Raw genomic sequence first — 57,671 nt, 5'->3', positions numbered from 1 at the left:
CCGGTAATATCACGTTCTCTTTTTTCAAGCTCAGCAATCCACGTTTTCCCGTTTTTACTAACGTAACGATATTGATCAAGCTTGTCATTATAACCATCTTTAATAATATCTCCATCTTTAATCGAAAGCGGTGGGTTTTCTTGAATACTTCTTCCTAGTAATTCTGTTAAGCTTTCACATGGATCTGCACCTTGAATTAATCTCGATGCATAAGCGTTATCTAACAAACTAATTGCTTCTAAAATAGCTGGTACTTGAAGCAATGAACGTCTTAATTGTAATAAGTCTCTTGCATTTACGTTACCAAATGCAACTTTTCCTGCTAAGCGTTCTAAATCATATACTTCTTTTAACTTTTCCTTTAAATCTTCACGTAAGAAGTAATCATTTACAAACGTTTCAACCATTTCTAAACGCTCTTCAATTCTTTCTTTCTGTATAAGTGGACGTTCCATCCACTGTTTTAACATACGACCACCCATAGCTGTTTTCGTCTTGTCCAATAACCATAATAGTGATCCTGTTTTTTCTTTCGTTCGAAGTGTTTCTGTCAGTTCTAAATTCCGCTTTGAATGTACATCAATTTTCATAAATTGATTCGTATAATAAATTTCTACTGGTTGCAAATGATCTAAAGAACGTTTTTGCGTTCTTATTACATAGTTAAATAAACGTCCAACTGCTTTAATTAATTTTGCTTGTGAAACATTTTTCACAAGATGTTCTAATCCTTCCGGAATTGCCGTTGCATCTTCATACGAAATCGTCATTTTCAATGTTTCAGTTAACTTGTTTAGTTCATCTTTAGAAAATGAAGAATCAACAACAATTTCTTTCGAACCAGTTGCATACACTTCTAATAAAATATCTTCTACTGAACCAGTCAATAACGTTACTGTATTTTGTCCAGTCGTTAAGTCGTTACAAGCTAATGCATATGATCCATCTTCAAAATGTGTTAATGCGGCTAAGAAGTTATTTTCTTTCTCATCAATTGTACGCCCTTCCATCATCGTTCCTGGCGTAATTAATTGTACTACTTCACGACGTACTACACCTTTAGCTGTTTTCGGATCTTCTACTTGCTCACAAACAGCTACTTTATATCCTTTTTCAACAAGTTGTTCAATATAGTTTTTAGCCGCATGATACGGTACACCGCACATTGGTATACGTTCACTACTACCGCCATCTCGGCTCGTTAATGTAATTTCAAGTTCATGAGCTGCTTTTACAGCATCCTCAAAGAACATTTCATAAAAATCGCCTAAGCGAAAAAATAAAAAGGCATCTTGATAATCTGCCTTAACCTTTAAATATTGCTGTATCATAGGCGTATATTGAGTCATACTTTTCCTCCATAATTCTTACATGATAATCTATTTTCATATATGTCGCATTTCACGGACACTCTTATCTCCTATTTCAGGAGTCTTTCTTCATTATAACATATTTCATAAAGAATCATGTTCATTCAGCCCCACTTATGTAAAGTAAAAAGCTAGGAAGAACTTCTCCCTAGCTTTCTATTACTCTTCTTCTGCATCAACTATAAAGTTCGGATCTAATTCTTCAAATTCATCATCAGCAATTTGGAAATCATCATCTGATTCTACGCAGCCTTCAGGATTTACACTTACACAAATTTTCGTTTCTCCAACTACTTCTGTTACAAATTCACGTTCTACAGTTACAACAATTTTATTACCATTTGGTGATACAAGTGCTTCTAAACAATTTGGCGGCTGAATAACACGAGCAATAATTTCTAAATCGTCACCAGAAAAGTTTTTATCACGATAACCAATACTTACTTCGTCCGTGTAGTTCACACGTTCTGTTACAACTTCAGTCTTTGTATTTCCATCAAATGAATACCAAGTGTTCACATCATAGAAACCTTCAATTTCCACATGTTTTCCATTCTTTCTTGCTTCGTACGAGTGGTTAATTACCCAGCACCCTAAAATACTTGTTGGCTCATTATTCGATTCACATGTATGCGTTGACTTTGTATACTTACGTCCTTTTCCAACCACTGCTTTTGTAATAATCTCTCTAAATTCGGACATTCGTAACCCTCCTCAATCACTATTCACTTAATCATATGCGTGACAATAGCGGAATGTGTCATTCTTTTTTTGAGAAGAACTTACGTTTAATCCACAAAAAAAAAGAGATGTCAATATGACATCTCTTTAACAACCACAATTTCCTTTTTTACTTTCTACCGCTGCGCCAGTTTCACCCTTTAGTACATCGCCACCAGTTGAAATTAATATTTCATCTGTTACGTTGTTAGAAATTGTACTAGCAACTAACTGTAATAAGTCATTTACGTATGTTTGTGAAGATTTAAATTGTTGTACGACTGGAATACTGTCTAACTTATCTTGCAATGCATCAATTTCAGCTTCTACCTTTTTTAAAGCTTCCCATTTCCCGTAATGTTGCAAGTTTACTGCTTGTTTTTGCAGTGCTTTAATTTCATCGATTGCGCGCTTTACATTTTCATTTTTATGAATTTGCGCCTCTGCTTTCTTAAAAAAATCAACTTCTTCTGTTTCAGAAATCATTTTTGCTAATTCTTTCGCTTGTTCAACAATGTCATCTTTCGAATATACTTTCATCTATTATTTCACCTCAATCGGCTCTTCAACTAATTCCCCGTTAAGAGACCAAGTTTTTGCTTCCGTTATTTTCACTTTCACAAGCTGACCAATTAAAGATTTTGAAGCGACGAAGTTTACAAGTTTATTCGTACGAGTATAACCTGCAAGTACTTCCGGATTATTTTTACTTTCCCCATCAACTAACACTTCTACAATTTGACCTTTGTAACGACTATTCTTTTCAATTGCCAACGTATTTACTAGTGTATTTAAGCGCTGAAGACGTTCTTTCTTTACTTCCATCGGTACATTATCTTTCATTTTTGCAGCTGGTGTACCTTCGCGAGGAGAATAAATGAATGTAAAGGCAGTATCAAACCCTACTTCACGATATAACGACATCGTTTCTTCAAATTGCTCATCTGTTTCATTTGGAAAACCAACGATAATATCTGTTGTTAATACTACATCTGGAATTGCTTCTTTAATTTTTCTTACAAGTTCTAAATAATGCTCACGCGAATATTTACGTGCCATAATTTTCAGCATATCTGTACTTCCAGATTGAACTGGTAAATGGATATGTTCTACTAGGTTGCCACCTTTTCCAAGCACTTCAATTAAGTGATCATCGAAATCACGTGGATGGCTCGTTGTAAAACGAATACGGGCAATATCAACTTTACGAAGTTCGTCCATTAAATCGCCAAGACCGTATTCTATATCTTCAAAGTCTTTACCATATGCATTTACGTTTTGTCCAAGTAACGTAATTTCTTTATAACCATTTGCAGCTAAATGACGAATCTCTTGGATAATATCTTCTGGACGTCTACTTCGCTCTTTTCCGCGTGTATACGGTACAATACAATACGTACAGAATTTATCACAGCCATACATAATATTTACCCAAGCTTTAATATCACCACGACGTACTTTCGGAAGGTTTTCAATTACGTCACCTTCTTTTGACCATACTTCAACTACCGTCTCTTTCGAGAACATCGCATCTTTTAGAATGTACGGTAGTCTATGAATATTATGCGTTCCAAATACCATATCTACATGCTGATTTTTTTGCATAATTTTATTTACAACAGATTCCTCTTGAGACATACAACCACATACACCAATTAAAAGGTCTGGATTTCTTCGTTTGAGTGACTTTAAATGGCCTAGCTCACCAAACACCTTATTTTCAGCATTTTCACGAATTGCACAAGTGTTTAATAAAACTACATCTGCATCCTCAGTTGAAAAAGTTGGTTCATATCCAAGTGCTGTGAAAATACCTGCCATTACTTCCGTATCATGCTCATTCATTTGACAACCATATGTACGAATATAGAACTTTCTTCCTGTACCAAAATTGCGAAACTCTTCAGGTAAGCCAAAATCCCGTTCAATTTTAACTTCTTCTTTCCCACGCTTTTTCGCATCCTTTAAGGAAGGTGGTTGATATACACTTTCAAAGTATTTACTATAATCTTTCTCTTCTTTTTTCATAGAGGAATTTGCTTGTTGACTTGCTAATCGTTGTTGCTCGTTCATCGGTAATCTCCTTTCACCCTTAACTATACACACTCTATAGTCCATTTTAATGCGCTTAGACTCACCTCAAAAATGGTTAGATAGCTGGAGAGATAACTTGTCCTTTGAAACTTGAGTAATCAATCTAATCATTCATAAGAATGAAGTCTTCCCCACGCAAATAGACATTCCCTTTTTATCATTTCTTGTTGTCCTACCCAAAAGCATATTGCTTTATCCCTATAAACATTACCATAGTATGACGTGTTTCGCCAATCTTAACAATACAAAGGCCTTTTATTACCTTACATTTCATAAGCAATGAACTTGCCATTTTCATACAACGATTTATATATTATTTTATCATTCTGAATTTTCTAAGTAAATAAGGCTACCCTATATTTTGTACATAAAAAAAGGTTGCCAAATCGGCAACCTTTTTTTCTTACATTACATAAATTCAGCAACAAGCTCATCAAACATTTTCTGATCCATATTTAAATCAGATTTCACTAAAGGCTCTTCACTATAGCCTTTAACAAGTTCTTGATATGATGGTTGCTTAGTATTTTGATAAATTAACCCTGTTACTAAACCGTTATTTTCCATTAAAGTTTGCATAGCCATCATGCGATTAGATGGATCATATCCCTCTACTGTGCTTAGTTTCGTTAAGTTCTCTTTAAACCAATCGTAAGTATTTACTTTATTGTAAGTAACACATGGGCTAAATACGTTAATTAATGAAAATCCTTTATGGTTAATACCAGCTTCAATAATTTGTGTTAATTCTTTTAAATCACTCGAAAAGCTTTGCGCCACAAATGTCGCACCAGCTGTTAAGGCCATTTCCATTACATTTAGTGATGGTTCAATTGAACCTTGTGGTGTGCTTTTCGTTTTAAATCCAGCTTCACTACGTGGTGAAGTTTGCCCTTTTGTTAATCCATAAATTTGGTTATCCATTACGATGTACGTAATGTCGATATTACGACGAATAGAATGGATTGTATGTCCCATACCAATCGCAAATCCATCACCGTCACCACCTGAAGCGATAACTGTTAAATCACGATTTGCCATTTTCACACCTTGTGCAATCGGAAGGGCACGACCATGAATACTATGCACACCATATGAATTAATATAACCTGAAATACGGCCTGAACAGCCGATACCAGAAATAACAGCAAGTTCATCTGGATTTAGGCCAACGTTAGCTGCCGCACGTTGAATTGCAGCTTGCACTGAGAAGTCTCCGCAACCTGGGCACCAGTTTGGCTTTACACTGTTACGAAAGTCCTTAAATGTTGCCATTTAATACAACCCCTTTTTTGCATTCGTTGTAAATCTCTTTCGGCAAGAATGGGTTTCCATCATATTTTAAAAGACTAGAAATTTTCTCACCATTACCAAGATTCATTTTCATAATGTTAGCAAGCTGACCTGTTGCATTGTTTTCTACTACTACAACACGCTTCGCCTTTTTCACAAGTGGATCGATTTCAGCTGTTGGGAACGGGTGAATTAAACGCACATGAGCATGGTTTACTTTCATACCCTCTTGTTCTAAACGCGTCATTGCCTCTTCGATCGCACCACGAGTTGAGTTAAATCCAACAAGCAATACGTCTGCTTCTTCATGCTTAACATTTTTATAAACAGGGGTATTAAACTTCAAGTTCTCCATTTTACGGAAACGTTTGTCCATTTGATCTTTACGGTTTATTGCTGATTCCGACGGTTTTCCAGTTTCATCATGTTCTACACCTGTAACATGGTGAACACCATTTTTCATACCAGGTAAAACACGTGGTGAAACGCCGTCTTCTGTTACTTCATAACGCTTGAAGTATGCTTTATTTTCACGTTCTGGTAATTCTGCTTCTAAATCAAGCTTACCACGACGAATTTCCACTTTATCTAATTTAAGTGGTTCTACTGTTTGTTTTCCTAACGAAAGCTGTAAATCTGTTAAGAAAATAACAGGAACTTGATATTCTTCAGATAAGTTAAATGCTTCTACAATGTCATAGAAAGCTTCTTCAACTGTACTTGGCGCCATTACGATTTTTGGAATTTCACCATGCGTACCGTAAATCATCGCCATTAAGTCAGACTGTTCTTGTTTCGTTGGTAATCCTGTACTTGGGCCGCCACGTTGTGTATCAACAATTACTAATGGGGTTTCTGTAATACCCGCTAAACCGATTGCTTCCATCATTAATGAAAGACCAGGACCAGCAGATGCCGTTAATGTACGAACACCAGCATAGTTTGCACCGATTGCCATTGTACAAGCTGCGATTTCATCCTCAGTTTGGATTACTGTTCCGCCGACTTTCGGTAATTTTTTAATTAAGTATTCCATAATTTCTGATGCAGGTGTGATTGGGTATGCTGACATAAAACGAGCACCACCAGCTACCGCACCAAATGCGATTGCATCGTTTCCAATCATAAACATGCGTTTTTTACCATCAGCTTTTTCAAGCTGCATCATGTTTACTTTCTCGCCTAGTAATTCTTTCATATATTGAGAGCCGCGTTTAATTGCGTCCATATTCTTTTGAACGACTTGCTCTCCTTTACGACCAAAGATTTCTTCAACAACATCTAAATAAGCTGTTTCATCTAATCCTAATACTGCACTTGATGCTCCAACAGCAACCATGTTTTTCATTAATGATGTGCCTAATTCTGAAGCAATATCTGTAAACGGTATCACATATAGATTTACATCTGTATTGTCAGGTATTGTTGGATTAAATTTCGCATCCGCAACTACAATTCCACCTGGACGTAGTTCGTGGAAATTAAAATCAATTGTTTCTTGGTCAAAAGCAATTAAAATATCTAAATCATCTGAGATCGCTCGTACTTCTGTTGTACTTACACGAATTTTATTATTTGTATGGCCGCCTTTTATACGTGATGAGAAGTGGCGGTAACCGTATAGGTAATATCCTAATCGGTTTAATGCAATACAGAAGATTTCTCCTGTACTTTCAATTCCTTCACCTTGTTGGCCTCCAACTTTCCATGAAAGTTGACTAATCATCTCCTACACCCCTTTTGGCTGCATTCATTGTAGTGTATTTTTTTACAGTAATAGTTTAGCATTTTTTATGCAAATAAACTACAACGGACGCAAATTATGCCTCTTCTGATTTCCCTGAATCTTTAGTATAAAGCTATTTTGTTTTTCATTCTAGTATTAGGTCTTAAAAAAAGCAATAAAATCAAATGAATTAATTTTAATTTTTCTGAATTTTAAATCGGGATTTAAAAACTCATATGTTCTACAAAATTATCATATAAAAATCGTTCTACAGTAGATGCAGCATAGTGTTTACAAAGCTCATTCATTACATTTTCATAATCTCGATACGCTGATACATTTACAACTGTTTCTAAAATCCCATCAAAATCGGAACCAAATCCTATATTGCGCTCTCCACCTAATGAACAAATATATTCGATATGTCTTACTATATCTGCTACATTCGCTTGTTTTTCATTTGTTAGAAACTGCGGTACAAAAGTGACACCAATCATGCCATTTCGCTTTATAAGAGCTTTAAGTTGTTCATCGTTTAAATTACGTGGGTGCTCGCAAAGTTTCATACAATTTGAGTGGGAAGCAATAGGATTTTTTGCAATCTCTATAACATCCCAAAAACTTCTTTCATTCAAATGAGACACATCAGTCCATACATGTAACGTATTCAGTTCTTGTACAACATGTTTACCAAAAGTCGTTAAACCCGCCCCACGTGTCTCTAGCGCACCATCAGCTAAGAGATTGGCATAATTCCATGTTAGTCCAAAAGAACGTACTCCTAGGCGATACAACAACCGTAATTTCATTGCATCTTTTCCAATTGCTTCGCATCCTTCTATTGTTAATATCGCTCCAATCTCGTCCTGTTTTAATATGTTAATATCATCTTTTGTCTGAATAAACTTCACACCTGGTAGGGATAAAATCTCATTATAAAAAATATCTACCATTTGTAATGCTACTTCAAATCGGTTTTCATATGCCACTGTTTCTGGTACATATATAGCAAAACATTGTATACTTCCTTTTCTTCTCTTTAACTGTTCAAATGTAATATGTAATTGTGAATCATCTTTAAAATCCCTTTTCCCTTGTGCACTCCATAACTGAAGAAGCACGTCACAATGAGCATCAAAAATTTTCATTTTCATTCCTCCATTATAAAAACAACCTGTTTGCATACTGCAAACAGGTTGTTTAAACTTAACGAGGTTCTACAATTAATTTTATTGCTGTACGCTCTTCGCCATCAATCATAATATCTGTAAACGCTGGGATACAAATCAGGTCCAAACCACTAGGCGCTACAAATCCTCTTGCGATTGCTACTGCCTTTACAGCTTGGTTCAATGCACCTGCACCAATAGCTTGAATTTCTGCTGTTCCGCGTTCGCGAATAACACCTGCAAGTGCACCAGCTACAGAATTAGGGACCGACGTTGCTTTAACTTTTAATATTTCCATTCCGCGTTTCCTCCTCGTTTCTTTAAAAAGTATTAGCAATTATTTCACTTTAACTTATATTCACGAGGAATGGCGCGTATTCCTGCTAAATTTTCGTAATTTTTCTAAAAAATTAAAATATAATAACTTATCTAAAATTTAACGAAAATTTACTCAAAAAATGGTTGATCATCATTAATTAAAATACGTTCAATTTTCTTTGCTCTTCCTGTATTTGGATCCACATCAATTAACACTGCACTTAATTGCGTTCTACCATTTGTTACTTCAAATCGTACTGGTAAGTTTGTTAAAAACTTCTTCAATACTGCTTCTCTGTCCATACCTAATATTCCGTCATACGGCCCTGTCATCCCAACATCTGTAATGTATGCCGTTCCGCTTGGTAAAATACGGTTATCCGCTGTAGGGACATGCGTATGCGTACCTACTACTGCTGTAGCACGTCCATCTACATACCAACCTAGCGCTTGTTTTTCACTTGTAGTCTCCGCATGGAAATCAACAAATATAATATTCGTACGTTTTTTCGCAATATTAATTAATTCATCCACTTTACGGAATGGACAATCAATTGGAGGAAGGAAAGTACGTCCTTGTAAATTAATAACTGCAACTTCTGTTCCATTACAGTTCACAAAGATAAGTCCTTTTCCTGGAGTTCCTTCTGGGAAGTTAGCTGGTCTTGCAAGATATTTTGCATCATCGATGAATTCAAATACTTCACGATTATCCCAAGCGTGGTTTCCAAGTGTAACTGCCTGCGCCCCACACTCTAAAAAGTTTCGATATATTTTTTCTGTAATCCCACGGCCACCTGCTGCATTTTCTCCATTAATGATTGTTACTGTAGGTGTATATTTTTTCTTTAATGCCGGTACGTATTGTTGAATCATACCTCTACCAGGAGATCCTACTACATCCCCAACAAATAATATTCTCATATGTCTTACCCTTTCTATGTACTGCATTTTTTATTGCTATAGCATCAAGTAAATTCCTTATAATATCTTTATTATAAGTTTGTTTCACTTTTATGCTATATAACTAACTGTCTTTATTTTATCCAATTCCAACACAAAAAAATAAAGTGGTGTTTCACCACTTTATTTTGCGTATTCCACTGCACGTGTTTCACGAATAACAGTTACTTTAATATGTCCTGGGTAATCCAGTTCATTTTCAATACGTTTTCGGATATCACGAGCTAAACGATGAGCTTCTAAGTCATCGATTGTATCTGGTTTTACCAAAATACGAACTTCACGTCCTGCTTGAATTGCAAATGATTTTTCAACGCCTTCATAAGACTCTGAAATCTCTTCTAACTTTTCAAGACGACGAATATAGTTTTCAAGTGTTTCACTACGAGCTCCCGGTCTTGCAGCTGATAAAGCATCTGCTGCTGCAACTAAAACTGCAATGATAGAAGTTGGTTCTGTGTCACCATGGTGAGATGCGATACTGTTTATAACTACAGGATGCTCTTTATATTTCGTTGCAAGTTCAACACCAATTTCAACGTGGCTTCCTTCTACTTCATGGTCAATCGCTTTTCCGATATCATGTAATAGACCTGCACGTCTTGCTAGTTTTTCATCCTCGCCAAGCTCTGCCGCCATAAGTCCAGTTAAATATGCAACTTCCATAGAGTGTTTTAAGACGTTTTGACCATAACTTGTACGGTATTTTAAACGACCTAAAATTTTAATTAAATCTGGATGTAATCCATGAACACCCACTTCAAACGTTGTTTGCTCTCCGACTTCGCGAATATACTCGTCCACTTCACGTCTTGATTTTTCGACCATCTCTTCAATACGCGCTGGGTGAATACGTCCGTCCTGTACTAGTTTATCAAGAGCGATACGAGCTGTTTCACGACGAATTGGGTCGAATCCAGAAAGGATTACCGCCTCTGGTGTATCATCGATAATTAAGTCAATACCCGTTAGCGTTTCTAACGTACGAATATTACGACCTTCACGCCCGATAATACGTCCCTTCATTTCGTCATTTGGAAGATTTACAACCGAAACGGTTGTTTCAGCAACATGATCAGCTGCACATCTTTGCATTGCAAGAGATAAAATCTCTTTTGCTTTCTTATCCGCTTCTTCTTTCGCGCGAACTTCACTTTCTTTTACCATAACAGCGATTTCATGAGAAACTTCATTTTCTACTTTACCAAGAATAATTGCTTTCGCTTGTTCGCGTGTCAGATTGGAAATGCGCTCTAATTCTGTTTGTTGCTTTTGAACTAACTCTCCCACTTTGCTTTCCAACTCTTCAATCTGTTGTTGTCTCGCTACAAGAGATTCCTCTTTCTTCTCTAACTGTTGCTCGCGTTTATCGAGCGTTTCGTCTTTACGATCAAGGTTCTCTTCTTTTTGCATTAAACGATTTTCTTGTTTTTGTAATTCGCTTCTACGGTCACGAATTTCTAATTCAGCTTCTGTACGAAGTGTATGAATTTCATCCTTTGCTTCTAAAAGCGCTTCTTTCTTAAGTGCTTCAGCCTCACGATTCGCTTCGTCTAGAATACGTTTTGCTTCATTAGCCGCACCATTAATCTTCGCTTCAGCAATAGACTTTCGAACAAAAAAGCCAACAACTGCACCGACTGTTGTTGCAAGCAAAATGGAGATGAGTATCCAAACTGTACTACTCATGATTTCACCTCCCCTTGCTATGAATGAAAAAAGACTGTCGGCATGTACATTGAATTACAACATACAGCAAAGACCGTCGTCCCGCTTTTTTAAGGGACTTTCTTCATTTCACAATTAAAATGTCATATTATTATTTCGGTAAGATTTAAACCTTACTCCGAATATTACTTCTCTTCTTGAGAAGAGTATATCGTATATAAGAAAAAATATACATTCTCATTGTATCTATCGTAATTTTCATTGTCAAGCGTTGTCTACTTTTACTTTCTTTACCTTCAGCCTTGAATGTGACCTAAATTTGAAAAGTAAGGAGCCTATTATACTGGAAAACCTTAGTAATTCCCATTTCTTTACTTAAAATATTTACATATCCTTCTTTACACAACCCATTTGAAGTCAAAAAATATTTTTATCTATAGTATTATGCTCCTTAATAGTAGATAAAAAAATAAAAGACACGAGACCGTGTCTTTTATTTTTTTAATCAAGAAGAGTTGAATCTTCTGCGCCCTCAGCACCAGAATCTTCACTAATTCCGTGATGCTCACGAATAAAGAAGGCAATTTCTTCTCTTAAATCTGTATTTTCTTTTAAGAACTGCTTCGAATTTTCACGACCTTGTCCTAGGCGTTCTTCATTATAAGAATACCAAGCACCGCTCTTTTGAACGATATCAAGCTCAGAAGCCATATCCAAGATTTCACCTTCTCTTGAAATACCTTCTCCGTACATAATATCAACTTCCGCAACACGGAATGGTGGTGCTACTTTATTTTTCACTACTTTTACTTTTGTTTTATTACCAACGATGTCGTTACCTTGCTTTAATTGCTCCGCACGACGCACTTCAAGACGGACAGTTGAATAGAATTTCAACGCACGACCACCTGGAGTTGTTTCTGGCACTATCTATAGATTTTCCATCTCTATAGTCTGGACTATCTCTTCATCTCTTTACAGAGAGCCTTGCACTTCCAGCAGTAGCCTATCATCTGCCGTACCCTACTCAGTTAACTAAAAGTCCTTTTCGGTAGTCTCTACACCTTCCCCATATCACTATGGAGCTTGGCACGGTATTACCCTAAATAATGGTGGGCTTCACCGTTAGCAACTATATGGATAGTTACACCCTTAGGCAATAAGGTTCACAAGGTTTTTTAACATGCTATCACTAGCAAGGGAAACCCATGGTAAACTCCTTAATCTTTTCGATTAAGCAACTTGTAGTTGATTTCCGAACATAACCCCAACTTTTTCACGAATTTGGTTAATAAAGATTGCAATTGTTTTTGATTTGTTAATTGCTCCTGAAAGCTTACGAAGTGCTTGTGACATTAAACGTGCTTGTAAACCTACGTGTGAGTCACCCATATCGCCTTCAATCTCTGCTTTCGGTACAAGAGCTGCTACAGAGTCAATTACGATAATGTCAACCGCACCACTTCGTACAAGTGCTTCCGCGATTTCCAATCCTTGCTCCCCTGTATCAGGCTGTGATAATAGTAATTCATCTATGTTAACACCTAATTTTTGTGCATATACAGGATCCATTGCGTGCTCCGCATCAATGAATGCTGCTTGTCCACCTTGACGTTGTACTTCTGCAATTGCATGTAATGAAACTGTCGTTTTACCTGAACTTTCAGGTCCGTAAATTTCGATAATACGGCCACGTGGATATCCGCCTACTCCTAGTGCCACATCAAGTGCTAAAGAACCACTAGAAACCGTAGAAACTCTACGCTCCGCTTGTTCTCCTAATTTCATAATTGAACCTTTACCGAATTGCTTCTCTATTTGTTTTAACGCCATATCTAACGCTGCTTGACGATCACTCATTCAAAATTCCTCCTTAACTGAATTGCTAATCTTATTATACCTATTTTCAATTCAATTTGCCAACAAAAATCGAACATTTATTCGATTTTTTTATTTTCTATCAAATAATATCTAAATTTAACCGTAAAAAAAACTAGAAGAAACTTATATCTCTTCTAGCTTTTTATATAAATGATAAAATCCATATTTTGCTGTTCGTTCTCTAATTTGTTGACGACTTCCGCTTAAATTAAGAGGAAAGACTACAGTTGGTTCTTCCTTAATCGAAAGCCCAACAAATACTGTTCCTGGTTCTTTCTGCTCTGAAGCATCTGGCCCTGCTACCCCAGTGAAACTAATTCCGATATCCGCTTTTAATACATCCTTAACATTTTCAGCAAGATAACGAGCACATTCTTTACTAACTGCACCATCAGTATGCAACACTTCTTCAGGCACACGTAAAACATGTTGCTTCACATCATTATGATAACAAATGACACCGCCTTTAAACACAGAAGAAACACCAGCGTTTTCAGTTACTTGATTTCCAAAAAGACCACCTGTTAAACTTTCTGCACACGCTAAAGTTAACCCTTTTCTCTTCAATAACTCGATTGCCTTATAATGCAAAAATTCTTGGTCATATCCGTAGAAAAATTCTCCTACTCTTTCTAAAATCAAATCTTCCACATGTTGAATTAATTTCTCCGCTTCGCTAACATTTTGATGCTTAGCGGTTAAACGTAATGTCACTTCTCCATCATTTGCTAACGGGGCGATTGTTGGGTTTGTTTGTCCATCAATTAAATCTTGCACTTTCACCTCTAATTGGGACTCCCCAATACCGAAGAAACGAAGCACACGAGAATAAATGTTTTCTCCTGTTGTAAAATTACGTAAAAAAGGCTCTACGTAACTTACATACATTGGTTTCATTTCTTTTGGCGGCCCTGGTAATAAAATATAAACTTTTCCGTTCTTATTTACCCCCATACCAGGCGCCATACCGTGGTCATTTGCAAATACTGTTGCTCCATTTAAAACGAGCGCTTGCTTTTTATTATTCTCCGTAAATTCACGGCCTGTACGCTTAAAGTAATTACTTATTAAGGCTAATGCCTTTTCATCATACACAAGCTCTTCATCTAAACTAGCAGCTATCGTTTCTTTCGTTAAATCATCTTTTGTCGGTCCTAATCCACCTGTAAAAATAAGTATATCAGCACGTTCTTCCGCAGCTTCAATCGCCTTTTGCAATCGCTTATTATTATCACCAACAACAGTATGATAGTACACGTTAATTCCGATTGAAGCTAACTTTTCAGATAAAAACTGGGCATTTGTATTTGCAATTTGTCCAAGTAATAATTCAGTTCCAACCGCAATAATCTCAGCATTCATCCCAATTCCCCCATAAACTTCTATTTTGAGTTTACAAAAGCAGCTCTATTTTTCCAGAAATAATCCCATCCTGAAATAACAGTAAAGATTAATGCAATCCATATGAAGATATCTGCAACTGGAATATGGATTAAATTTAAAGGTACATCGTGTAATAAATATGCTGCAATTGCAATAATTTGTGTCCACGTCTTAATTTTCCCTAGCTGGTTTGCTGCAACTACTTCCCCTGTTCCAGCAAGTACAAGACGTAAACCTGTTACCGCAAACTCACGACTGATAATTACAATAACAATCCAAGCCGGTACATATTGCATCTCTACCAATGTAATAAGTGCTGCCGAAACAAGCAATTTATCAGCTAACGGGTCAAGAAACTTCCCTAAATTCGTTACAAGATTATACTTTCTTGCGTAATGTCCATCAATCCAATCTGTAGCTGAAGCAATGATAAAGATAAGTGCCCCCACTAAATGTTGAATTGGCAAATCAACATCACCAACTTTGTATGAACCCCAATCAAAGGGCGCTAACATAATTACCATAAAAATTGGAATTAAGAAGATTCTAGATATTGTAATTTTATTTGGTAAATTCACAGCTATTCCTCCATCATATCAAAAACATTTGTTCATCGAAAAAAAGTCATCGAAGCGATGACTGTTATTGTGCTGGTTGCTCTATCCCTTGGTTTTTAATCACCAATCTTTGGTGATATTCTTTTTGTGGATCTAACGGGAAAGCAAGCACTTGGCCATTCAGTTTAATTTCAACATTCGGTGCACTTCCAATATTAAGTCGTACTTCTTTTAATGTTGATACATCGCGTTTCTCTGTTTGACCGCTTTGTACTGTAGTGTTTAGAATTTCGTTACCCGCATCATCCTTAACATCTACATAACTTGTACCCTTAGCTGAAATTTCCAGTTCTAATGTTTTATTATTATGAATTTCCAAAGTAGATACCTTTCCAGTTGTTCCAACTACTTTCACTTCTTGCTGTCCAGTTGGTTGTGCTGGTTGCTCCTCTTTCTTTGGTTCTTCTTTCTTTGGTTCCTCTTTTTTTGGCTCTTCCGCTTTCACTTCATCTTTCTTCGTATCTAACGGAGAATCTTTCGCTTTTTGAACTTCAATTTTCTCACTTTGAGCGCTTGGAACTTTTTCATCATCTTTTCCAGTTAACGCTTGAAACACAAACCAGATTACCACTCCAACTGCGATGACTAACAGCGCAACTAAGATTTTCGGCATGTGATCTGCAATTGGCCATGATGAAGATTTTTGCATTGTTTCTTGTGTTTTTTGTCCCGTTGATACTTGTGGAACTTCACGCTTTTCAGATTGTGGTATCGTACTCTGATGTTCTACGAGCAGTTCCTCTCCATTTAATCCAACCGCATCTGCGTATTGTTTAATGAATGCACGCGCATAAAAAGCTCCTGGCAATACATCATAATTGCCTTCTTCAATTGCCACTAAATGGCGTTTTTGAATTTTTGTAATCTCATGCAGCTGATCAATAGTCAAGCCTTTCGCTTCTCTTGCTTCTTTCAGCTTTTGTCCCAATTCCGTCACTACTAACACCTCAATATTTCTTTAAAAGTCAAACATAGAGAAATTATTTTGCGTACCTTGCTCAATTTCATCTACTAAATTATATTGAATTTCTTCATCATAATCGTTACGCAACTCGATAATATAATCAAAATCATCCAATGTGTATTCTGACTGACTCACAAATACATCAGGATGTTCCACAACTTTCGTTGCAGGCAATCTCATAATTTCACGAACGAGCTGCCAATGTCTTTCGTTAGCACGCTTCGTTGACACAATTCCATCTAGGATGAAAATATTGTCATCGCTATACTCATCTTCAATTAATTGACTGCGAACAGTTTGCTTAATAAGAGTAGATGATACAAATAACCATCTTTTATTTGCACAAACACTTGCAGCAACAATGGATTCTGTTTTTCCGACACGAGGCATTCCGCGTATCCCAATTAGTTTATGGCCTTCTTTTTTCATGATTTCTGCCATAAAGTCTACAAGTAAGCCTAATTCATCACGCACAAATCGAAATGTTTTCTTATCATCTGCATCTCGTTGTATGTACCTACCATGCCTAACCGCTAGCTTATCTCTTAGCTTGGGCGGACGATATTTCGTTACCGTTATGTTATCCATCGTATTTAAAATTGATTCAAGTCTAGAGATTTGCTCTTGATTATCACACATAAGAAGTAACCCACGTCGTGCATTATCTACACCATTAATTGTGACAATATTAATGCCGAGCATACCGATTAACGAAGAAACGTCACCAAGCAAGCCAGGTCGGTTTTTATGTATTTCATATTCAAAATACCATTCAATCATCCAAGATCACTCCCCTTGCTTACTTTACACCTACGTACTATATTATATGATTTCACCCTAATAGGGAAGCTAAATGTATAATCTATCCTGTGTAATTATTATACAAAAAAAGTAGAGAGGAGAATCTCCTCTCTACTTTTACTTATGTTGTACGAACTTAACCATTAAATTTGCAATTGTATGTTGCTCCTGTTCATCAGCAACTTTCCAAAGCTCAGCTAATAATTTCTCTTGGTCATTGCGTCCTTCTACTTCATTAGCAAGATAGTCGCCAACACGAAATGCCATATCTGATACCGCACCGCCATCTAAACCTTTGTCTTGCGCTTGCTCTAAACGTTCTCCTAAAAAGCTCTTCCACTGATCAAAATTATCTAATACTGACATAATTAAGCACCTCACTATTGAGTAATAAAATCATCCTTAATTTGTGCAACTATTCATTTTTTATGTAAGAATTTTTTAGCAGTGCCAACCGCCATTCACTCCGATAATTTGTCCAGTTATGTAAGACGCTCCTGGTGATACGAGAAATGAAACTGTTTTCGCTACTTCTTCTGGTAATCCTATTCTACCTAATGGTATATCTTCAGCAATTCCCATTTTATCTTCTTCAGAAAAAACACTTAACATTTCCGTTTCAATTGCTCCTGGTGCTACTGCATTCACACGTAATCCACTTAAAGAAACTTCTTTCGCTAAAGCTTTCACATATGAATTTTGCGCCCCTTTTACCATTGAATAAAGCACTTCACAAGAAGCCCCTATTTGTCCCCATATAGATGAAACAATTACAATATTACCACTTCTTCTCTCAATCATAGGCGGAAGTGCCATTGAAAGTAATTTATATACGTTCTTCACTTGAAGTTCTACCATATAATCTAATTCATCGTTTGTTACATCTGTTACTAATCCAAAAATACTCTTCCCCGCTGCGTATACAATAACATCAATAGGATGTTCAATTTGTCCCCACAATCGTTCTGCTCCATCACTAGAAGCTAAATTAGCTTGAACAGGGATAACTTCTCCCCATGCCTTCTGCAATTCCAATACCTTTTCTTCACTGTTATTGTAATGAACATAAACTGTATATCCATCTTGAATTAATTGTTTCGAAATAGCAGAGCCAATCCCTCCGCTCCCTCCAGTTACTAACGCATACTTTTTCATAAATTCCCTCTCTTATCTCTACAACTTCAATTTTCACACAACTAAATAATACCCTCATCTTACAATTTTTCAATGATAAGATGAGGGTATCTTTAAAATTTTATTTTTTCGGTAACACCTGACAAACACTCATTTTTTCTTCTGATAACAATAATCCCGCTACTTCTTGTAAGTCTTGAACGGTTAGTCCTTCTAATACAGTCAATGCATCAAATAGGCTAGATTCATTAAACGCGTATCGTGTAAATTGATTTGCAATATATTCTGGTGAATTTAACGAGCGTAAAAAACCACCAATTTTCTTTTTCTTCACTCGTTCTAATGCCGTCGCATCTAATTGATCATAATCTGTTTTTAATAAAATATCTTTTAAACGATCTGCCAATTCATCAGGTTGTTTCGTATCACCACCAACCATTGCAAAACCGAAGTTATTTTCTTCTGTATAGTCATACGAGAATGAATCATCAATAAGTCCTTCATTATATAAAGCTTCGTAATGAACAGAACTTTTTCCAAATAAATAATCTAAAAGTAACGTAAGCGCAATTTCTTGTTTTAAAAGCGCTTGCCCCTTTTCTTTTAAATTAGTCGCTTTAATACCAACTAAACATTTCGGTGTTTGCACAGGCATTGAAATAATTTTTTTCTTTTCATTTACCTCATTTGGTTCTTCTTCAAATGAACGCACAATTTCTGGCTGGTTTTTATAATCTTTTTTCGCTTGATTTTCACGTACTAAATCCATTGTTTTCTCTGGATCAATTGCACCCACAACAAATAATAACATATTGCTCGGATGATAAAATGTTTCATAACATTCATATAATAAATCTTTCGTAATTTTACTAATAGATTCGATTGTCCCCGCAATATCAATTTTAATTGGGTGTTTTACAAATAAGCTATCAATTAACCCAAAGTACAAACGCCAATCTGGGTTATCTTGATACATTTGAATTTCTTGCCCAATAATCCCCTTCTCTTTTTCAACCGTTTTTTCAGAGAAATAGGGCTCTTGTACGAAGTTTAGCAATGTATTTAAATTTTGTTCTACGTTTGAAGTACCTGAAAAAAGGTAAGCTGTTCGTGTGAAGGATGTAAAAGCATTTGCCGATGCTCCTTGTTTACTAAACAATTGGAAAGCATCGTGATCTTCTTTTTCAAATAATTTATGCTCAAGAAAATGTGCAATCCCATCTGGCACACGAATCATTTCTTCTTTCCCTAATGGTACAAATGTATTATCTACAGAACCATATTTAGTCGTAAACGTTGCAAATGTTTTATTAAATCCTTGTTTCGGTAAAACATATACATCTAATCCATTAGGAAGTTTTTCATAATAGAGTGTTTCTTTTAATTGCTCATAAACAATTTTCTCCACTTACTCTCCCTCCGTTCCTTGTAAAAAGTAAATTGTATCTAGTTCAATATTTTTAGCAACTTTTACAATTTCTTCTTTTGTCACACTTTCTATACCTGTAAGCCATTCTTCAACTGGACGTGTACGATCTGAAATAATGCCATGATATAGCATTTCTACAAAACCACGTGGTGTATCAATTGCCTCTAATATTTGATTTTGGATGACACTTTTTGTTTGATGTATTTCTTCTTCAGAAAACTCTCCGTTTTGCATCGCAAGCATTTGTTCTTTAATAATCTCAACTGCTTTTTCATAATTTTTCGCTTCAATTCCTGACATAACAAATAATAAACCTTTATGACTTTCAAAGCGCGATGCTGCATAGTACGCTAAACTATTTTTTTCACGCACATTTACGAATAACTTCGAATGAGAAAAGCCACCAAACAATCCATTGAACAATTGCAATGCAAAATAATCTTCATCTTTATATGTGACAAATGTACGATAACCGATGTGTAATTTACTTTGTTTTAATTCTTGTTTTTCAACAACTTCTTTTTCTTCATTATTTCGTCTATGAAGGAGTACATTTCTTTCTCTCACTGGACGAGCTGAAATAGAAAAATACTTACTTACAAGATCAACGGCGTTTTCTGAAATATCACCAATAATATATAGATCCATTTCATCTTCCGCTAACACCTTTTGATAATATTGATACAGACTTTCATTTGTAATAGACATAACACTCTCTTTTTTTCCATTTGCACTTAAACGATACGGTTCTACTTTGCACATTTCTTCAATTAAACGCTCGTTTGCATAACGCATTTTATCGTCATAAGTAGCTTCAATTCTCTGTAACAGTGCTCTTTTTTCACTTTCTACGATAGAAGATAGGAAACCGTTGCCCTCCGTTGCTGGATGTAACACAATATCTGACAACATAGAAAGCGCTTTTTCAAATAACGGTGGTGCATCATGTAAGTAAACTTCATTTGCAATGTCTACATAAATAGAGATAATATGGTCTTCCCCTTTTTTACTTACATCTACCGCTAAAGAAGATCCGTATAATTCTTCTAAATATTGACGAAGACGAATTACAGAAGGTAATTTTTCTGTCGCACTTTGCAATACGTATGGCAATAAGGCACGCTCTGTCACCGTCTCCTCATTTAAAGGTGCTTTAAAACGAAATACAAAGGTATTCGTTTTATATTTATCAGTCGGAATAATATGTACGCGCAAACCATCTAACTCATGTAGTTGTTGTTCCATTAGTTTCATTTATAGCCCTCCTTTACGTATATAGGAATATTCCTCTTCAATATACAGTTTTTAGAAATAAAAAATCAACTTTTCTCCCTTATTATGCTTACATATGATTCTTTCTAAAAACTTTAATATGTAAGGAACATAGTAAAATTCCGTATTAAATATATTCTATGTAAAAAAGCCCACACTAATGTGCGAGCTTTTTTATACTTATAAAATACTTATCGTTTTCCTTTTTCATAAGGAGTTCCTAATGCTTTCGGAGCTTCAGAACGACCTACAAAACCAACAAGCGCTAATATTGTGAATACATATGGTAATATCGTTAACAAAACACTTGGAATTTGATCTAATACAGGAATTGTTCCGCCCGTTACACTTAGAGATTGCGCAAAACCAAAGAATAGAGCTGCACCTAATGCACCTAGTGGATTCCACTTCCCAAAAATCATAGCAGCTAAAGCTAAGAAACCTTGTCCTGTAATAGTTGCCCCTGAGAAGTTATTAGAAATTGACATTGCAAAAATCGCTCCACCAATTCCAGCAAACACTCCTGAAATACAGACTCCAATATAACGCATTTTATATACATTAATCCCCATCGTATCCGCTGCCATTGGGTGTTCACCAACAGCACGTAGACGAAGACCGAACGGTGTTTTATAAATAACATACCAAACAACGAATGCTAAAATAATGGCAATATACGACGTTATTGGTACGTTCGAGAAAAATATTTTCCCTAAAACCGGAATATCCGAAAGGCCTGGAATATCAATCTTTTCAATACGATACTGAATAAAGTCAGTCTGCCCTTTATCAAAAATCTTCTTAATTGCAAATACTGTTAAACCAAGAGATAAGAAGTTAATGGCTACACCACTTACAACTTGATCTGCTCGGAATGTAATAGAAGCTACCGCATGAAGTAATGCAAATAATCCACTACCAATTGCCGCAAATAATAACGCAATCCATGGAGTCATCGTTCCCCAAGTATCACCCATTAATAAGTTTGTAACAACTCCAATAAATGCACCAAATAGCATTAGTCCTTCTAATCCGATATTTACAACACCCGATCGTTCACTAAATACACCACCTAGTGCTGTGAAAATGATAGGTGCCGATGTATATAACGTACCCGTCACAAGAATGGCTAATATATCTAAAAAGCTCATTTATTTCCCCTCCTTGCTCATGCGTGTAAGCGCCCATCTTAACACATAACTACATGCAACAAAGAAGATGATACATGCAATAATTACATTAATAAGCTCTGACGGTACATCTGCCTCAAAGTTCATTTGAGGGGAAGCACTTTTCAAACCACCAAATAATAAAGCTGAAAGGATTATACCAAACGGATTATTCCCTCCAAGTAATGCTACGGCAATCCCATCAAATCCTACTCCTGTAAACGAAGACATCGCTGTCATACTCTGGAATGTCCCTAATCCTTCCATCGCTCCACCAATCCCCGCAAATGCACCAGCAATTGTCATAGAGAATACTACATTACGAGAAACTTTCATACCTGCATATTGAGAAGCATGCTGATTAAATCCTACAGACTTTAATTCGTAACCTAAAGTTGTTCGATCTAATAAGAACCACATTAAAATAGCGATTAAAATTGCTACAATAATTCCCCAGTGTAGACGTGAACCGTCAGTAATAGAAGCAAGCCAGTCTGAAGATAGTGACGCACTCTCTTTAATATCATACGTTTTGTCATTACCCGCATGTAAGAAACGCTTAATGATGTCATACGTTACATACAACGCAATATAGTTCATCATAATAGTTACAATAACTTCATTCACTTGAAACTTCCCTTTTAAATATCCCGGAATGAAGCCCCAAATTCCGCCCACCAATGCGGCAAATAAAATCGATAATGGAATATGAAGGAACGCTGGTAGTGAGACTGCATAACCGAACCAAACCGCTGCAAGCCAACCAACTAACAATTGACCCTCTACCCCGATATTAAATAAACCTGTACGAAATGCAAACGCGACCGATAAGCCAGCAAGAATAAGCGGTATCATTGTACGGAGCGTTTCACCAATCGCACTTGCGCTGCCGAACATTCCTGTCCAAAGTGCACTATAACCAACAATTGGATCATAGCCACTAACTAGCATTACAACCGCTCCTACAAGTAAGCCGAAAATAACGGATAGTACTGGGACTAAAATATTTATCGTTCGTTCTGTTAAAAGTTTTTTAGCCATTTGTACCCACCTGCTCCTTCTTTGTTCCTCCAGCCATTAACAATCCAAGCTGTTGTTCATTCGTTTCTTTCGCATCAACTATTGCTACAATTTCCCCTTCATAAATAACAGCAATTCGATCGCTAACATTTAAGATTTCATCTAACTCTAATGATAAAAGTAATACACCTTTTCCTTTATCCCTTTGCTCTATTAATCTCTTATGAATAAATTCAATTGCTCCTACATCTAAACCACGTGTTGGCTGTGCCGCAATTAATAAATCTGGATTTCGGTCTACTTCACGTGCAATAATTGCTTTTTGTTGATTCCCCCCAGATAGAGCGCGTGCTAACGTTTGCTCACTAGGTGTACGTACATCAAACTGTTCAATAAGAGCCTTTGCTTTTTCTGTAATTTTGCTAAAATTTAAAATCCCTTTCTTTGAAAACGGATTTTTATAGTACGTTTGAAGAACTATATTATCTCTAACAGAAAAATCAAGAACGAGTCCGTGTTTATGACGATCTTCTGGAATATGACCAATTCCTTCTTCTGTTATTCTTCTAACAGGCCAATTTGTTATTTCTTTTCCTTTAATTGCAATAGAACCTGACTCAACTTTTCGTAAACCAGTAATCGCTTCTATTAATTCACTTTGTCCGTTCCCATCAATCCCTGCAATCCCAACAATTTCCCCCGCACGAACAGTTAAGTCAAGGCCTTTTACAGCAGGTAGTTGACGTGCATCGTGAACAACAAGGTTTGCAATTGAAAGTACATCTTCTTTTGGCTTCGCGTCTATTTTTTCTGTTTTAAAATTCACTTGACGTCCGACCATTAATTCTGCAAGTTTATTTTCATCCGTATTTGCAACGTCAACCGTTCCAATCCCTTTTCCTTTACGAATAATCGTACAACGATCGCAAACTTCCATAATTTCTTTCAACTTATGTGTAATAAGAACAATAGATTTTCCTTCTTGTACAAGCTTTTTCATAATTTGAATTAGCTCATGAATTTCTTGTGGTGTTAACACAGCTGTCGGTTCATCAAATATTAAAATTTCTGCACCGCGGTAAAGAGTTTTCAAAATCTCAACACGCTGTTGCATACCCACTGAAATATCCTGTATTTTCGCATATGGATCTACAGCCAAACCGTATTGTTCAGACAGTTTTTGAATTTCTTTAGCAGCATCCTCAACAGCAATTTTCCCTTTTTTCTTCGGTTCATTTCCGAGAATAATATTCTCTGTAACTGTAAAATTATGAACAAGCATAAAGTGTTGATGGACCATTCCAATACCAAGGTCATTTGCTATATTCGGATTTGTAATTTTTACAGGTTTACCTTTAATTTTAATTTCACCCTGCTCTGGTTGGTACAAACCAAATAGTACATTCATCAATGTGGATTTCCCTGCACCATTTTCTCCAAGTAAAGCATGTATCTCACCCTGCTTTACTTGCAGCGTAATATCATCATTCGCTACAATGCCTGGGAATACTTTCGTAATGTTATTCATCTCAATTACGTATTCCATTGTGTTCCTCCTTTTAACAGGGAACATTCCCTATTACACTATTAACTTATTAAGCAATTCGGAAGTTTTATACATACAAAGGTTAGTTCTATGAACTAACCTTTGCTATTTCTCTATTTATTTTTTTAGAGAAGCTTCGTATTCTTTATACTCTTTATCTGTAGCTGGCACTTTAATTTCACCGGCTGTAATTTTCTTTTCAAGCTCTTCTACTTTTGTTAAAATTTCAGGGTTAACTTTTTTCACGTTATCAGTTGTTTTTGAAATACCAATACCGTCATCTTTTAAGCCAAACTCTTCAATTTTCCCACCTTTTAAATTCCCATCTTTTGCTTCTTTAGCTACTTTTTCTACAGCTACATCAACACGTTTAATCATTGAAGTTAATGTTACATTTTCAGGCATACCTTCTTGATGTTGGTCACGGTCAACACCGATTACCCAAACATTTTCACCTTTTTTCTTACGGTTTTTCGCTTCTGTGAACACACCGTTACCTGTACCACCAGCAGCATGATAAATTACGTCTACGCCTTGACCATACATTGCTGAGGCAAGAACTGTACCTTTTTCAGGCTTATCGAATGCTTCTGCATATTCAGATACGATTTCAATGTTTGGATTTACTGCCTTTGCACCAGCTTTAAATCCATTTTCAAATTTACTAATTAAATCACTTTTCATTCCACCAACAAATCCTACTTTATTCGATTTTGTTGACATAGCTGCTACCGCACCTACAAGGAATGATCCTTCATGATCTTTAAACGTAATGCTCGTTACGTTCGGTGCATCTACAACAGTATCTACGATTGCAAATTGTTGTTTTGACGATTCTTTTGCTACTTCTTTAATTGCACCTTCTAATTTATAACCAATTCCGAATGTTAAATCATATTTATCTTTTGAGAATTTTTTTAAATTCGGAATATAATCAGCTTCTTTTTCAGACTGAAGGTAACGATAATTTGTCTTTTCTTTTAAACCATTATCTTTACCAAACTTTTGTAACCCTTCCCAAGAAGATTGGTTAAATGACTTATCATCAACGCCCCCAACATCCGTTACGAGACCAACCTTGAAGTCTTTATTGTCTTTCGTGTCTTTCTTGTCACTGCTCGCCTTATCCGAGTTACCACATGCACCTAAAACTGTACTTGCTGCTAATGTTAATGATAATAAAAGGCCTGCTTTTTTCTTCATACTAGAAACCCCTCCAAAAATGATATATATTTATTTATTCTTACGCTGCTGTTCCTTACTTCTTGCTGTCACCTCCCTAAAAAGGAATTTACCTACATACGCTTTCTTAATACGTGGAAGCTAAATTTATCAGCTCTAAAGTAATTGATAGAATATAAGATTGGCTCATCATTTTGATCATAGTGCATTTGTTTTAATACAAGCAGTGCTGTTTCAGGCTCACATTCTAAAATCGGTGAGATTTTAGGGTGATAGCCAATTGGCTCAATGTGGGCAACCGCATATGTTATGCGCTTATGTGTGTTATTATGTATCACCGTTAATAATGATTCCTCATTGTAACCCGATAAATCTGGCAATATTTCTTTTGCAAGTTTATCGATACAATACACAACAGGTTCCCCATCTGCTGTACGTACGCGTTCAATCATCACTGCATTAAAACCATCTTCACTATTAAACTTCTCTTTTTCCTCTTCTGTTAAAGTTGTAGTAGATGATGATAAAAAGATTGTTCCTGGTGTTTTCCCCACACTAGAAATCATATCTGTAATACTAGAAAGTTGTTCTATTCCAGAAGAAAATAATGGCTTTGCATTTACAAATGTCCCTACACCATGTCTACGAATGACAACATTTTCTTCTTCTAAAATACGCAACGCTTCCCTTAAAGTCGCTCTACTTACGCCAAGTTCTTTCGCTAAATCAAACTCTGATGGTAACTTTTGTCGTTCTTTATAAGCCCCATCTTTAATTTTTTCTTTGATGTGATCAATCACCCGTAGATATAGGTGACGACTATCGGATTTTACTGACATAAGACTCCCCCGCATTTCAATTATTCGACCTCTGATGTAAGACTTCTTTTCTCTTTTTTCAACTTACAACATAGTACAAATGACTAAACACCAAAATAAGCGTAATTGTCGAATAAATAATAATAATTTTTTTTAATGAAATTTTCACTCTTTATTGCATAAAAAAAACTTTGCACCATAAACATTCCTCATTTCGAGAAAAAGTTCGGCACAAAGATCCTTTACATCCTTTGTTACACACTTTTCCCCTCATAGTCTAGCAATTCATGGTTGCCAGGTAGAAACTTATGGACCTTATCTCCAAGATTATATGAGGCAGTGATTCTTTTCGAAGTAATCTTACCACTTGCTCTCATACGTGTCAACAAAATCTAACATTTTTCTGCATTAAATATCGAACATTTACATAAAACATACTCAAAGTATTCGTATTCTAAAGAGCACTCCTGAATGTAAGCCCTTTCTTTATTACTGAGTATAGTATATAACAAAAACACTATATAAAAAAGCCTAATTGTAAAAACAATTAGGCTTTTTTTAAGAACTTTTTTCTTGTACATCATTAATGAGCACTTCTCTCGGTTTACTACCTTCATATGGACCTACTACACCATTCATTTCCATTGCATCAATTAGGCGAGCAGCTCGCGTATAACCTACTCTAAACCTACGTTGTAACATAGAAACAGATGCTGTTTGCATTTCCACTACAAGTTGAACCGCTTCATCATATAATTCATCTTCTACTTCCTGCTTCGTATCAGGAACATCTTGCGGAATCATATCTTCTTGATATTGTGCTTTTTGCTGTCCAATAACATATTCTACAACTCTCTCAACTTCATCATCTGATAAAAATGCGCCTTGTACACGTACAGGTTTCGATGCACCAATTGGTATAAACAGCATGTCTCCACGACCTAGTAGCTTCTCTGCACCACCACCGTCAAGAATTGTACGAGAATCTGTTTGAGAAGATACAGCGAATGCAATACGTGATGGAATATTTGCTTTAATAACACCCGTAATAACGTCAACTGACGGACGTTGCGTTGCAATAATTAAATGAATACCAGCAGCACGAGCCATTTGCGCTAGACGCATAATCGCATCCTCTACATCAGACGAAGCAACCATCATTAAATCTGCTAACTCGTCCACAATTACTACAATATAAGGTAATTCGGGTTGTTTCGCTTCTGATTGACTATTATGCTCTTTTATATAATCGTTGTATCCTTCAATGTTACGTGTACCACTATGAGCAAACAATTCATAACGACGTTCCATTTCACTCACAACTTTTTTCAATGCTTGCGATGCTTTTTTCGGATCAGTTACAACTGGCGTTAACAAATGAGGCACACCGTTATATACATTTAACTCTACCATTTTCGGGTCAATCATCATTAATTTTACCTCATGTGGTTTTGCACGCATTAAAATACTAACAATAATACCGTTAATACATACACTTTTCCCGCTACCTGTCGCACCAGCTACGAGTAAATGGGGCATTTTATTTAGACGGGCTAATACAGCTTCACCTGTAATATCTCGGCCAAGACCAATTAACAACTTCTCTTCCGGATGGTTATTAGCCTTAGAATCAAGCACTTCCCTCAGTGTTACCATCGAAACTTCTGAGTTCGGAACTTCGATCCCTACAGCTGATTTCCCGGGAATTGGCGCTTCAATACGAATGTCCTTTGCAGCTAAAGCAAGGGCTAAATCATCACTTAAACTGACAATTTTGCTTACCTTTACCCCCATATCAGGATACACTTCATATTTTGTAACTGCAGGACCTCTATGTACTTTTGTTACTTTCGCTTTCACTCCGAAACTTTGGAATGTACGTTCTAATTTACGAGCATTCTCATAAATTTCCGCATTTTCATTTGTAACTTGCTTATTCTTTGGAAATTTTAATATATCAAGTGAAGGAAGCTTGTAATCTTTATTTTCTACATTTGAAAATTGCATAGGAGGTGCTTGCGCTTCACTCTCTAACGATTCAACAATTTTTTCTCCACGCTTTTTCTTTGGTTCTTCAATTGGCGGAGTCTCTTCAATAAACGGTGAAGTGATCAAATCTTCTTCCTCTACTTCGATTCGTTTATCCTCTTCTTCATTTACAGGATAATTCTCAGTGAAATTCGAAATAATCGGAGGATCAATTGAGATTTCTTCCATCGGCTCAATAATTTCTTCTTGTTCTGCAGCACGTTTGCTTCTTGTGCTTCTTGTTGTTTTTTTCTTTTCTGTTTGTTCAGCCGTTCTTTTAGCTCTCCAATCTTTATAATCCCCTTGCATCACTTGAAATTGACTTCTAAGAATTCTACCAACTGGCGCTAACACTTCTCCAATATGCTTATTTGTTATACAAAGTATACCGAGAATAACTAGAATAATACCAATGATATAAGCTCCTACTTCGTCAAATAAGAAGTAACATGTTGCGAACATAAGCGCACCAAACATACCACCACCTAAATGAACGCTATCTGGCCCCTTTTTCATTTCAAGAAAGAAGTTATCTTTCGTACTCACAATAACAGAAGTATTTTGCACTGCTCCATCTTTTGTAAGAAGGTTAAATAATGTAATATGACTAAACATTAATATCGCCAATACAATTAAATAAAATCCAATTAATCGTTTATTTAAAAGGTTCGGCCATCCGCGTTTTATAACAAAGGAAACCGATAAAGCTATTACACCTAACACACCAATTATGTACCACTCACCAAAGAAGAAGCGAAAAAATAACACAAACGATTTTCCTACAACGCCTAGCTGTAAAATCGTAATGATTGAAAGTGCAAAAAGAGTTAAACCGACAATTTCATAATACAAAGTTGGCTTTATCGTACGCCTTGCCTTTGCCTTCGTCCCTCTTTGCTTTTGTTTTGCCATTTCTTCACCTCGCGTTCTACATATAAATAAAGCTCCCCTCAAAATGCTCTATTTATATGTCTGTTTTCTCTATTTTTCAGGTCTTTATATCTTCTATTTTTACACTTCTTGTAAAATGCTAAATAAACAGAAGAAAGCAGCCTACTCATGGCTGCTCAACCGTCTTGTTTTTTATATTATACCATAGCTTCTAAACAAAATCCTTCTTTTTGCTAAAAGGTTATTTTCTGACCGGGCTCAAACTCTAAATAGTGAAGTGGGTCCGTACTTAGCACACGTACAATAGAATAACATCCATGTCCCTCTTCAGAAACCATTAATTCCACACCATTTATATTTACAACTTTTTGACTTTCACATTGTGAATAATCGGCCGGATACACAAGTTGCTCTGGCATAATTGTATATAAAATCATTGTAGCATTGTCCCTTCTGTACTATCTTCTGCGCGAACATCTATTAATTCGTTTAATTTTCGAATTGCATTTCCAATACCGCCGACATCATCTATAAGACCGTACTTTACTGCATCCCCACCAATTACATTCGTCCCAATATCTCGCGTTAAATTTCCTTTCGCAAACATAAGCTCTTTAAAACGATCTTCTGTTACTTTCGAGTGCTTCGTCACAAAACGAATGACTCTTTCTTGCATCTTATCCAAATACTCAAATGTTTGTGGCACACCTATGACAAGACCTGTTAAACGAATTGGATGAATTGTCATCGTCGCAGTTTCCGCAATAAACGAATAGTCAGTAGAAACAGCAATCGGTACACCGATGGAATGTCCCCCACCTAAAACTAGAGATACTGTTGGTTTTGAAAGTGAAGCTACCATTTCAGAAATTGCTAGCCCAGCTTCAACGTCACCTCCAACCGTATTTAATATTAAAAGCAAACCTTCAATTTTCGGATTTTGTTCAATCGCAACAATTTGCGGAATGATATGCTCATATTTTGTTGTTTTATTTTGCGGTGGTAATTGAACATGACCTTCCACTTGTCCGATAATCGTTAAACAATGAATACGTGATTCATTCATCTGTGGTACATTTGTCTGTCCAAGCTGTTGAATTTTTTCAACTATTGAAGCCTCTTTTCCAGCTTCTTTTGGCTCAGCTTCTTTTTCTTCATTTGTATATCGATCACGCTCTGTCATTTCGCATCCCCTTTCACTCGTATATAACTATTATTTCTTAAGTTATAAATTTCATTCGATAGGGTTAAAAAGAAAAAAGATCACCCATAAGGGTGATCTTTTTATACTTCCATAATAATCGGTAAAATCATAGGTTTTCTCTTTGTCTCTTCGTACAAGAACTGTCCTAATAATTCACGAATATTTTGTTTTAACATTGACCATTCAATTGAATATTCTTTAATTGACTGCTCAACAATCATACGTACAATCTCTGTAGATCGTTCAATTAACGCTTCTGATTCACGAACATATACGAAACCACGTGAAATGATTTCTGGACCAGAGATAATTTTCTTTTCATCTTTACCAAGCGTTACAACAACTACTAGTATTCCATCTTGAGATAACATCTTTCTATCTCGAAGAACGATATTACCAACGTCACCTACACCTAATCCATCAATTAAAACATTACCAGCTTGTACTTTACCGACTAAGTTCGCTTCATCGTCACCAAAAGCAATTACATCGCCTTTTTCTACGATAAAGATATTTTCTCTTGTAATACCTACATCTTCAGCTAAATATGCATGTGCTTTTTGCATACGGAACTCACCATGTACGGGTACAAAGTACTTTGGTTTCATTAAATTTAACATTAATTTTAATTCTTCTTGGCTACCGTGACCTGACACGTGAACTTTTCGTTCGCCGTAATAAACAACTTCAGCTCCAGCTCTAAATAACAAATCAATAATTTTTGATACAGATATTTCATTACCCGGAATTGGCGAAGCAGCAATGATAACAGTATCACCTTTACGAATTGAAATTTGTTTATGTGCTTGTTTTGCCATTCTAGATAGAGCAGCCATCGGTTCACCTTGACTACCTGTCGTTAAAATAGCTACCTTCTTCTCTGGAAAGTTGTCTACTTCTTGTAATGAAATAACCATACCTTCTGGAACATCTAAATAACCAAGACGTCTTGCAATGTCTACTACTTTCACCATACTACGTCCTACTACCGCTACTTTTCGCCCTGTTTCAGCAGCTGCATCAAATACTTGTTGAATACGATGTACATTCGATGCAAATGAAGCAACGATAATACGACCTTCTGCGCCGTAGAACACTTTAGAGATTTCTACACCAACTTCTTTTTCTGAACCTGTATAGCCTGGGCGCTCTGCGTTTGTACTATCAGATAATAAGCAAAGTACGCCTTCATTTCCGATTTGCGCCATTTTCCCAAGGTCTGCTCCACTATTTCCAATTGGAGTTTGATCGAATTTAAAGTCTCCCGTATATACGACTGCACCTTTTGATGTATGGAAACAAACGCCAACAGAATCCGGAATACTATGTGTCGTTCCGAAGAATGACACCGTTGTAGTGTTAAATTCTACTGTTGAATTTGAATCGATTGTTTTTAGGTCTACACGGCCTAACATGCCCGCTTCACCAAGTTTTTCTTGTATAAGTCCTACTGTTAATTTCGTTGCATAGACTGGAATAGATAATTTACGAAGTACATACACAATTCCACCAATATGATCTTCATGACCGTGAGTAATAAATAAACCTTTTACTCGCTCTTGATTTTCCACTAAATATGTAATATCAGGAATAACGATATCAATTCCAAACATTTCATCTCCCGGGAACATTAACCCTGCATCTACGATAAAGATTTCAGAATCAATTTCAACACAGTACATGTTTTTCCCGATTTCACCTACTCCACCAAGAGCAAATACTTTAACAGACTCATTCTCTTTTCTCTTCATGTTGTTGCCTGGTTTAAAAATCTTGCAAACACTGATTTCACTAAAATTGCAGAGACACCAGGGGAAACTCTACAACCACCATATTTTCACCGTCCAAGACGAATGTCCTTACCGTTATGCGATATCATGTCCTTGTTTATTTTTTAAACCAGGTTTCACCTCTCTTTCATTATATAAATCAAATATCTTATTCGATATGATATGAAAATTTAATTAAATTATAATTTTTCCCAATTTTGCTAAGCATACCCGTACTAAGCTACTTAGCCATATTATACCTGATACAAGAAATAGAACACAAGTTAAATCGTGCGAAAGAAAGAGTAAAAGAACGGAATGACAACAAAAGTATCGAACGTATTTCCTTTATATTTACTTCGATTTTATACTCCATATTATTTTGAAGAACTAGCCATACATACGCTAAATTCATTTCATAATAGGGAGTTTCAAGATTTATTTTTCTAGAATCCAACAAAAACACTTACAAAATGGAGTTTTTTTATGAATTACGTCAAATTTGAGGGGATTTCTCTAAAAACAAACACCGTAGTTTATTACGTTTATTCCATAATATCTATCATTTTTCGACTCAGTTAAAGGGGTACGATTATTTTCTTATACACATAATGAAGAAGCGATTAATATTCTTATAAGAACACATATAAGTGAGAAAAAGAGGAAAAGATTTGCATATAATAAAAAATGACCTAGTTCTACACTAGGTCATTTTTTATTAACGAGGGATAGATTGCATTACAGATTGTAACGTTACTCTTTCTTCTTCTGTTAATGGAAGAAGTGGTAAACGTACAGAACCTACATCTAATCCAACCATTTGTAACGCTGTTTTTACTGGAGTTGGACTTGGCGCCATAAATAATGAATCAGTTACTCTTACAAGTAATTGATGTAATTTTTGTGCCTTCTTAAATTCTCCTGCTTGAAATGCTGTAATCATTTCTTGCATTTCGTTTCCGATAACATGAGATGCTACCGAAACGATACCTTTCGCTCCAACTGCCATAGCTGGTAACGTTAAACCGTCATCACCGCTGTATACCGCAAAGTCGTCCGCTGTTTTTTCAATGATTTCTGTCATTGTTAACACATCGCCGCCGGCATCTTTAATAGCAACAATGTTTTCTATTTCTGATAAACGAACAACTGTATCAACGGAGATTTGTACAATAGATCGTCCCGGAACGTTATATAGCATAACCGGAAGCGGCGTACTTTCAGCAATTGCTTTAAAATGCTGATACATTCCTTCTTGACTCGGTTTGTTATAATACGGTGCTACTAGCATTACTGCATCCACACCAACTTCTGTTGCCTTTTTAGTTAAGTCAATAGAAGCATGCGTATTATTGCTACCTGTTCCAGCGATTACGGGCACTCTTTTATCGACAACAGATACGACATGGCGATATAACGCTACTTTCTCTTCTGAAGTTAATGTAGGAGATTCTCCTGTCGTTCCTCCTACCACGATTGCTGTTGTACCGTTATCAATTAAATAATTTACCAATTTCGTTGTCTTTGCAAAATCGATATTCCCGTTTATATCAAACGGTGTTACCATCGCGGTTGCAATTGTCCCAAAATCTATCATGGTCTCACTCCTTATTGTTCCAGTTGCTTTTCTTTTGAAAGCTCAAACGCACTATGTAATGCATTTACAGCCTCCACCAAATCAATTTCTTTTACAAGAACCCAAATTGTTGTATGACTATCTGCCGATTGCAGGATTTGAATACCTTTTTCTGCTAAAGCTGTAACGATTTTTGCAGTAACCCCTGGGATGCCTGCCATTCCAGCTCCAACGATAGATACTTTCGCACAATGTTCTGTCACAATTGGCTCATATCCAAGTTGTTTTAGCACTTCGACAGCACGAGCTGATACATTATCATTTACTGTGTAAGCTACACCAGTAGGAGAAATGTTAATTAAATCAACACTAATGCCTTCGTTTGCCATTTCTTTAAATACATGCTGCTGTATGTCGTATGCCGTTTCTTTTGCAAGTACTTTAATTTGCGTTACGTTCGATACGTGGGCAATACCTGTAACAGGACGTTCTTCTACATCCTGCCCTTTTGTAGCACCATCGTATGCTGCAATAAGAGTACCTTCACTTTCAGAATACGTAGAACGTACACGAAGTGGCACTTTTGCATGCATCGCAATTTCAACTGCACGTGGATGAACGACTTTCGCACCTTGATAAGCCATGTTACAAATTTCGTTATACGTTACAGTTTGAAGATGACGTGCATCTTTTACAATACGAGGATCCGCAGTCATAACACCTTCTACATCAGTGAATATATCGATATATTCAGCATGAAGTGCAACACCTAATGCTGAAGCTGAAGTATCACTACCTCCGCGTCCAAGTGTTGTCGTATCACCTTTTTTCGTTTGCCCTTGAAATCCTGTAACGACGATTACATCTACATTTTCTAACTCTTCATGTATACGATCGCAATTCATTTCAATAATCTTTGCATTCGTAAAGTCATCATTCGTTACAAAACCAGCTTGTGCACCATTTAATGCTGCTGCTTTTATACCGTTCTCATTCAACATATTAGAGAAAACAATTGCAGAGATTAACTCTCCGCATGATAATAATAAATCTTGCTCACGTTTAGAAATAGTAGATTCCTCTTGATTTACAAGACTTAATAACGTATCCGTTGCATATGGTTCACCTTTACGGCCCATAGCAGATACGACAGTAACTACTTTATAACCAGCAGCTAATGATTTTTTTATATGATGAAGCGCATGCTTACGTCCATTGTCATCACGTACTGATGTGCCACCAAATTTTTGAACAATTATTTTCATATTTTGCACCTTCTCTTAGCCGTTTACACTAATTGTAATTTTACTAAGCGCTCTGCAATTTGAACAGAATTCCATGCAGCGCCTTTTAATAAGTTATCAGATACGACCCAAAGATGGAATCCTTTATCGTTATTTAAATCTTTACGGATTCTTCCAACGAATACTTCGTTTTTACCTACTGCAGTAGCTGGCATTGGATATAACTGCTCTTCTGGATTATCTTGCAGAACAATACCTTCCGCATTTGCAAGTAAGCTCTTTAATTCTGCTACTGTTACGCCTTCTTTTTCTACTTCGATGTAAACAGACTCAGAGTGTCCTGATACAACTGGTAAACGTACACATGTTGCCGCTACTTCTAATTCAGGCATATGCATAATTTTTTTCGTTTCGTTAATCATTTTCATTTCTTCAAACGTAAATCCATTATCTTGGAATTTATCAATCTGTGGAATCGCATTAAAAGCAATTGGGAAATGCTTCTTATCACCTGATACAGGAAGAACATTTGCCTTAACTTCTTCGCCATTTAAGATTGCTTGTGATTGTTCATGCAGTTCTTCAATAGCTGCCGCACCAGCACCTGATACAGCTTGATATGTGGAAACGATTACTCGTTTTAAACCATATTGCTGACGAACTGGCTCAAGAGCTACTACCATTTGAATTGTAGAACAGTTTGGATTTGCAATAATACCATTATGTTCTTTTAAGTCGTTTTCATTTACTTCAGGTACAACAAGTGGCACGTTTTCTGTCATACGGAATGCACTTGTATTATCAACAACAATCGCACCGCGTTTTGCTGCTTCTGGCGCTAATTGTTTCGATACAGATCCACCAGCACTAAATAGTGCGATATCTACTCCTTCAAAGCTTTCAGGAGTTGCCTCTTGAACTGTAAATTCTTCGCCTTTAAATACAAGTTTCTTACCTGCAGATCGTTTAGATGAAAGTAACGTTAATTTCCCGATTGGAAATTCTCGTTTCTCTAAAGTATTTAACATTTGTTCACCAACTGCGCCGGTTGCTCCAACTACAGCGACATGAAAAGTTTTTTGCTTTTCCATCACTATGCCCCTTTCTAGATACCAATCCTTCTATAACTTAGAATCAGAAGGAGTATACAATACCCCTTCTGATCTTAATAACGTTAATTTTATCATATTCTACAGTAAGAATGATGGTTTCATCAAAAATTGTCCGTTTTTTTTCGTTTTTTAATTCATATATCTGAATTTTTCTACGACCACCGGTTGCAATTGCTTCCCTTGCAGCGCTTCTAACACTGTATCTTCCAGCAGCTCCATGCGAGCTACCATTGAGTTCGGTTTTTTCTCTGGTGCATCTTGGCCGAATGGGACGAAGTAGATGTTTTTTGTTGCCATTAGGCGCATGAGATTTACTCCATTAAGCCCTAGAGCATCATTCGTCGAAACAGCCAATACGACAGGCTTGCCATTTCTTAACGTCGCTTTCGCTGCCATTAATACTGGAGAGTCTGTCATTGCATTTGCAAATTTACTCATAGAATTCCCTGTTAGTGGTGCAATTACCATACAATCTAGTGGAATTTTAGGTCCTAGTGGTTCTGCACCAACGATTGAATTAATTGCTTTAAAACCTGTTATTTCTTCAATCTTCTTAATCCACTCTGCTCCTTCTCCAAATCTAGTATTTGTTGATTGAACAGTGTAAGAAACAACAGGACGTACTTCTGCTCCCTCAGCAATTAATTTTTCTAAATGAGGCATTACTTCTTCGTACGTACAATGTGAACCTGTAAATCCGAAACCAATTCGTTTCCCCTTCAAACTCATTTCTTTTCCTCCTCCTTTGCAATTGCATCTGCTGCTAATAACTGAGAAAGAACATTTGCTAAAATTTGCCCAGCCGTTTTTGGGGCAACAATACCTGGTAATCCAGGTGCTAGCAATGCTTTGACTCCTCTTTTTTCCGCATATCTAAAGTCAGTACCGCCTGGTTTAGAAGCTAAATCAATCACTAACGTATGAGCTGGCATTTTTGCAATAACATTCGCTGTTACAACGAGATGCGGAATCGTATTAATTACAATATCGATATTTCCTACTTCTTTCTCTATGTCTTGCATATGAAAAGGAGAAAACATCATTTCTGTAATACGTGCAATATGTTCAGATCGTCTTGCTCCAACTTTGACATGGGCTCCTAATGATTGAAATGCTCTCGCAACACTCATTCCTGTTCTCCCAAATCCTAGAACCATTACATTGGACCCATGAATTGTATAGTCGGTATGTTGAATTACCATCATTAATGTACCTTCTACCGTTGGAATAGAATTGTATATTGCTACATCATCACGATCAAATAATTTAACAAGTTTTCGATTCGTAGTAGATACGAGATTTTCCAAGTAAGGTGTACCAATACCTGAATATATAGTAAAGTGTTCTGGTGTATTTTCAATTTGTTCTTTCGTTATTGAAACTTTTTCATTTGAAAAAATAGTATCTACTTCTCCTTTGGCATTTGTACCGGCAACCGGCAAAATAATTGCGTCTACAGAAGTGAAATCTAAATTTTGTATACTTTCTTTTGCTGCCCCTGTGAAACCATGATCTAACTGATCAAAACCTATCAAAGAAAGTTTCGCATCCAATTCAACTAGCTTACGAATTACTTCTAGCTGCCTTGCATCTCCTCCTATGACAGCAATATGCATCTCAGTCAACATTCCCTAATTCACCTTCTTTTTCTGTCATTTATAAGAAAAGTGCCTACTTTTTCTTTTTCCTCCACATCATATGTAATGTACGAGTTTATGGTGATTGAAAATCCAAATGCACATATGATTTATCAGGTTTCTATGTAGATACAAAAAAAGATGACCAAAATGGCCATCCTTCACTCCGAATTTGAACGATCTATACTATCACAAAGAAGCATATCGTGTCCGACTTTCTTTATTTGACTCCATGCCACTCTTACTTCTTGTGGTTCCTTTTTAAAACCTCCCCACTTCCCTACAGGTATTATAAGTGTTTGTATTTGTCCGTCTTTCTCATTAATCTCTAAATCCATATAACCTAAGGCTCCCATTTTTTCCGCTTTTTCTATATCTACAACCTCTTTACCGCTTAATTCACTTAATCGCATACTCACTCCACTCCCCTACTAAATTTTTCATTTGCATTGTCTATAATTAGTACCTATTCTATATGTATAAAAAAAATAACCTTCTCTCATTTAAAAAGAGAGAAGGTTATTTTCAGATACATCGTAAAAGTTGATTATAGTTTTATTCCTTTTGGAAGTTTTCCATCTGGACTAATTAATGCTGCAGAGAATTCATCTGTAAACATGTTACGAATTAACCCATCTACATTTTCTTTTGTTACAGTGTTTACACTTTCGATAATCTCATCAAGTGAACGATGCTTACGAAGTAGCAATTCATTTTTACCATTACGGCTCATACGACTATTCGTACTTTCTAAACTTAACATTAAGTTTCCTTTTAATTGCTCTTTACTATTAATAAGCTCTTTTTCTGTAATACCTGTATTTTTCAATGTTTCTAATGTTTCTTGCATTGTTTCATACAGTGTATCTAATTGTTGACTACCTGTTCCACCATACAGTGTTAACATACCTGTATCTTCATAAGAAGAATGGTAAGAAAATACTGAGTAAGCTAACCCACGTTGCTCACGTACTTCTTGGAATAAACGGCTACTCATACTACCGCCTAAAACGTTATTTAATACAATTAAGTTATAAATATCTTCGTGTCCCATTTGTAAGCCTTTATATCCTAAACATAAATGAGCTTGTTCTGTTTCCTTTTTACGTGCTACTTTGTTAAAATGGAAAATTGGACTATGTACTTGTTCACGGTTTGTTGTTCCTTCATAACTACCGAAATATTGCTCTACCGTTTGTAAGAAGGCTTCATCAATATTTCCTGCAACTGAAACAACTACATTTTCAGGTGTATAATGATCCTTAATATATTGGCGTAGCGTATCACCTGTAAACGTATCAAGTGTTTCTTCTGTTCCTAAAATAGGATATCCAAGCGGATGCGTTTCATATGTTGCTTTCGTTAACATATCATGCACAATATCGTCTGGAGCATCTTCGTACATTTTAATTTCTTCACATACGACATTCTTCTCTTTTTTCAATTCTTCTTCATCAAATGTTGAATTAAAGAACATGTCAGCTAATACATCTAAAGCATATTTAGCATGTTCATCTAGCACTTTTGCATAGTAACAAGTGTACTCTTTTGAAGTAAAAGCATTCACTTGCCCACCAATACTATCAAATGATTCTGCAATTTCGCGTGCACTACGTGTTTCTGTCCCTTTAAAGAACATATGCTCTAAAAAGTGAGAAATCCCGTTATTTTTTTCATTTTCATTTCTTGATCCCGCATGGATCCAAATACCAATCGCAACCGATCTTACAGTTGGTATATTCTCCATAACTATTCTTACACCATTTTTACAAGTATATTTTTTAATCAAAAACTTTCCTCCTACTGCCAGTTTCTCTAAATAAGTGCTATTATTTAATGATAACAAGTTTAAGGATGAATGTCATGCAAATGTATTTAATCCACACGTTTTTCATCCAGTAATTCTGTTATATTCCCTACTTTATATCCTTGTTCCTTCAATTTTTTAATCATTGTATCTAATGCTTCTGCCGTTGACGAAGTAGGATGCATTAATACGATAGCACCTGGGTGTATTTTTCTCATTACTCTCTGCAATAGTACATCTGGCTCAGGTCGCTTCCAATCGATTGTATCGACAGTCCACATAATCGTTCCCATTTGGAAATCATCAGCGATTTTCACGACTTCATCCCGAAAACTTCCACTCGGCGGGGCAAACCATCTCACCTTTTGATTCGTAGCAGCTTCAATCATTCGATTTGTTTTTTGTAACTGCTCTCGTATTTCATCAGACGATAGCGTTTTCATATTAGGGTGCGTATAAGAATGATTTCCGACTTCTTGATTTGCATCGACAATCATTTTTGCAAATCGTAAATTTTCTTTCACCCAACGTCCTTCTAAAAAGAAAGTCGCCTTCACATCATGCTTTTTCAATATTTCTAATATACGAGGCAAATACTCGTTTCCCCATGCCACATTTATTGTTAATCCCACCATCTTTTTATTCGGATGCCCCCTATAAATTGGAGCAGGTGATAAATCTTCTAAGTGGACACTCGGTGATACTTCCTTAAATTCAAGGTGTTTTTGATCAAATTCCTTTAGCTTCTTCATATTGTTATAGGATGCTTCCATATCAACTTGTCTTCCATTATATCCTGGTGTTGCTTTCCATATCTTATCAATCATCGCATTTTGAGGTGCAATCTCATATTGTTTTGCATGCTTTTGAATTTCTTCATATAAGTTATCCTGTGCAAAAACAGAATAAGAGCCTAAACTGACATATAAAGAAAATATACATATGTATGCCAATATACGAACTTTCATATAAACCCTCCCAAATTAACTATATAAAAAAACATTTTTCTTCTTATCTTTGTTAATTTGAGCGTTATAATGAAAACTATACCTATACTGACATAAAAATATATATAAATCATATTTTTACATAACAAAAAAAGCCAGTTAAACTGGCTTTCGCTTATTGCTGCTCTTGTTTGTTTTCTTCTTTAGCAGCTTCTTTTTCTTGCTCTTCTTTTAGCAATACTTTTCTAGATAGATTAACACGACCTTGCTTGTCAATCTCGATAACTTTAACCGTAATTACGTCACCGATTTTTACAACGTCTTCTACTTTACCTACACGCTCAAGTGCAAGTTCAGAAATGTGAACTAATCCATCTTTACCGCTGAATAATTCAACGAAAGCACCGAATTTCTCAACACGTTTCACTTTTCCTTCGTAGATTTCACCTACTTGTACTTCGCGAACGATATCTTCGATAATTTTCTTAGCTTTGTCGTTCATTTCTTGGTTTATTGAAGAAATGAATACTGTGCCATCTTGCTCGATGTCAATTTTAACGCCAGTTTCTTCAATAATTTTATTGATTTGTTTACCGCTCGGTCCGATAACGTCACGGATTTTATCTGGATTAATTGTCATTGTAATAATCTTTGGAGCGTACGCTGATAATTCAGTGCGTGGCTCTGGAATAACAGATAACATATGATTTAGAATGTGCACACGACCAACTTTCGCTTGTTGTAATGCCTCTTCTAAAATCTCACGAGATAGACCATCGATTTTAATGTCCATTTGTAGTGCAGTTACACCTTGTGCTGTACCTGCTACTTTAAAGTCCATATCACCTAAATGATCTTCCATACCTTGAATATCAGATAAAATTGTGTAATGCTCACCAGTTTTAACTAGACCCATTGCAATACCTGCAACTGGAGCTTTAAGTGGAACACCAGCATCCATCATTGCTAAAGTACTACCACAAATACTTGCTTGTGAAGTAGAACCATTTGATTCTAAAACTTCAGATACAAGACGTACTGTGTATGGGAAATCTTTTTCAGATGGAATTACAGGCTCAAGTGCGCGTTCTCCTAGTGCACCGTGACCGATTTCACGACGACCTGGTCCACGCATTGGTCTAGTTTCACCAACACTAAATGATGGGAAATTGTAATGGTGCATAAAGCGTTTTGATTCTTCTACACCAAGACCATCTAAAATTTGCACATCGCCTAATGCACCTAATGTACAAATACTTAATGCTTGTGTTTGTCCACGAGTGAACAAACCAGAACCGTGTGTACGAGATAAAATGCCAACCTCTGATGCTAATGGACGGATTTCGTCACCTTTACGGCCATCTGGGCGGATTTTTTCAACTGTAATAAGACGACGTACTTCTTCTTTTACAATTTTATATAAAATCTCATTTACTTGTCCTAATGTATCAGCGTCAGCTTCCTGCGCTTCGTAATGCTCAATAACACGCTTTTTCACTTCGTTAATTGCATCTTCACGTGCATGCTTCTCATGTACTTGAATTGCTGAATGCATATCTTCTTCAGCCATTTCACGTACAGCTTGGTTAAGATCAGCGTCAACTTCATAAAGTTTCACTTCTGTTTTCTCTTTACCTACAGCTTGTACAATCTCTTCTTGGAATGCAATTAGACGTTTAATTTCGTCATGACCAAACATAATTGCTTCTAACATTGTTTCCTCAGGCACTTGATCTGCTCCTGCTTCAACCATGTTAATTGCATCTTTCGTACCAGCTACAACAAGGTGAATATCACTTTGTTCTTGCTGTTCTACTGTTGGGTTGATAACGAATTCGCCGTTAATACGACCAACTGTTGCACCCGCGATTGGACCTTCAAATGGAATATCTGAAATCGATAACGCTAATGAAGAACCAAGCATAGCTGCCATTTCAGAAGAACAATCTTGATCAACACTCATTACGATGCTGACAACTTGTACTTCGTTACGGAAACCATCTGCGAAAAGTGGACGGATTGGACGGTCGATTAAACGACTTGCCAAAATTGCTTTTTCACTTGGACGACCTTCACGTTTAATGAAACCGCCAGGAATTTTTCCGACTGCATATAAACGCTCTTCATAGTTTACTGTAAGTGGGAAGAAATCTACATTTTTTGCTTCTTTTGATGCAGTTGCTGTAGATAGAACCGCTGTATCGCCATATCTTACTAATACTGCTCCGTTCGCTTGTTTTGCAAGCTGACCAGTTTCAACTGTTAGCTGGCGACCAGCTAAATCTATCGAGAAGACTTGCTTTTCTTGACTCATTTAAGTACCCCTCTCAATTTAAAGTATTCAATTCTTCTATGTAAATGGATAGTATATCACAATATTCTACCTCTAGTATTGCCTAAAATTAAGTAAGCTATAAAGCGTAGAAGATATATTTTTACCTAACAAAAAAGCGGGAATATTCCCGCTTCTTTGACTATCGACGTAAGCCAAGCTTTGTGATTAATTCACGGTAACGTGTGATATCGCTATTACGAAGGTAAGTTAGTAAGTTACGACGTTTACCAACCATCTTTAATAGACCACGACGTGAATGATGATCTTTCTTGTGAGTACGTAAGTGCTCGTTTAGAGTGTTAATTTGCTCCGTTAGGACAGCAATTTGAACCTCTGGAGAACCAGTATCAGTCTCATGAGTTCTAAATTGTGCAATGATTTCATTTTTACGCTCTTGTGTTAAAGCCATCCTATTTCACCTCCTATTAATTAAACCCCCAATTACCTAGCAAGCGTCGGTGAGTCGCAATGCCAAGCAATGGTTGTCATAAAGTACATAACATAGAATACTACTTTTCATTTGAAAAAGCAAGTATATTCTTTTCGCTCACAAAATATTCTTGGGCTGTTTTCTTATCTTTTGCGATTTGTTCAACTAACTCATCAATACCGTTGAATTTCTTTTCTGCTCTTATACGCATATGCCACTCTACTGTAACATTTTGATCGTATATATCTTTGTTAAATTCAAATAAATGCACTTCAATTGATAATTGACGCTCATCTTCTTTAAAAGTCGGTTTATATCCAATATTACATACACCATCGTACCATTCACCGTGAACTTTTAATCTCACTGCATAAACACCTACAGGTGGCAATAAATACTCATCACTTAAACCTACATTAGCTGTTGGAAAACCAATTTGACGTCCACGTTTGTCGCCGTGTATAACTGTTCCCGCTACAGTATAGGCTCTACCTAAAATAGATGGAATTTGCTCCATTTCGCCATTTCGAATTAACTTTCGTAATGCTGTAGAACTTACTTTCTCTTCTTGAAATTCAACTTTTTCAATCACAGTCTGTGTAAACTCCCCTCTTGCATGAAATGGTAAAGTCTCCATCTTTCCTTTTCCTAAACGTCCATATGAATAATCAAACCCTGCTACTACATGCTTTACATTTAAACCAATAATATAATCATCTACAAATTGTTGCGGTAATAACCCTGCAAATGATTCATCAAATTTAATTACATATAATATATCGATTCCTAAGCTTTCGACTATTTTTTCTTTATCGCGCATCGGTGTAATATACTCCACATGCGCATCCTTTTTTCCTAAAACAACAGATGGATGAGGATGAAATGTCATAACTGCACTTTTATATCCTCGGTCGTCCGCTATTTTTTTCGCAGTTCGAATTACACATTGATGTCCTAAATGAATGCCATCAAAAAATCCTAATGCCATTACAGTAGGTGGTAATTCTAATTTATTTTGTTCATGTGGATGAGTTAAATGAATAAGTTTCACGCTTGAATTCACCTTTTTCTGTAATAATCCTTCCAATAATTCATTATAGCTTTAGTTCTTGATTATTCACAAGTACTTTCATCGGCTTTAACATACCAGGATGTTTCGGATGATGTTCATAAATTGCTAAGCAACGATCATTTTTATCAAACACTGTAATAAATGGTGCTGTTATTTCTAATTCATTTTTTAAGAACATACCATTCTTTATTTTCTCTGCTTGCTTTTCATCTACAACCATTTTTGGAAACTTACTTAATGCTTCATCAATTGAAATGAAGATAGACTCTACTGTTCCATTTTGCACGTTTTCTTCAATTTCTTCAAATGATATGCAATCTTCTAATAAAAATTCACCAGATGCCGTTCTTATAAGGTGCGACATATGTGATGGGAAACCAAGTTTTTCCCCGATCATTACAGCTAACGTTCTTACATATGTTCCTTTACTACACGTTACACGGAAACGGAATGAAATATTTTCTCCTTCAAAAACTTCACGATCATCAAGTAATATGAATTCATGAATTGTAATTGTACGAACTGGACGTTCCACCTCTTGCCCTGCTCTTGCATATTCGTATAATTTTTTCCCGTTTACTTTTACAGCCGAGAACATTGGTGGCATTTGTTCAATCGTGCCTGTTAATTCCGCAAGGACTTTCTCTACTTCCTTACGAGTAATAGTACGATCTACATTTTTCGTTTCAACAACCTCACCAGAAGCATCTTCAGTTGTCGTTGAAAACCCTAATGTTACTTCACCTTCATATGTTTTCGTTTCACTTGTTAAAAATTGTGCAATTTTCGTTGCTCTTCCAACGCAAATTGGTAATACTCCTGTTACATCAGGGTCTAATGTTCCCGTATGACCAATTCTCTTTTCTCGCAATATCTTTCTTAATTTAAATACACAATCATGTGATGTCATGCCTTTTGGCTTATGTAATAATACTACACCTTCCATATATGTTCACCTCATCATAATTCTCTCGTAGTAAATATCCAAAACTTATTTTGCATTGAAAAAATGGATAGACAAATGTCTATCCATTATTCTTCACGTTTACCGTCTTTATTAATTTCATGTAAAAGTGTATCAATTCGATGACCATATCCGATAGACTCATCAAACTCAAAGGTAATTTCTGGTGTTTTACGAAGACGAATACGTTGGCCAATTTCTGAACGAATAAAGCCTTTTGCCTTCGCTAAACCTTTTAAAGTATTTTCTTTCTGTTCTTCATCACCTAAAACAGAAATATATACTTTAGCAATTTGTAAATCACCACTCACTTGTACATCAGTTACTGTAACAAATCCAATACGTGGGTCTTTAATTTTACGACTGATAATGTCGCCTAATTCTTTTTTCATTTGCTCGCCCACACGGTTCGCACGTAATTTCATAACTCTTCACCTCATTCAATACCATTCCAAATGTGTTATTGTACGTTCAATTTCAGGAAATGAATCGATGTACTCAAGTACACGATTCATTTCTTTCTCACAGATAACACGATTTGAGGATACGGAAACAATTGCAATTTCTGTACGTTGCCATACATCTTGGTGCCCAACTTCAGAAACAGCTACATTATAGCGCTGTTTTACACGAGTTAACACACGTTGTAAAATTGCACGTTTCTCTTTTAAAGAATGCACATCGTAAATCATACACTCGAATGAGAGTGAAGCGATAATCATCGCTTCACTTCTTCCATAATGTACGCTTCAATGATGTCCCCTTCTTTAAGATCATTATATCTCTCAATTGTAATACCACACTCATAGTTTTGTGCAACTTCTTTTACGTCGTCTTTGAAACGTTTTAACGTATCAAGTTGTCCTTCGAAAATTACTACGCCGTCACGGATAATACGTACGCCACTATCACGCGTAATTTTACCGTCTGTTACGTAGCAACCTGCGATTGTTCCAACTTTTGTTACTTTAAACGTTTGACGAACTTCTGCTTGACCGATTACTTTTTCTTCGAATTCTGGATCAAGCATACCTTGCATAGCTGCTTCAATCTCTTCGATTACTTTATAAATAATACGGTGTAAACGAATATCAACGTTCTCTAATTCAGCTGTACGCTTCGCGTTCACATCTGGACGTACGTTAAATCCAATTACAATTGCATTAGATGCAGAAGCTAAAATGATATCAGATTCTGTAATCGCACCTACACCAGTGTGAATGATTTTAACTTTTACGCCTTCAACATCAATTTTACGAAGTGATGCTGCCATCGCTTCAACAGAACCTTGTACGTCTGCTTTTACGATTAAGTTAATTTCTTTTACATCGCCCTCTTGGATTTGTTGGAATAAATCTTCAAGGCTTAATTTAGATTTCTCACCACGTTGTGCAACTAACGCTTCTTGTGCACGTGATTCACCAATTTGACGAGCTTTCTTCTCATCAGCAAATGCCATGAAACGATCTCCAGCCTGTGGTACTTCGTTTAAACCAGTAATTTCAACAGGAGTTGATGGACCAGCAACTTTTACACGACGACCAATATCACTTACCATTGCACGAACACGTCCGAATGAAGTTCCAACAACGATTGGATCTCCAACTCGAAGCGTACCATTTTGAACAAGTAATGTCGCGATAGTTCCTTTACCTTTATCAAGCTGTGCTTCGATTACTGTACCAGTTGCATAGCGGTTTGGATTTGCTTTATATTCTTCTACTTCACTTACAAGAAGGATCATTTCTAGTAAGTTGTCAATGCCTTCGCCTTGAATTGCAGAAATTGGTACGAAAATAGTATCTCCGCCCCAAGCTTCTGGAACTAATTCATATTCAGTTAGTTCTTGCATTACGCGATCAGGGTTTGCAGCTGGTTTATCCATTTTATTCACAGCAACAATAATTGGTACTCCTGCTGCCTTCGCATGGTTAATTGCTTCAACCGTTTGTGGCATAACACCGTCATCCGCTGCAACAACAAGGATTGTAATATCCGTTACTTGTGCCCCACGAGCACGCATCGTTGTAAATGCTGCGTGACCAGGTGTATCTAAGAATGTAATCTTCTTATCGTTTACTTCAACTTGATATGCACCGATATGCTGAGTAATTCCACCCGCTTCGCCTGCAGTTACTTTTGAGTTACGAATAGAATCCAGTAATGTTGTTTTACCATGGTCAACGTGTCCCATGATTGTAACTACAGCTGGACGTTCTTTTAAGTTCTCTTCATCATCTTGCTCATCAATGAATGTTTCAAACTCAGTCTCGCTTACAATTACTTCTTCTTCTACTTCAATACCGTAGTCGTTAGCAATTAACTCAATTGTATCTTTATCCAAGTCTTGGTTAATTGTTGCCATAATTCCAAGCATGAAGAGCTTCTTAATAATTTCAGATGGCTCTTTGCTTAATTTTTTAGCAAGATCTCCTACTGTAAGGCTTCCAGAGAAAGTAATTTTATCTGGTGTTTCTACAATTTGAGTTTGTTGTCTACCAGCAAAGTTCTCTTGACGTTTGTCTTCGTTTCCTTTGCCTTTTTTCTTTTTCTTATTGCTGTTCTTTTTACTGCGAACAACTTTTTCTTCTACTTCAAACTCATCTGCAACAGAAGGTTTTTCAGTTTGATATTCATTATCTAATTTATTTACTACTTCATCGTCTAACATTGTCATATGATTCGAAACCTCGATATTCATTTCTTTTAGTTTTGTCATAAGATCTTTACTTGAGATATTATGTTTTTTTGCATATTCATGCACTCGAATTTTACTCATACCTTCACCCCCGGTAATTTGTATCGAGCATGCTACGCAGCTTTTTCGCAAAGCCTACATCTAACACAGCTACAACGACTCGCTCATCTCTCCCAATCGCATGCCCTAATTGTTGTCGATTTTCGACCTTTCTCATTGGTACGTTGTAGTACGTAGTTTTATCTGTGATGCGTTTTGTAGTATTTACTGACGCATCTTCAGATAGCAATACAAGTTTTGCTTTGCCACTTCGTACTTCTTTTAAAACGAGTTCTTCACCCGAAATAATTTTCCGAGCCCGGTTTGCTAGTCCTAAAAACGATTTCCAATCGGACACTTATTTCGACTCCTTCTCAACAAGCTCAAGAAGCTCTTCATATAAAGAACCGTCGATTTTCGCTTTTAGATGATGTTCCAAAACATTTTTCTTTTGAGCTTGAAGAATGCTCTCCTTGTCCTTCGACAAGTAAGCACCTCGTCCTGATTTTTTCCCAGTTAAATCAATGGACACTTCTCCCTCTTTGGAACGAACAATGCGAACGAGCTCTCGTTTTGATTTCATTTCTTGCGTTGCAACACATTTTCGTAACGGAACTTTTCGATTGCTCATACTCATCACCTCTATTCGATTTCGTCTTCCACTGAATCGAATCCAAATGCGATTACGCTATCTTCTTCTGTTACAATACCAAGTTGTTTCGCATCAGACTCACTCTTAATATCAATTTTCCAGCCTGTTAATTTAGCTGCAAGACGTGCATTTTGTCCACGCTTACCGATAGCTAATGATAACTGGTGGTCTGGAACAACTACTGTTGTCGCTTTTTCTTCTTCATCTACAAGTACTTTAACAACTTGTGATGGGCTTAATGCATTTGCAACATATTCAACTGGATCATTTGACCAGCGGACGATGTCAATTTTTTCACCTTTTAATTCGTCTACAATGCGTTGTACACGTTGCCCTTTTGGTCCTACACAAGAACCAACTGGATCAACATCAGTGTTCTCTGCATATACAGAGATCTTAGAGCGATCGCCAGCTTCACGTGCTACAGAACGAATTTCTACAGTTCCATCATAGATTTCAGGAACTTCCATTTCGAATAAACGTTTTAAAAGACCAGGATGTGTACGTGATACGTAAATTTGTGGTCCTTTTGTCGTTTTTTCTACTTTCGTAATGAATACGCGAATACGATCATGTGGTTTGTATTGCTCATTAGGCATTTGCTCACTTACAGGTAATAAAGCTTCTACTTTTCCTAAGCTTACATAGATGAAACGAGCATCTTGACGTTGTACAATACCTACCATAATATCTTCTTCACGGTCACTAAACTCAGAGTAAATAACACCGCGCTCTGCTTCACGCACTCGTTGTGTGACAACTTGTTTTGCAGTTTGTGCTGCAATACGACCAAAGTCTTTTGGTGTTACTTCAATTTCTAGTACGTCACCATCTTGGTAGTTTGGATTAATTTGTCTTGCTTCCTCTACAGAAATTTCAAGACGTGGATCAAACACATTGTCTACTACGTCTTTACGTGCTAAAACTTGAATTGTTCCCACTTCTGGGTTAAAGCTCACACGAACGTTTTGTGCTTGATTAAAATTGCGCTTATAAGCAGAGATTAAAGCTGCTTCAATCGCATCAATAATAATGTCTTTGCTAATGCCTTTTTCAGATTCTAATACGAGCAAAGCATCTAATAACTCAGTGCTCATGAAGATCCCCCTTCTAACTAAAACGTAACAGCAAGTCGCGCATTTGCGACTTTATCCATCGAAATTTGGATTTCTTTTTTACGTGTTTTAATTGTTAATAATAATGTTATTGTTGTACCATCGTAAGAAAGCAGTTTTCCTTCAAACATCTTTTCACCATCAATCGGCTCATATGTTTTAATTGCCACTTGTTTTCCTACCGCTTGCTGGAAGTCTTTTTCTTTCTTTAATGGGCGTTCCGCTCCAGGAGATGATACATCCAAAAAGTAAAGATGAGGAATTGGATCCTCTTTATCTAAAGCTTCGCTTAAACGTTCACTTACCGCACCGCATTCTTCAATGTCGACTCCCTTTTCAGAATCGATGAATACGCGTAAGAACCAGTCTTGTCCTTCTTTCACATACTCTACATCTACAAGTTCAAGATTTAACTCTTCAACGATCGGCTGCGCAAATGCTTCTACAACTTCTGTGACTTTCTTATCCATAAACAGCCTCCTTCCTGCCGTCATGTACCATTTAAAAGAAGAAGACCCCGCCACTTTAAAAACGGTCTATCTTATTCTTTCTCGTTAGCTAACAAAAGCCCCTGCTGTTCAGCAGGGATTATCTGTCTTAGTATTACCAAATTTAAGAAGTAAAACTTGTAACAAAATATGTATATACGACAGAAATCTTTTACCTATCTACGTAGAGAAAACATAGATAGTAACACGAAAGAGTGGGTTTCCCCACTCTTTTCTTTACACAATATACATGACATGGTTATCTCGGTTAATAGTATATCATAGGAAATGTTGATTTGCAAAGACTTTTCCTACCTACTAGAACAGTGATAACTGGTTTTGATCCGGTAAATCTCCTAAACAACCTTGACTATCTAAATACTCAATAATTGTTTTCGAAACCTTACTACGCTGCTGCAAGTCCTCTTTTGATAAGAAGTCTCCATTTTTACGTGCTTCCACAATACTTAAAGCTGCGTTTGTACCAAGACCAGGTACCGCATTAAATGGAGGAATTAATGTGTCTCCATCAATAATAAATTCTGTTGCATGTGAGCGGTATAAATCCACCTTTTGGAATGAGTATCCACGCTCACACATTTCAAGTGTCATTTCTAGTACTGTTAATAAACTTTTCTCTTTCGGCGCAGCATCTAGTCCCTTTTGAGCAATTTCATCAATTCTTGCACGTATAGATGCTGAACCTTTCGCCATTGCCTCTACATCAAAATCATCTGCACGAACTGTAAAATATGCGGCATAGAATAACAGTGCAAAATGTACTTTAAAGTATGCGATACGTACAGCCATAAGTACGTAAGCAGCCGCATGGGCTTTAGGGAACATGTATTTAATCTTCTTACATGAATCAATATACCAACCTGGTACATTATTATTTTTCATGTCTTCTTCCCATTCTTCCGGTACACCTTTACCTTTACGAACCGACTCCATGATTTTGAAGGCTAATGATGGATCTAGACCTTGATAGATTAAATATACCATGATGTCATCACGACAACCGATAACTTCGCTCAGCGTACATGTACCGTTATAAATTAACTCGTTTGCATTACCAAGCCATACGTCAGTACCATGTGATAGTCCAGAAATTTGGACTAACTCTGAGAATGTCGTCGGTTTCGTCTCTTCTAACATCTGTCTTACGAATTTTGTACCAAACTCTGGTATACCAAGTGTACCTGTTTTACAGTTAATTTGCTCTTCCGTTACCCCTAACGATTCTGGACCAGAGAAAATTTTCATTACTTCTGGATCATCCGTTGGGATTGTTTTCGGATCAATACCACTTAAATCTTGTAACATACGAATAACGGTCGGATCATCGTGTCCTAGTATATCAAGTTTTAATAAATTATCATGAATCGAGTGGAAATCAAAATGCGTTGTTCTCCATTCAGCACCAATTGAATCAGCTGGGTACTGTATTGGTGAGAAATCAAAGATATCCATGTAATCTGGCACAACGATAATACCGCCTGGATGCTGTCCTGTTGTACGTTTTACACCGGTACACCCTGCTACTAAGCGATCAATCTCTGCATTTCGAATCGTTAAGTTATGATCATTTGCATAACCTTTTACATATCCGTAAGCAGTTTTTTCCGCAACTGTACCAATCGTTCCTGCACGATATACATAGTCTTCACCGAACAGTACTTTCGTATAGTTATGGGCACGTGGTTGGTATTCCCCGGAGAAGTTCAAATCGATATCGGGCACCTTATCTCCTTTAAATCCAAGGAACGTTTCGAAAGGAATGTCATGTCCATCTTTTACATATGGAATATTACAAGCAGGACATTCTTTATCTGGTAAGTCAAAACCAGAACCTACAGAACCATCATTAAAGAATTCTGATTGCTTACACTTCGGACATACATAGTGTGGTGGTAATGGGTTTACTTCTGTAATTTCCATCATCGTTGCAACAAATGATGACCCTACCGATCCACGCGAACCTACTAGATATCCGTCTACTAACGATTTTTTCACAAGCTTATGTGAAATTAAATAAATTACGGCGAATCCATGCCCAATAATACTTTTTAATTCTTTTTCTAAACGTGCTTCTACAATTTCCGGTAGCTCTTCACCATAAATGCTACGCGCCATTTTATAACTCATATCACGCGTTTCATCATCAGCACCTTCAATTTTCGGTGTGTATAGATCGTCTTTTACTGGATGCACATCACCAATTAATGACGCAATCTTTTGTGTATTTGTTACAACAACTTCTTTCGCTTTGTCTTCACCTAAGAATGAAAAACATTCTAACATCTCATCAGTTGTACGGAAATGTACTGGCGGTAATGAATGTCGATTTAACGGATTGGCTCCGCCCTGCGAACTGACTAAAATTTTACGATACATCGCATCCTCAGGGTCTAAATAATGCACGTTTCCTGTAGCAACAACTGGTTTATCTAACGTCTCACCTAGTTTTACTAAGTTAGAAATAATTGTTTTTAATTGACCTTCGTCTCGAACAAGCTCACGTTCTACTAAATGACGCAACACCTCTGGAGGCATTACTTCAATGTAATCATAGAACTGGGCAATTTCTTCTACCTCTTCAGGTGCCTTTTGCATCATTGCCTCGAACACTTCACCTTTATCACAAGCCGTTCCTACTAAAATTCCTTCACGATATTTTTTTAATAGTGACCTCGGCACACGTGGTACACGGTAAAAGTAATTAAGGTGAGAATATGAAACAAGTTTATATAAATTTTTCAATCCAACATCCGATGTGGCAAGTAACGTCATATGACTTGGACGGCCACGCTTATACGCATCCCCTTGTCCCATGCTATCATTTAATTGATCGTGATATTCAAATCCCTTTTCAATTACGTCTTTCAACATTTTCACAAGTAAATATCCCGTCGCTTCTGTATCATAAATCGCACGGTGATGTTGTGTTAATTCAATATCAAGTTTTTTACACATCGTATTTAATCGATGATTTTTCATTTCTGGGAATAAGAATCGTGCAAGTTCTAACGTATCAATAACTGGATTATTCGTTTTTTCTAGTCCAGCCTTTTTAAAACCTACGTTAATAAAGCCCATATCAAAGCTCGCGTTATGGGCAACAAGTGTATGGTCGCCCATCCATTCCTCAAACTTTTTAAACACTTCGTCCACTTCAGGTGCATCAGTTAACATATCATCCGTAATACCTGTCAATTCAATAATCGTCGCTGATAATGGTTGATGTGGATTTGCGAAAGATTCAAAGCGGTCAATAATTTCGCCACCCTTTACTTTTACGGCAGCCAACTCAATGACTGTATCGTATACAGCTGATAAACCTGTCGTCTCAACGTCGAAAACAACATACGTTTCCTCTGCAAGTAAACGATGCGCTTCGTTATACGCTATCGGTACACCATCATTAACTAGATTTGCTTCTACACCATATATAACTTTAACTCCAGCCTTCTTCCCTGCAGAATACGCCTCTGGGAAAGACTGAGCCACGGCATGATCTGTAACCGCAATAGCCTCATGTCCCCATTTACCAGCTTGAGCAACAAGCTTAGAAACTGGAGTGACAGCGTCCATTTGACTCATCGGAGTATGGAGATGCAGCTCTACTCGTTTTTCGCCTTCTGGTGCTTTATCTTTACGAGACGGTCCTGTTATTTCATTAATATCATTTGCAATCATTACTAAATCTCGAACGAATGTATCGTTTTGAACAGAACCACGTGCTTTCACCCACATTCCTTTTTTCAAGGATTGCAGCATCGGAATATCTTCTTTGTCACGCGAGAACATTTTGATCATAATAGAATCCGTATAATCCGTTATTTTTAAAGTTAATAACGTACGCCCACTACGAAGCTCTTTTGTTTCTACATGGAAGACATATCCTTGAACCGTTTTTCTTCTTTCTTCATCTTGAATTTCTCGCATCGGTGTAATCTCTTCATCTGGCTTAATAAGATACCCGAGTGTAATCGGTCCTTCATACACAACGCTGCTTTCTTCAGCTTGCTTCTTCGCCATTTCTTCCATAGCTTGTATAACACGCTCACGGTCTTCTTGCTGCGTTTGTTCACGAAACTTTTGCATTTCTTCTGTATTTTGCTGTATATGTGTGTCTAACTGAAAACGCGGGAATCCAAAAACTTCGTATTGATCCCCTACTGGTTTCGCAACGTTTTTCTTTAAAGCCGTAGACTCTAGCTCGTTATTTACATTTATTAACAACTTCACTCCATTCACCTGTGGAAGCTGCTTCTTTAAGTATGCGAACATAGGTGAAAATGTAATTCGTTCCGTACAAAGCGGCCAATACGCCCTCACTTCTTCTTCTGTAAATTGTTTATTCTCTGTTTCTAATGCAAATGTTGTTCTTGCAATATGAGAAAATGATTGCTTAAGCTTTGTTTCTAGCAATTCATATAATTCTGTAGGCAAAATACGTGGCACTTGTAAATCAAAATGCCAACTTTTATTCGCTTTATCAATAACGAGCCTTTCAATACCACCGCCTTGTAAATATTGATTTATAAGGTCGTCTGGTATTTGCAACTGCTGGAGCAAAATTTGAAATCGCTCTTGTTGTTCATTTGTTAAAGACATAAGCACTCTCCTTCCATTTGCTATTATAAATTGAAACGTACCACAAAGAAAGATTTCTCACCTCTTCTTTTACAAAATACGTTTACAAAGAAAGAGAAGGTACCCCATTACGAGGTACCTCTTCTTATTTTAAAATATTTGCAATATATGTTTGAAGTTCTTCTACTTTTACTTCTTCAGACTCACCTGTAGCACGTACTTTCACTTCTACAATACCTTCGTCTGCTTTTTTACCAACTGTAACACGAACTGGAAGACCGAATAAATCTGCATCTGCAAATTTAACACCTGCACGTTCTGCACGATCGTCTAATAACACTTCATAGCCTTGTTCTTGTAATGAGTTGTAAATATTTTCACCCATTTCACGTTGTGCATCAGATTTCATATTTACTGGAATTACATGCACATGGAACGGTGCTACCGCTTTTGGCCAAACTAAGCCGTTCTCATCGTTAAATTGCTCTGCAATTGCTGCTACTGTACGAGATACACCGATACCGTAACAACCCATAATAAGTGGTTGTGTTTTTCCGTTTTCATCTAGGAATGTTGCGTTCATTGCTTCACTATAACGAGTTCCTAATTTGAATACATGACCAACTTCAATTCCGCGTGCGAAAAGAATTGTTCCGTTTCCATCTGGAGATTGGTCTCCTTCTTGAATGAAGCGTAAATCTGTATATTGACTTACTTTAAAGTCACGTTCTGGATTTACATTTACATAATGGAATCCTTCTTCATTCGCTCCTGAACATCCGTTAACAATTGATGCTACAGCATGATCAGCAATAATTTCGATATCACCTGTTACATTAATCGGTCCTAATGAACCCACTTCACAATTTAATAATGCTTTTACTTCTTCATGAGAAGCAAGCTCAACAACTGAAGCGCCGTATACATTTTTCACTTTCACATCGTTTACTTCGTGATCACCACGAACAAGTACAACTACTAATTTCTCATCTACTTTAAACACCATAGACTTAATGCACTTGTCAGCTGCAATGTTTAAGAATGCAGATACTTCTTCAATTGCTTTTTGGTCTGGTGTTGCTACTTTTTCAAGTGCTTTTTCTGCTTCGTCACTCTTCTTATACGTAGCTACAACAGGAGCCATTTCGATGTTTGCTGCATAATCAGATGTGTCAGAGTATGCAATTGTATCTTCACCAACATCAGATAATACCATAAATTCATGTGTATCTTTTCCGCCCATTGCTCCAGAATCAGCAATAACTGCACGGAAATTCAAACCACAGCGAGCAAAAATGTTAGAGTATGCTTTATATAAGCGATCGTATACTTCATCTAAGCTCTCTTGTGTAGCATGGAAAGAGTATGCATCTTTCATTAGAAACTCTCTTCCACGTAATAAGCCGAAACGAGGTCTTTGCTCATCACGGAATTTTGTTTGAATTTGGTATAATGTTAACGGTAATTTTTTATATGATTTCACTTCATCACGCACAAGATCCGTAATTACTTCCTCATGTGTCGCTCCTAATGCGAATTCACGAGCATTACGATCTTTCATACGCATTAATTCAGATCCGTAAGAATACCAACGACCTGATTCTTGCCATAATTCCGCAGCTTGCATAGCTGGCATTAATAATTCTACAGCTCCTGCGCGCTCCATTTCTTCTCGAACGATACGTTCTACTTTGTGTAATACTTTTAATCCAAATGGTAGAAAGCTATAAATACCAGAAGCATTTTGACGCATAAAACCTGCACGAAGTAATAGCTGATGACTCTTAATTTCAGCATCAGCTGGAACTTCACGTAATGTAGGACTGAATACCATACTTTGTTTCATTTATTTGCACCTCTTCATTTTACTCTTACACGCAGTAAAACCCCTCACCTCGAGTTAGGTGAGGGATTTTATTCTACGAGCTCTATTTCATTATAAGTTTCACTTTATTTTACAAGAAAAACTTACGAATGTCATTCCAAGTTACAACTAACATAAGTAACATTAATAATGCAAAACCAATAAAGTGAACCATTCCTTCTTTTTGGCGATCAATTGGTTTTCCTCGTAACGCTTCAATTAAGAAGAAGAATAAACGGCCACCATCTAAAGCAGGAACTGGTAATAAATTAAATAAACCAAGATTAATGCTTAGAACTGCAGCTAAACTTAGTACACGCGTAAACCCATAATCTACAACTTGATCTGTTAGATTATAAATTCCTACTGGACCTGATAACTCATTAATAGAAAATTGACCAGTTACTAATTTAACAAGAGATTCAAAAATTAGTTTCGTCCATTGGTACGTTTGTTCAAATCCTGATTTAATAGAACCCATTACTGTTTTCTCTACAGGAGAATAAACACCGATTCTACCAACTTCGTCTTTTCCTTCTTTATCAAGTGTTGGCGTTACTTTCACATTAAACTGTTCATTATCACGCTTTACTTGTAACGTAATTTCTTTATTTGGGTTTTCACGTACAATAGTAACAACATCTTTCCATGTACTTGTGTTTT

Annotated in this window: 49 protein-coding genes, 2 pseudogenes and 1 riboswitch (2 of these 52 running past the window's edge); all 51 genes and pseudogenes read right to left on the bottom strand. The window is 36.6% G+C overall.

Annotation, left to right across the window (positions count from 1 at the left end; translation table 11 throughout):
• Positions 1–1,349, bottom strand: partial view of a DNA mismatch repair protein MutS gene (gene mutS, locus AU379_RS05505; RefSeq protein ID WP_000196029.1) — the 5' portion only. The gene continues 1,324 nt to the left of window position 1, outside the view; the window shows 1,349 of its 2,673 coding nt (coding positions 1–1,349); the start codon lies at positions 1,347–1,349; the stop codon falls past the left edge of the window.
• Between the two features lie 180 nt (positions 1,350–1,529).
• Positions 1,530–2,072 carry an outer spore coat protein CotE gene (gene cotE, locus AU379_RS05500; RefSeq protein ID WP_001288799.1) on the bottom strand — a complete coding sequence of 181 codons (543 nt, stop codon included), beginning with the start codon at positions 2,070–2,072 and terminating at the stop codon, positions 1,530–1,532.
• A gap of 126 nt (positions 2,073–2,198) precedes the next feature.
• Positions 2,199–2,630: a RicAFT regulatory complex protein RicA family protein gene (locus tag AU379_RS05495; RefSeq protein WP_000870461.1), complete on the bottom strand. Its 432-nt coding sequence runs from the start codon at positions 2,628–2,630 to the stop codon at positions 2,199–2,201.
• Between the two features lie 3 nt (positions 2,631–2,633).
• Positions 2,634–4,163: a tRNA (N6-isopentenyl adenosine(37)-C2)-methylthiotransferase MiaB gene (gene miaB / locus AU379_RS05490; protein WP_001005375.1), complete on the bottom strand. Its 1,530-nt coding sequence runs from the start codon at positions 4,161–4,163 to the stop codon at positions 2,634–2,636.
• A 429-nt stretch (positions 4,164–4,592) separates the two neighbouring features.
• The gene (locus AU379_RS05485) at positions 4,593–5,459 is read right to left on the bottom strand and encodes a 2-oxoacid:ferredoxin oxidoreductase subunit beta (RefSeq protein ID WP_000190155.1); all 867 of its coding nucleotides are present in this window, start codon (positions 5,457–5,459) and stop codon (positions 4,593–4,595) included.
• Positions 5,446–7,203 (bottom strand): 2-oxoacid:acceptor oxidoreductase subunit alpha, encoded by a 1,758-nt coding sequence (locus AU379_RS05480; protein WP_000625417.1) that lies wholly within the window; start codon positions 7,201–7,203, stop codon positions 5,446–5,448. The genes AU379_RS05485 and AU379_RS05480 overlap by 14 nt, the downstream gene beginning before the upstream one ends.
• Positions 7,204–7,427: 224 nt before the next feature.
• The gene (locus tag AU379_RS05475) at positions 7,428–8,351 is read right to left on the bottom strand and encodes a dipeptidase (RefSeq protein ID WP_000688038.1); all 924 of its coding nucleotides are present in this window, start codon (positions 8,349–8,351) and stop codon (positions 7,428–7,430) included.
• Positions 8,352–8,409: 58 nt separating this feature from the next.
• A complete protein-coding gene (gene spoVS, locus AU379_RS05470) occupies positions 8,410–8,670 on the bottom strand; it encodes a stage V sporulation protein SpoVS (protein ID WP_000404341.1) in 261 nt (86 codons plus the stop codon).
• Between the two features lie 149 nt (positions 8,671–8,819).
• Positions 8,820–9,614, bottom strand: a complete 795-nt coding sequence (locus tag AU379_RS05465) for a TIGR00282 family metallophosphoesterase (RefSeq protein WP_061138988.1) — start codon at positions 9,612–9,614, stop codon at positions 8,820–8,822.
• Positions 9,615–9,776: 162 nt separating this feature from the next.
• Positions 9,777–11,342: a ribonuclease Y gene (gene rny, locus AU379_RS05460; RefSeq protein WP_000099770.1), complete on the bottom strand. Its 1,566-nt coding sequence runs from the start codon at positions 11,340–11,342 to the stop codon at positions 9,777–9,779.
• A 480-nt stretch (positions 11,343–11,822) separates the two neighbouring features.
• Positions 11,823–12,245, bottom strand: a pseudogene (locus AU379_RS05455) (DNA recombination/repair protein RecA); the annotation flags it as partial.
• Positions 12,246–12,572: 327 nt separating this feature from the next.
• Positions 12,573–13,181 (bottom strand): annotated as a pseudogene (recA, locus tag AU379_RS05450) (recombinase RecA); the annotation flags it as partial.
• A gap of 144 nt (positions 13,182–13,325) precedes the next feature.
• On the bottom strand, positions 13,326–14,564 hold the full coding sequence (gene cinA / locus AU379_RS05445; RefSeq protein WP_061138987.1) for a competence/damage-inducible protein CinA: 1,239 nt from the start codon (positions 14,562–14,564) through the stop codon (positions 13,326–13,328).
• Between the two features lie 20 nt (positions 14,565–14,584).
• Positions 14,585–15,163 carry a CDP-diacylglycerol--glycerol-3-phosphate 3-phosphatidyltransferase gene (gene pgsA, locus AU379_RS05440; RefSeq protein WP_001052970.1) on the bottom strand — a complete coding sequence of 193 codons (579 nt, stop codon included), beginning with the start codon at positions 15,161–15,163 and terminating at the stop codon, positions 14,585–14,587.
• 64 nt (positions 15,164–15,227) lie between these two features.
• Positions 15,228–16,139, bottom strand: coding sequence for a RodZ domain-containing protein (locus AU379_RS05435; protein WP_000137476.1), 912 nt, complete (start codon positions 16,137–16,139; stop codon positions 15,228–15,230).
• 21 nt (positions 16,140–16,160) lie between these two features.
• The gene (locus tag AU379_RS05430; protein ID WP_000574107.1) at positions 16,161–16,946 is read right to left on the bottom strand and encodes a DUF3388 domain-containing protein; all 786 of its coding nucleotides are present in this window, start codon (positions 16,944–16,946) and stop codon (positions 16,161–16,163) included.
• A gap of 138 nt (positions 16,947–17,084) precedes the next feature.
• Complete coding sequence (locus tag AU379_RS05425) at positions 17,085–17,333, bottom strand: DUF3243 domain-containing protein (RefSeq protein ID WP_000114450.1); 249 nt, start codon at positions 17,331–17,333, stop codon at positions 17,085–17,087.
• 75 nt (positions 17,334–17,408) lie between these two features.
• Positions 17,409–18,122: an SDR family oxidoreductase gene (locus AU379_RS05420; protein WP_000759606.1), complete on the bottom strand. Its 714-nt coding sequence runs from the start codon at positions 18,120–18,122 to the stop codon at positions 17,409–17,411.
• A gap of 100 nt (positions 18,123–18,222) precedes the next feature.
• Positions 18,223–19,509, bottom strand: a complete 1,287-nt coding sequence (locus AU379_RS05415) for a pitrilysin family protein (protein WP_000411984.1) — start codon at positions 19,507–19,509, stop codon at positions 18,223–18,225.
• Positions 19,510–20,784, bottom strand: coding sequence for a pitrilysin family protein (locus tag AU379_RS05410; RefSeq protein WP_000772405.1), 1,275 nt, complete (start codon positions 20,782–20,784; stop codon positions 19,510–19,512). It lies immediately after the preceding gene.
• A 209-nt stretch (positions 20,785–20,993) separates the two neighbouring features.
• The gene (locus tag AU379_RS05405; RefSeq protein WP_000008857.1) at positions 20,994–21,953 is read right to left on the bottom strand and encodes an ABC transporter permease; all 960 of its coding nucleotides are present in this window, start codon (positions 21,951–21,953) and stop codon (positions 20,994–20,996) included.
• Positions 21,954–23,012, bottom strand: coding sequence for an ABC transporter permease (locus tag AU379_RS05400; RefSeq protein WP_001085264.1), 1,059 nt, complete (start codon positions 23,010–23,012; stop codon positions 21,954–21,956).
• Positions 23,005–24,537, bottom strand: a complete 1,533-nt coding sequence (locus AU379_RS05395; protein WP_000456906.1) for an ATP-binding cassette domain-containing protein — start codon at positions 24,535–24,537, stop codon at positions 23,005–23,007. The genes AU379_RS05400 and AU379_RS05395 overlap by 8 nt, the downstream gene beginning before the upstream one ends.
• A gap of 117 nt (positions 24,538–24,654) precedes the next feature.
• Entirely contained in the window at positions 24,655–25,740 is a 1,086-nt protein-coding gene (locus AU379_RS05390; RefSeq protein ID WP_000725771.1) for a BMP family ABC transporter substrate-binding protein, read from the bottom strand.
• 92 nt (positions 25,741–25,832) lie between these two features.
• On the bottom strand, positions 25,833–26,558 hold the full coding sequence (locus AU379_RS05385) for a GntR family transcriptional regulator (RefSeq protein WP_000114182.1): 726 nt from the start codon (positions 26,556–26,558) through the stop codon (positions 25,833–25,835).
• A 232-nt stretch (positions 26,559–26,790) separates the two neighbouring features.
• Positions 26,791–26,892: riboswitch (purine riboswitch) on the bottom strand.
• Between the two features lie 203 nt (positions 26,893–27,095).
• Positions 27,096–29,477: a DNA translocase FtsK gene (locus AU379_RS05380; RefSeq protein WP_001118776.1), complete on the bottom strand. Its 2,382-nt coding sequence runs from the start codon at positions 29,475–29,477 to the stop codon at positions 27,096–27,098.
• Between the two features lie 212 nt (positions 29,478–29,689).
• Positions 29,690–29,893 (bottom strand): YlzJ-like family protein, encoded by a 204-nt coding sequence (locus AU379_RS05375; RefSeq protein WP_000605029.1) that lies wholly within the window; start codon positions 29,891–29,893, stop codon positions 29,690–29,692.
• Positions 29,890–30,639: a translocation-enhancing protein TepA gene (tepA, locus tag AU379_RS05370; protein WP_000139806.1), complete on the bottom strand. Its 750-nt coding sequence runs from the start codon at positions 30,637–30,639 to the stop codon at positions 29,890–29,892. The genes AU379_RS05375 and tepA overlap by 4 nt, the downstream gene beginning before the upstream one ends.
• A gap of 101 nt (positions 30,640–30,740) precedes the next feature.
• On the bottom strand, positions 30,741–32,411 hold the full coding sequence (locus tag AU379_RS05365) for a ribonuclease J (RefSeq protein ID WP_000823096.1): 1,671 nt from the start codon (positions 32,409–32,411) through the stop codon (positions 30,741–30,743).
• A 736-nt stretch (positions 32,412–33,147) separates the two neighbouring features.
• Complete coding sequence (gene dapA / locus AU379_RS05360) at positions 33,148–34,026, bottom strand: 4-hydroxy-tetrahydrodipicolinate synthase (RefSeq protein ID WP_000564763.1); 879 nt, start codon at positions 34,024–34,026, stop codon at positions 33,148–33,150.
• 11 nt (positions 34,027–34,037) lie between these two features.
• On the bottom strand, positions 34,038–35,270 hold the full coding sequence (gene dapG / locus AU379_RS05355) for an aspartate kinase (protein ID WP_000692453.1): 1,233 nt from the start codon (positions 35,268–35,270) through the stop codon (positions 34,038–34,040).
• Positions 35,271–35,293: 23 nt separating this feature from the next.
• Complete coding sequence (gene asd, locus AU379_RS05350; protein ID WP_000414846.1) at positions 35,294–36,340, bottom strand: aspartate-semialdehyde dehydrogenase; 1,047 nt, start codon at positions 36,338–36,340, stop codon at positions 35,294–35,296.
• 150 nt (positions 36,341–36,490) lie between these two features.
• Positions 36,491–37,090, bottom strand: a complete 600-nt coding sequence (gene dpaB / locus AU379_RS05345; RefSeq protein ID WP_000053596.1) for a dipicolinate synthase subunit B — start codon at positions 37,088–37,090, stop codon at positions 36,491–36,493.
• Entirely contained in the window at positions 37,087–37,989 is a 903-nt protein-coding gene (gene dpaA / locus AU379_RS05340; protein WP_000954735.1) for a dipicolinic acid synthetase subunit A, read from the bottom strand. Before dpaA ends, dpaB begins: the two co-directional genes overlap by 4 nt.
• A gap of 170 nt (positions 37,990–38,159) precedes the next feature.
• Entirely contained in the window at positions 38,160–38,411 is a 252-nt protein-coding gene (locus AU379_RS05335) for a YlmC/YmxH family sporulation protein (RefSeq protein ID WP_001239756.1), read from the bottom strand.
• A 134-nt stretch (positions 38,412–38,545) separates the two neighbouring features.
• The gene (locus AU379_RS05330; protein WP_000592989.1) at positions 38,546–39,787 is read right to left on the bottom strand and encodes a pitrilysin family protein; all 1,242 of its coding nucleotides are present in this window, start codon (positions 39,785–39,787) and stop codon (positions 38,546–38,548) included.
• Positions 39,788–39,873: 86 nt separating this feature from the next.
• Positions 39,874–40,773 carry a polysaccharide deacetylase family protein gene (locus AU379_RS05325; protein WP_000868232.1) on the bottom strand — a complete coding sequence of 300 codons (900 nt, stop codon included), beginning with the start codon at positions 40,771–40,773 and terminating at the stop codon, positions 39,874–39,876.
• Between the two features lie 154 nt (positions 40,774–40,927).
• On the bottom strand, positions 40,928–43,066 hold the full coding sequence (gene pnp / locus AU379_RS05320) for a polyribonucleotide nucleotidyltransferase (protein ID WP_000076754.1): 2,139 nt from the start codon (positions 43,064–43,066) through the stop codon (positions 40,928–40,930).
• Between the two features lie 160 nt (positions 43,067–43,226).
• Positions 43,227–43,496 (bottom strand): 30S ribosomal protein S15, encoded by a 270-nt coding sequence (rpsO, locus tag AU379_RS05315; RefSeq protein ID WP_001229392.1) that lies wholly within the window; start codon positions 43,494–43,496, stop codon positions 43,227–43,229.
• Positions 43,497–43,596: 100 nt separating this feature from the next.
• Entirely contained in the window at positions 43,597–44,568 is a 972-nt protein-coding gene (gene ribF, locus AU379_RS05310; protein WP_000766704.1) for a bifunctional riboflavin kinase/FAD synthetase, read from the bottom strand.
• A gap of 43 nt (positions 44,569–44,611) precedes the next feature.
• Entirely contained in the window at positions 44,612–45,535 is a 924-nt protein-coding gene (gene truB / locus AU379_RS05305) for a tRNA pseudouridine(55) synthase TruB (protein WP_000399348.1), read from the bottom strand.
• 86 nt (positions 45,536–45,621) lie between these two features.
• Positions 45,622–45,978 (bottom strand): 30S ribosome-binding factor RbfA, encoded by a 357-nt coding sequence (gene rbfA, locus AU379_RS05300; protein WP_000776437.1) that lies wholly within the window; start codon positions 45,976–45,978, stop codon positions 45,622–45,624.
• Positions 45,979–45,993: 15 nt separating this feature from the next.
• Complete coding sequence (locus AU379_RS05295; RefSeq protein ID WP_000582363.1) at positions 45,994–46,275, bottom strand: DUF503 family protein; 282 nt, start codon at positions 46,273–46,275, stop codon at positions 45,994–45,996.
• Entirely contained in the window at positions 46,272–48,332 is a 2,061-nt protein-coding gene (gene infB, locus AU379_RS05290; RefSeq protein ID WP_000036343.1) for a translation initiation factor IF-2, read from the bottom strand. Before infB ends, AU379_RS05295 begins: the two co-directional genes overlap by 4 nt.
• Before the next feature lie 4 nt (positions 48,333–48,336).
• Positions 48,337–48,648 carry a YlxQ family RNA-binding protein gene (locus AU379_RS05285; RefSeq protein WP_001286524.1) on the bottom strand — a complete coding sequence of 104 codons (312 nt, stop codon included), beginning with the start codon at positions 48,646–48,648 and terminating at the stop codon, positions 48,337–48,339.
• On the bottom strand, positions 48,649–48,921 hold the full coding sequence (locus AU379_RS05280; RefSeq protein ID WP_000071127.1) for a YlxR family protein: 273 nt from the start codon (positions 48,919–48,921) through the stop codon (positions 48,649–48,651). It abuts the gene before it with no gap.
• Between the two features lie 11 nt (positions 48,922–48,932).
• Positions 48,933–50,039 carry a transcription termination factor NusA gene (gene nusA, locus AU379_RS05275; protein WP_000102604.1) on the bottom strand — a complete coding sequence of 369 codons (1,107 nt, stop codon included), beginning with the start codon at positions 50,037–50,039 and terminating at the stop codon, positions 48,933–48,935.
• Between the two features lie 17 nt (positions 50,040–50,056).
• Entirely contained in the window at positions 50,057–50,527 is a 471-nt protein-coding gene (rimP, locus tag AU379_RS05270; RefSeq protein ID WP_000359096.1) for a ribosome maturation factor RimP, read from the bottom strand.
• 336 nt (positions 50,528–50,863) lie between these two features.
• Positions 50,864–55,165: a PolC-type DNA polymerase III gene (locus AU379_RS05265; protein WP_000060005.1), complete on the bottom strand. Its 4,302-nt coding sequence runs from the start codon at positions 55,163–55,165 to the stop codon at positions 50,864–50,866.
• A 124-nt stretch (positions 55,166–55,289) separates the two neighbouring features.
• Positions 55,290–56,990, bottom strand: a complete 1,701-nt coding sequence (locus tag AU379_RS05260) for a proline--tRNA ligase (RefSeq protein ID WP_000814297.1) — start codon at positions 56,988–56,990, stop codon at positions 55,290–55,292.
• Between the two features lie 109 nt (positions 56,991–57,099).
• Positions 57,100–57,671: the end of an RIP metalloprotease RseP gene (gene rseP, locus AU379_RS05255; RefSeq protein ID WP_061138986.1), read on the bottom strand. Its footprint extends 685 nt past the window's final position; the window shows 572 of its 1,257 coding nt (coding positions 686–1,257); the start codon falls outside the window, past its right edge; it ends in the stop codon at positions 57,100–57,102.

This window comes from Bacillus sp. JH7, from assembly GCF_001563515.1.
Lineage (GTDB): Bacteria > Bacillota > Bacilli > Bacillales > Bacillaceae_G > Bacillus_A > Bacillus_A cereus.
Note: the sequence above shows the minus strand (reverse complement) of the source record. Positions and strands in the feature narration are given on the sequence as shown.

Excerpts from the sequence above, each read along its gene's own strand:
- dapA (WP_000564763.1), bottom strand. The coding sequence starts at position 34,026 with ATGATAGATTTTGGGACAATTGCAACCGCGATGGTAACACCGTTTGAT.
- rpsO (WP_001229392.1), bottom strand. The coding sequence starts at position 43,496 with ATGGCTTTAACACAAGAGCGTAAAAATGAAATCATTGCACAATTTAGA.
- AU379_RS05480 (WP_000625417.1), bottom strand. The coding sequence starts at position 7,203 with ATGATTAGTCAACTTTCATGGAAAGTTGGAGGCCAACAAGGTGAAGGA.
- tepA (WP_000139806.1), bottom strand. The coding sequence starts at position 30,639 with ATGACAGAGCGTGATCGATATACAAATGAAGAAAAAGAAGCTGAGCCA.
- AU379_RS05410 (WP_000772405.1), bottom strand. The coding sequence starts at position 20,784 with ATGAAACTAATGGAACAACAACTACATGAGTTAGATGGTTTGCGCGTA.
- AU379_RS05475 (WP_000688038.1), bottom strand. The coding sequence starts at position 8,351 with ATGAAAATTTTTGATGCTCATTGTGACGTGCTTCTTCAGTTATGGAGT.
- AU379_RS05405 (WP_000008857.1), bottom strand. The coding sequence starts at position 21,953 with ATGAGCTTTTTAGATATATTAGCCATTCTTGTGACGGGTACGTTATAT.
- AU379_RS05395 (WP_000456906.1), bottom strand. The coding sequence starts at position 24,537 with ATGGAATACGTAATTGAGATGAATAACATTACGAAAGTATTCCCAGGC.
- pnp (WP_000076754.1), bottom strand. The coding sequence starts at position 43,066 with ATGAGTCAAGAAAAGCAAGTCTTCTCGATAGATTTAGCTGGTCGCCAG.
- miaB (WP_001005375.1), bottom strand. The coding sequence starts at position 4,163 with ATGAACGAGCAACAACGATTAGCAAGTCAACAAGCAAATTCCTCTATG.
- rimP (WP_000359096.1), bottom strand. The coding sequence starts at position 50,527 with ATGGATAAGAAAGTCACAGAAGTTGTAGAAGCATTTGCGCAGCCGATC.
- AU379_RS05385 (WP_000114182.1), bottom strand. The coding sequence starts at position 26,558 with ATGTCAGTAAAATCCGATAGTCGTCACCTATATCTACGGGTGATTGAT.
- spoVS (WP_000404341.1), bottom strand. The coding sequence starts at position 8,670 with ATGGAAATATTAAAAGTTAAAGCAACGTCGGTCCCTAATTCTGTAGCT.
- nusA (WP_000102604.1), bottom strand. The coding sequence starts at position 50,039 with ATGAGCACTGAGTTATTAGATGCTTTGCTCGTATTAGAATCTGAAAAA.
- dpaB (WP_000053596.1), bottom strand. The coding sequence starts at position 37,090 with ATGAGTTTGAAGGGGAAACGAATTGGTTTCGGATTTACAGGTTCACAT.
- AU379_RS05485 (WP_000190155.1), bottom strand. The coding sequence starts at position 5,459 with ATGGCAACATTTAAGGACTTTCGTAACAGTGTAAAGCCAAACTGGTGC.
- dapG (WP_000692453.1), bottom strand. The coding sequence starts at position 35,270 with ATGAAAATAATTGTTCAAAAATTTGGTGGCACATCAGTACGTGATGAC.
- AU379_RS05400 (WP_001085264.1), bottom strand. The coding sequence starts at position 23,012 with ATGGCTAAAAAACTTTTAACAGAACGAACGATAAATATTTTAGTCCCA.
- AU379_RS05260 (WP_000814297.1), bottom strand. The coding sequence starts at position 56,990 with ATGAAACAAAGTATGGTATTCAGTCCTACATTACGTGAAGTTCCAGCT.
- AU379_RS05495 (WP_000870461.1), bottom strand. The coding sequence starts at position 2,630 with ATGAAAGTATATTCGAAAGATGACATTGTTGAACAAGCGAAAGAATTA.
- AU379_RS05365 (WP_000823096.1), bottom strand. The coding sequence starts at position 32,411 with ATGAAGAGAAAAGAGAATGAGTCTGTTAAAGTATTTGCTCTTGGTGGA.
- rbfA (WP_000776437.1), bottom strand. The coding sequence starts at position 45,978 with ATGAAATTACGTGCGAACCGTGTGGGCGAGCAAATGAAAAAAGAATTA.
- dpaA (WP_000954735.1), bottom strand. The coding sequence starts at position 37,989 with ATGTTGACTGAGATGCATATTGCTGTCATAGGAGGAGATGCAAGGCAG.
- AU379_RS05295 (WP_000582363.1), bottom strand. The coding sequence starts at position 46,275 with ATGATTATCGCTTCACTCTCATTCGAGTGTATGATTTACGATGTGCAT.
- cotE (WP_001288799.1), bottom strand. The coding sequence starts at position 2,072 with ATGTCCGAATTTAGAGAGATTATTACAAAAGCAGTGGTTGGAAAAGGA.
- AU379_RS05425 (WP_000114450.1), bottom strand. The coding sequence starts at position 17,333 with ATGTCAGTATTAGATAATTTTGATCAGTGGAAGAGCTTTTTAGGAGAA.
- AU379_RS05465 (WP_061138988.1), bottom strand. The coding sequence starts at position 9,614 with ATGAGAATATTATTTGTTGGGGATGTAGTAGGATCTCCTGGTAGAGGT.
- rny (WP_000099770.1), bottom strand. The coding sequence starts at position 11,342 with ATGAGTAGTACAGTTTGGATACTCATCTCCATTTTGCTTGCAACAACA.
- AU379_RS05335 (WP_001239756.1), bottom strand. The coding sequence starts at position 38,411 with ATGCGATTAAGTGAATTAAGCGGTAAAGAGGTTGTAGATATAGAAAAA.
- AU379_RS05280 (WP_000071127.1), bottom strand. The coding sequence starts at position 48,921 with ATGAGCAATCGAAAAGTTCCGTTACGAAAATGTGTTGCAACGCAAGAA.
- AU379_RS05430 (WP_000574107.1), bottom strand. The coding sequence starts at position 16,946 with ATGATTGAATGGTATTTTGAATATGAAATACATAAAAACCGACCTGGC.
- cinA (WP_061138987.1), bottom strand. The coding sequence starts at position 14,564 with ATGAATGCTGAGATTATTGCGGTTGGAACTGAATTATTACTTGGACAA.
- AU379_RS05325 (WP_000868232.1), bottom strand. The coding sequence starts at position 40,773 with ATGAAAGTTCGTATATTGGCATACATATGTATATTTTCTTTATATGTC.
- truB (WP_000399348.1), bottom strand. The coding sequence starts at position 45,535 with ATGGAAGGTGTAGTATTATTACATAAGCCAAAAGGCATGACATCACAT.
- AU379_RS05375 (WP_000605029.1), bottom strand. The coding sequence starts at position 29,893 with ATGATTTTATATACAATTATGCCAGAGCAACTTGTGTATCCGGCCGAT.
- AU379_RS05390 (WP_000725771.1), bottom strand. The coding sequence starts at position 25,740 with ATGAAGAAAAAAGCAGGCCTTTTATTATCATTAACATTAGCAGCAAGT.
- AU379_RS05380 (WP_001118776.1), bottom strand. The coding sequence starts at position 29,477 with ATGGCAAAACAAAAGCAAAGAGGGACGAAGGCAAAGGCAAGGCGTACG.
- AU379_RS05265 (WP_000060005.1), bottom strand. The coding sequence starts at position 55,165 with ATGTCTTTAACAAATGAACAACAAGAGCGATTTCAAATTTTGCTCCAG.
- asd (WP_000414846.1), bottom strand. The coding sequence starts at position 36,340 with ATGGAAAAGCAAAAAACTTTTCATGTCGCTGTAGTTGGAGCAACCGGC.
- infB (WP_000036343.1), bottom strand. The coding sequence starts at position 48,332 with ATGAGTAAAATTCGAGTGCATGAATATGCAAAAAAACATAATATCTCA.
- AU379_RS05420 (WP_000759606.1), bottom strand. The coding sequence starts at position 18,122 with ATGAAAAAGTATGCGTTAGTAACTGGAGGGAGCGGAGGGATTGGCTCT.